Raw genomic sequence first — 57,671 nt, 5'->3', positions numbered from 1 at the left:
TGTTGCCATCGTAAATGGAAAGAGTGCGATCGAACTCGTTTAGGGTTTAAGCTTAATACCCCCGTTAGGGGCTTAAACTAAACCGATTTTTAAACCGGTAACAAATGCCGGAAACCTGGGGACACGTGAGTGAAATCAGCAACGCAGGCGCCCAACAGACTACCTCGATAAATAGCCATTGCTTTTCGCTACACTTAGTTACATTGTGCTAATATAAACCCTTTTATCAGACCATGTTCAAAAAACCATTCTCCTTTGACGGGCGCATTGGGCGCGCTGAATATCTCTATTACTACGCGACTACCTGGGCTGTCCTTTTTGGATTACATATTGCCACTTTCACAATCCGTTGGGGCATTCTCGTGGTCCTTGCAGGCTGTTCCGTCTGTGTTGGTTGATGTTGGCTCAGGGAGTTAAGTGATGCCACGACACGGGCAATTCATGCGAAAAGAGATCAGAAGTTAAAAAGACGCGGCACAACACAGGCAGAGGCGGAATTTTATACCATAATGTATGGTCTCTGCCCTCTCCTGCGGACGATGAATGGCCGGAATTTTAGCTCAATTTCATAAGTCCGTCGGTGAGCGATTGCCATTGCAGCTTGGAAAACGCTGTTTCAGCGAAAAATCCGACAATTGTATTGCGGACTTTGTCGATCATCGAGTCGGTTTCTGTATTAGGCTCAATGTTGCGGTCATACACGGCCGCGGTTACACGAGCGTGTTCGCGCGTAACGGTGAAAGTACTGGTGGAAGTCTGGGCGTAAAAGTGGGTCGGCTCCGCATCGCTCGAATGCGGGGCCGCCACGGGCCTCACGCGGAGGGCTACACTCTGAACATCCCCGCAATCCGCCTCTTTAATTTCTTCTATTTTTACCCAATCGTACCCGCCGGCTTCCTCGCCTCCGGGACCGGGTATATCAATACAAATCAGCAACCCCTCCCGCGCCGCGCCCGATACTGGTTGCCCGTCCGCGTCGGTAAGCGTAAATCTGGCCAGCGCCTTACCAGCCCGCTCCTGCCAGCCGTTTACGTGCAGCAATCGTGATTTAGCCAAATTGAAAAAGCCGATCGCTTCTTTCTGCTCGACGAATGTGCAGGTGCTTTCGGCTGTGATCATATCTCCTTTCTGTTGTCCGGGAATGGCCCCCGTGTAGTTCTTTTCATCCATCTCTCGGGATATTTTAAGGGACTCCGAACCGGGCCCTGAAACGTAGCAGCTGCCAAAAATAAACATGCCAGTCACCGCTTTCTTTCCCACAAATAGCCTGACAGCTCTATCCGAAGTATTTAAAGCAGGTTCGACTTGCCGCTTTTTCTCTACTTTGCAATCACGAAATCACTTGCCAGCAAATCTGTGGAGACTTTTTCACGCAAACCGAGCCGTACTGAGATTCAGCCATGAAATCCTCTATTTTAGCATTACAATCAGGCTATGTGAAAACAACTGCAATAGTACTTAGATATTTCTGCGAAAGTACGCCAATGTTCCTGATCAAAGGGGTTCAGCGTCACTTTAGGTGGATTCGTAAGTTTTCGGGTTGAGCGGGTATGGATCATAGTTCGTAGCCAAGAAGTCACTCAGGAAACTGTGTCTATCGGATTGTTGGAGACCAGTACAGTAGGAACCTGCCCGGTTTGTCAGATGTCAACCAGTCGCACACATAGTTTCTATCACCGCAAGTTGGCCGATTTATCGATGAATGGTAAACAGGTTAAGCTCTTGGTACGCCTTCGTAAATTTTTCTGCTTTTTGGCCAGCTGCCCTCGAAAAGTGTTTACCCAGATCATGTAATCTGGTTTTAAGCCTTATGCCCGACGCCTCGCTGTGTCGCGGCCCTGGGCGTTTTTCAGTTCAATCTTAGTCCTCTTCGTACTCATCGGTGATGAATAACATGACTCTTACTATTAAGAGCAGCAGAATAAGCACGATTGTAAATGATATCCATGCCTCTCTGCCGTCTAAGAACCATGATAGCACAAATCCGAGAAATATCGCACCAATAAACAGCAGCAGCTGTGACCGTATTTTTAGGCTTTTTATAAATTCCGTCACCTTATTCATGAATTGTTGCGGAGGGATAGTAGATATATCTTTTATTTGGTATCTATTTTAAATAGAAAAAGAATACATCATGTTTCAAGAATTTTTAAGCTTTTTATGGGACCACGACAACTTGAAATGAGAGAAAAGATTGATCAGTGTTCTGTTGTTAATATTATACGGATATTAGAAAGCCGCTAATAATATATATATAGTTACCCGATCGGTCCATTTTCGGCGATATTCAAGCTATTTTGCAACGCGAACCAGTGATAGATAACTACCGAGATAACAGTAATAAACCTAGTTTCATTTACCTGGAGATTTTACATATTTGTTGCAAGCTGATCCAACACTATTTTGAAAGGTCAAATGTCTCCTCCTCTTTTCAACAGAAAATAGTGTTGCCAAATATCAAGACACCGAATTGGAGTAATTCGTGGCGTTGTTGATCAAATGAAGCGAAATAATTCAATTCGTTGCATTCAGCTTTAACCGGATTGGCGCCCAGTCTAACGCGATCTATCGCGATTCCCTCGGGCAACTTTGGATCGGGACATCGGGTGGACTTCTATTAGTAGGCAATAAAAAGAGACGCTCTATTCGCTACACCAAGGCTCACGGGCTTTGTGATGACAATATCGTGGGCCTTATACCCGGCCCCGATGGAAAAATCTGGATTTCCACGATGAACGGTATTTCCAGGCTCGACCCTGCGACCAAAAAAATCAAGATACTTTCAGAATACGATGGAACGCCGTTCCCCAAGTTCAGCCGGAATGCGGCCCTCAGGCTCAGGACCAGGGATATGGCCTTTGGAGGAAATGAAGGATTCTATTTGTTCAATCCCTTCCAACTTGCTACCCGTCAACGAAAGCTTTCGCCGCAACTCACCCACATTCTCATCCGCGGGAAACCCATAGAGGCCTTCCCCGATTTGATCACCGGCAGAGATGGGGACGATATCCGGGAAATAAGCATTCCCAATGACCCAGCGGACCTGACTATCGACTTTGTAACACCGGAGTTCATCATGCCCAGGCAGGTAATGTATTCCTATCTTCTTGAAGGGTTTGATAAGAGCTGGAGCGCCCGATCAACTATCAAATCAGCGCGCTACTCCAATTTGCCTGACGGGTCTTATTTCTTCCGGGTCCGGACCGGCTTTGACGCAAATCCATTGGAAAAAGAAAAACAGTTGGTTAAAATCACGGTACTTCCACCCTGGTACAGAACGTGGTGGGCTTACACACTTTATACTCTCCTGTTGACTGCTTTCATTTTTTTTATTGTACGCTTCTTCTGGCTGCGTACCATGCTACGATATGAGCATGCATTGTATCAGGCAAAACTCGACTTTTTCTCAAACATCGCACACGAAGTCAGGACCCACATCATGTTAATATTGGGGCCTGTCGAGATGATCCTTTCTAAAAACTACGATGAGTCAAAAACACGCTCTGGCCTTACCTCCGTAAAATCCAATGGTGAAAGACTTTTGCGGCTTGTAAATGAGCTCCTGGATTTTAGAAAAGCGGAGGTTAGCGCTCTTTTCCCTCAGGTGAAAGAAAACGAGCTGGTATCCTTCCTCCCGGACATTTTTGGCTCTTTCACCCAGCCTTCCCAAGCCAATGAAATAACATTTGAATTTACGGCGAACCAGGAGAAAATCTTGGTACCTTTTGATCCCGACCAATTGGAGAAAGTAATCTTTAACCTGCTTGTCAATGCTTTTAAATTCACCCCGCGTGAAGGCAAAATTGAACTTTCTGCAGCTTCCGGAGAAGGTTTTGTTGACATCCGGGTCAAAGACAACGGGAAAGGGATCGCGCCCGAGAATCTCAAAAGCCTGTTTGTCAATTTCTTCCAGGTAAACGAGCTCGGAAGCAAAAACAGCGGGTTCAGTATAGGCCTGTCCCTTTCAAAAAAGATTGTCGAGCAGCACGGCGGCACCTTAACTGTTCAAAGCACTCCGGCTACTAACACCCGTCCGGGCGGTTCCGTCTTTACAGTCCGTCTTAACAAAGGCGTATCCTGAAACCGTGAGCTACGGCAGTTTTCTTTCAGTCGCACCTGCGAATACCGCATAGGTACCAGAACACACTTCTGATTCTTATTATTGAAGGGGCCACGGTCACAGTGGCAGCAGCCCTTCAATAATAAGAATCAATTAGACAAAATCCATTGCCAGGCAATAGCATTATGGTTGGTGCTCAGCCAGCGTCTGGTATGTTGGGCTCAACCAGCTTCGTAAGTTTTTCCAGGGACTCCTGCCAGCCCAGGTAACACATTTCGGCTGGTATTGCGGCCGGGATTCCTTCCTGCAAGATTTTGAGCTCTGTACCAACCAAAGTTTTCGTTAGCCAAACGGATGTAACCATTTCACCCGGCAGGTTCGGGTCATCGAATTTATCTGTATACCTGAGCAGTTCGTTCGGTTTGACTTCAAGGTATTTGCCACCGAATGAATGGCTGTTGCCGGTAGAAAAATTATGAAAGGACATCCTGAACGAACCACCGGGCTCTGCATTCAATTCATGAACAGTGCAAAGAAAGCCGTATGGCGGAAGCCATGAAGCCAAGGCCAGGTCCTGTGTAAATGCCTTGTAGATTTTTTCAGGGGATGCCTTGATAACCCTGTGCAAAGAAACGCTGTTTGTTGACATGTGATTGTGTTTTAAGGCCCTACTCTTCTGGCTTTTCGGTGGCGCCCGTTTTTTAAAGTGGTACTGCTCCACTGAGCTTTTACGGTAATTACAACAGCACAAAGATGACAATAAAGTATAGGCCTGAGGGAGGGAGTTTGCGACAATTGCGGGGGTTGTTTACGGCACACCACTTGTAAGCAGAGACAGGCAACAGCAGTAGTAGTAACGGTTGCGGCTTTGAGAACCCTGTCAAATTTGGTATTGAAGAATGATGATTACCAACTTGTCGAAATTTTGACGGCTGCTTAGGGAGCTATAAGCCTCTACTCATCAAACGCCGCCCAATGTGAAAAATACGGTGCCACGTACATCTGCCGACAGACGCCGCTGGTTCCGAGGTAGGATTCCCCGGAGTTTCCACACAAAACGCAGGAATTATACCCGTCCACCAGATCTGGCTGAGCATGTCATGGGAAGGTTAAAATTACCTAACTCTCTCTGATGGAAAATTGGGTATGCGTATCCTTTCGATTAGCTTGTCATTGGTGGGGGAATTTATGTCATCAACCGGTTTTATGGCTTCAAGCCTCGTTCAGAAAGAAAAATGCATTGAATGAGGTTAAACTGATTTTCTTTACCAATATGTATCGCGGGAGTAGCACGCGCCACTGTCTGACCAACGGGCTGCTGGAAAAACGCATCAGCAGTTACATGAAAGAAGAGCAACAGCCTAAGCCACCTTCGGCAGAGCGAAGTCGCGAGGAGAGTGGACTGATCATCGATGCGCCTGGTTGGGAATGAGATAGCCAATTGAGGCGTGCTGCGAAGGTTATTGCAGGCATGAATGGCTCGTTCGACGGAAGTGCTTGCCGCTGAATAAGAAAGAAAAACTCCTAGCCTAAAATCCTCTTTTAGAGTTCGCAACATACGTTCGACCATCGCGTTTTCGTCACCGGGCGACCCCGTTGGATCGCCGCTTTCAGCCATTCTGATGGCCACGTTTTCATTTCTCAAGCGGTTGGCGTATTTCCAGGAACAGCGCTGCACGCCGCGATCGGACCGGGTCGCCGGAGTGATGAGAATAGATCAGTGGTTGCGAGGGGTTCGTTCTGGAAAAGGGCCATGTCCAAAGCCTGCACCGATCCCTGCTCCTGCGTGGTTCTGTCTAGGTGCCAGCCGACAATTTTCCGGGAATAGGCATCCCAGGATAACCGATAAGATAAACGAAGTGTGAACCTAATGGGATATACGAGCGCCCGGTGGTCTGACCAAAGCGTATTGGAACGGTTAGGCACAGTATTCTAACGATAGTCATCTGCCACCGAATCCAAAAGCGTGTCCAGTAGAAGAGCCCATCCGCCCTAACTAGCTTTGTTGCTGAAAAATCTCTTTGTAGATCTGCTGGATCAGGGAGAATTCTTCCTCATACAGTTTTGGGAAGTTGCTTTTTCGCCGGTTGGGAAACACTCCCTTGTTCTGATACAAAAAAATAATAAGTTGATCCAGGTCCCTATCAGGCATATCGATCCTGTTTTGGATCGTTGCTTTCAACTCATCATATTTCTGAAGGAAGCTGAGCTCATCAGACATATCCAAAGAAATTGCTTCGCTGATTACCTTTGACAAATAGATACATTGATAAGTGAGATCCGGATACCGGAAGTATGCTTCTACCTCGGATGTATTGGTGATACTGACTTGTCCGTCTGAGGAGGACTGATAGCGCACCCGTCTCATTAAAGGTCTCGAAAAAGTCTCGAGCGCAGCATCGTAGTCTTGTATCCGATGGATCATCCGAGCAGATACGGGTATGATCAATCCTTTCTGAACAACACCGTCCCTTGCAAGTATATCATGAATCAGAAAGCGGTGGAGCCTGCCGTTTCCATCTTCGAATGGATGAATAAATACAAACCCAAAAGCGATCATCGCTGCCCTGAGAATCGCATGGTTCCCTTCCGATTTCCTTTCGGTTTCCTTCAGACCGGACATCATCGACGTTACCAGACCAGGTGGCGGGCAGATATAATGGTAGATCTCGCCGTACTGTAAAGTCGTCTGCCCAATGTAATTCTGAAAATCCCGGTACTTTTGGACTGCAAAGCGCTCATCCACTATCGCATTTTGCAAAACTGTCAAATACGCTTCGCTCAGGGTTTGATCTGCCGGGACTGTCCCTACCTTGCTTAGCAGGGCGATAAAGCGGTCCATTCTATCCGATGGTGGACTTTCCCGCTCTATTTCGTAGGAAGATTTCGTCTCCTTTCGGTACAGGTATTGCGCTGCACGGTGAAATATTTGAGCGGAATACTCTGTTTTCAGCCGTTCGATCTCAGCTGTCAGGTCCAGGTTCAGCGCTTGTTGCAACGCTGCTGTTTTCCTGATTATCGGGCAAAAATTCCGGTCGCCCAACAGGTTGTCATTGATCCGCCATCTTGCATTTTTTATGACCTTCCCTGTTATGTATTTTTCCTCTTCGAGAAGGTCGACATAATTCCCTGAAACCGGCAAAGATCGCTCCACTTCCCGGTTCGTCAGCCATTCGTATAGAAAGCCGATCTTTCGGGTATATTTCCCTGATGGTCGGGAATGGATGAAGGCAACTAACTGACTGGCGTCAATTTTCTCGAATACAGCACGGTAGGCTCAGATCGTCGTACTTAAGGGCAAATTCAAGATGCGCCATTGGCGAATCTGCTTCGGGGGCATATTTGGGGCCGAAGGTTTGGATGACATCGCCATTAGCTGCCAATTCAATACGATCACGGCTTCCGATATATGACTTGTGGGTGATCTGATGCTCCCGGAGATTAAAATAATCCCGAAGCCACAATGCTCCGGCCGCTTTAATAGCCATATACTATGCTGTAAAATCGTTTCTCGTCATGGTAAATTTAATAAATTTCCTTATTCATGCTGTAAAAACAATAAATCCATAGATTCCAGCTTGCGGTAAAATGATTTGACGGGCGGGTAATTGTATTAAGTAAGTAGCTTTCTGCTGTAAAATAGCTAAATCACCGATTAGACAGGACGTCTGAAAAGAGCCCCGCTTTGACCTCCCCTTAATTACAAACTGTCTGCACAAAAGACCTACATTTGTCTCATCAAAGAATAAATATGAAAACTGATTGCCCCTCCCTGGCCGCGCATTCGACATCGGCGTACGAAGGTAAAGTCCCGAAAACCGGTGACTAAGCCATACACGTATGATGATTCAATGCATCTTGAACATGGCGCATTAATTGGGTGAACATTTCATAGCTGGATTGTGCTGCGCTTTGAAGCAAATCTTTCTCGCTTGGATGTCGATAAGGTTTTTTGAATATCCATTGAGGCCCAGCGCTTTAGTGTATGCATCGTTTACATCTTCTTCACTAGTAGCATATTTAAGTCGATCGCATAATTTATTTACAGAGGATTTAGGCGGTAAATGCACTTAAAGACTTAGTCAAGGTAGTTAAACCAGAAAGGGAAGCTTAAACGCAGCTTCACCTTTGACGAGTTTCCGGCCATTTATCTCAATTGCACCGATATCCTAATCGCTACAGCCCAGTCCAACAAGATGGCTATCTGACTGAATTTCCGGAATTTTAGGCAGCTGTGCAAAGATTGCGGCCGCGAGCAGACCGACGTAATCATGAATATCGTAGAGGCAATATTGTCTCCGGGCAGGTAGCGGAAGATACTGCCAAACAGCAGTCGGACGCTGCGGAAAGATGATGCAGGATCGGCAAAGCCCATCTATTATCGGCTAGGAAAGCCGTAAAGTCGAAATCATAATAAAAATTAAAATTGTTCGTGACTATAAACTAAAATTAATTCCCTGGTTTCAACCCGCAAAGTGCCGATAAATTGCGACATTTCGCCCCGAGCTGACGGTAAACTATGACCACCCGCATAGTCAATCCGCAGCATCAGCCCGTATTACCGGATACTGCACCATAACATGAACAGCGAACAGGAACTTTGGAGGGCTTTTCAGGAAGGAGATGAAGACGCGTACACCGGTCTGTACCGTCAGCATCTGCGGGCTATGTACCGCTACGGACTGAGCCTGGTATCTGTTTCGGAGGCCTTCGTTCTCGACTGCATTCACGACGTCTTTACAGAAATCTGGATTCGCCGGGCCCGGCTTTCGGTTCCGGAGAACGTGCGGCATTATCTTTTAAAAGCACTTAAAACCAGAATGCTACACTTGCTCAGCCGGAAAGAAAAAGCCTACATGGGCTTCTCTCAGCAGGAGTTTGACGAGCTCTGGCCGGAGCCGTCCGCCGAAGACCTCCTGATTTTGAATGAAGAATCCAGAAACCGTACCGAACGTATAGGCAAGCTCATAGACCTGCTGCCACACCGCCAGCAAGAGGCCATCCGCCTCCGCTTCGTAGAAAATCTCGACTATGGCGAAATCGGTGAAATGCTCTCCGTCAACCGGCAGTCGGCGCAGAATCTCGTGTTCCGGGCACTGGAAAAATTGCGCGGCTGGCTCCAATAGACCGTATTTAATATTGCCTTTTTTAAAAACAAAAAAATTTTCGTTTTCCTCCGAGTATGATTCGCAAGACATTGTTATCTACTGACAAACAATCGCCAAAAACCTGTGAATCCAGATTACTCCGCCTTCGGGACCGTCGACTTTGCTATTGATGAGCGGTTTTTGTCACATTATTCCAAACCAGATGCTGATTCGGAACAATTCTGGAGCGACTGGCTCACAGCGCATCCGGCCAAGGAACCGGAATGGCAGGAGGCCCGTCGCCTCCTCGAAGCCGTCACGCTCGGCCTGAGCGACTATGCCCGCACCTACGTGTCCGAAGAAGTCGAAGCCGAACTGCTCGCCCGCATTCAGGCTACGAACCGCATCAACAGCCAGGCGGGACGCACGAGAACAATCCCTTTCGCCCGAATAGTGGCCGCTGCATCCATTGTAATCGCATTGGCCGCCGGCAGTTTCTGGTTCCTGGGAAAATCCCGCGGAAGCCGGAGCCCGTATGCAGAGCAGCTCGCCAGGATATCCGGAGCGATGATTGAGCGGGTCAATGATAGCGGGACCCCGCAAACATTCATACTGCCCGATAGCAGTAAGGTAACGCTCTCTCCCGGCAGCCGGATCAGCTTTCCGAAAGACTACGGAACCCACAGCCGCCCTACCTGGCTCTCGGGTCGGGCCGTGTTCGACGTTACGCGAAATCCCGGCAAACCGTTTCTCGTATATTCCGGGGAGGTAGTAACCAAAGTGCTCGGCACGAAGTTCGAAGTAAGCGCATTCGAGCACGATCGCGAGGTGACGGTCAGCGTCGTCAGTGGACAGGTGTCGGTATACGAACGCAAAGAAAAAACCAGCAATACGACCGCCTCCACCCATTCGGGCGTATTGCTTGTTCCCAACCAGCAGGTGGTGTTCATACGGCAGACCGGTCAGTTCAACAAAGCGCTGGTGAGCAACCCATCGATAATAGACTCAGGCGAAGCAAGCTTCATTTACGACGAGCAGCCGGCGGCAAAAGTCCTTGACGATATCGCCAGGGCTTATGGGGTCGATATCGTATACAGCAGGGAAATGCTCGAACATTGCGCTCTTACGGCCGATCTGGCCCGTGAAACCCTTCAGGAGAAACTGGATATCATCTGCCGATCTATTGACGCGGATTACGAGATCGTGGAAGCGCAGATTATTATCAACTCCGGCGGATGCAAAGTCAACTAAACCCATTTACACCCTAACCCTAACCCTGCCTATGCTTCAATAGAATACTTAATCTCATTGCTAAAAAGCCAACGATGCTTGCTCCATCGTTGGCCGGTTGTCCCGATGAACGGTCTGCTGGACCGGCGGGAAGTTTTTGCCCGAATTTTTGACCAACACGAACAAAAACGTCCAAAAGTATGAAACAATCCAGAGTTTTATTATTCCAATGTATGAAAATATCGTTGGTTCAGATATTTCTGTCATGTGCCTTTCTCGGTGTCAGCTGGGCGAATGATCTGTCTGCCCAGGAGCTGCTGAGCCGCCGGCTGACGCTCCATGCGAAAGACAAAAAAATAAAGTCGGTGCTGAAAGAAATCGAGGAGGCGACCGACGTACGCTTCTCTTACAGCCCTCATGTGATACAGGCCAGCCGCCCCGTTTCCATCTCGGTGGAGAACGCGGCGCTGGCGCTGGTGCTCAAACAATTGTTCGAGCCGCTGTCCATCGGTTACGACGTATCAGGCCGTCAGATCATCCTTAACCAGGTTCCCAAACCCACCCATGAGCGAACCGAGAAGTCCGACGTACCGCTAGACCGCCGTATTGAAGGGACCGTCACCGACGAAAAAGGCTCCCGGCTTCCGGGGGTTAGCATCATGATCAAAGGCACTAGCCAGGGCACCATCACCAACGAATCGGGCACGTTCGCCCTGACACTGCAAAACGACTCAAGCACACTGATATTCAGTTTCGTAGGCTATCAAAACCAAGAGATTACGGTGGGTGCGGAAACCAGTCTGGCCATTTCGCTCAAAACAGACTCCAAGGCGCTGGGCGAAGTGGTGGTGATCGGCTATGGTACCCAAAAGAAAACCTCCGTCACCGCTGCTATTTCCACAATGAAAGGCGAAGACATTGCGGCAGCACCTATTACCAACCTCAGCAACGGGCTGGCAGGCCGCGTTTCAGGTGTCATCGTCAAGCAAGGTTCGGGTGAACCGGGACGCGACGGCTCCAACATTTACATCCGGGGCGTATCTTCTACCGGCGGAAACCAGCCGCTGCTGATCGTCGACGGTATCCCACGCAGTTTTCAGCAGCTCGATCCTAACACGATCGAAAGCTTTACCGTACTGAAAGACGCGGCTGCGGTAGCGCCGTATGGAGTGGCTGGTGCGAACGGTGTGGTGCTGGTTACTACCAAGAGCGGAAAAACCGGGGCTCCGTCATTGACGTATAACGGATACGTTGGCTTCCAGAACCCTACCTCAATGCCCAAATATCTTTACGGCTACGATTTTGCCACCCTCAAAAACGCCGCCGCCCGATATGCGGGACTGCCTCTGCCCTATTCCGACGAGGCGCTGCAAAAATTCCGCGACCATTCCGACAACGACGCCTACCCGGCCCAAAACGTCGTCGACGAGTTGGTCAACCGGAATGCCGTTCTGACCACCCATAATATTGAAGTCTCCGGTGGGGCGGAACGGATCCGATACTATACAGCGCTGGGTTACCAAGCGCAGGCGGGCATGTGGCCATCGACCAACAACCGTCGTTTCAATCTGGCCATCAACCTGGAAGCGCAGGCAACGAAGACAACGAAACTCTTTTTCAGTGTCAACGGCCGCATTCAGAAATCAACCTACCCCTCCATCAGCACTTCAAGGATTTTCGAGCTGATCGGGTACGCACACCCGGCTAATGGCCCCCTGCTTTTCAGCAACGGCATGAACGGTACTTACGTAACTGGCAGCATTTACAACAGCGGATATCAGCGCGTGAACACCGGCAGCCTTTTCTCGCAACTTTCAGTGGAACAAGAGTTGCCATTCCTACCCGGACTGAAAGCGAAGGGTACCATTGCCTATGACCCGACCCAGGTGATGGACAAAACCTGGACAACGCCCGTCCACCTGGCCACCATCAATACGGCCACGAAGCCTTATGTCATCACCGACGGCATTTTCGGCCAAACCCAGTCGTCTCTCAACCAGGTCTACAACCTCAGCCAGCAGCTCACCTACCAGGCCAGCCTGAACTATCAGAAAACGTTCGGTAAAAACGGGATCAGTCTGCTGGGGGTTTTCGAGGCTAAATCGAACTCTAATTCCCTGCTCGGTGCCAGCCGGCGTAACTATAACCTGAACATCGACGAGGTCAACATGGGTAGCTCAAGCCAAGCTGATATGACCACGAGCGGCTCTTCAAGTCAGGGCCGGCAGGTGGGGCTTGTTTACCGGGCGACGTACGACTATGCCGACAAATACCTCATCGAGGCCAGCGGGCGCTACGACGGCAGCTACTATTTCGCACCAGAAAACCGTTTCGGCTTTTTTCCTGCATTCTCACTCGGGTGGCGGCTCTCCGAAGAGAATTTTATCAAAAACAATTTCAACTGGATCGACAACCTGAAACTCCGTGGCTCCTACGGTGAGGTGGGAGCCCTGGCTGGTAGCGCTTTTCAGTACATGAGCACTTACAGCGTCGCCGGACCTGCCTACGTACTGGGCGGATCAGCGGTTCAGGCCGTGCGGGAGCGCAACGAACCCAATCCCAACATTACCTGGGAAAGAGCCAAGAAAACGGACGTGGGGATCGAAGCTAGCCTCTGGCGCGGGCTTTTAAATGTAGAGGCTGATTTCTTTTATGAGAAACGCTCCAATATGCTGGTCAATCCCGATGTGATCGTTCCTGCTGAATACGGCGTCGGGCTCAGCCAGGTCAATGCGGGAGTTATGCAGAATAAGGGGATCGATCTTTCGGTTGGCTCCTCCCGGCGTATTTCCAAAGACCTCCGCTTTTCGTTGTCGGGCAGTTTCACCTACGCAGTCAATTCGCTGTTGCAGGTGTTCGAAGCATCGGCTACCTACGACAACCCCAATCGTCGCCTGACCGGCAAGCCGCTAGGTACACAGTTCGGGTTTAAGTCACTTGGTTTCTTTCAATTGGATGATTTTGACGAAAGCGGCAAGCTGAAACCCGGCATCGCCACTCAGCCCTGGGGCAAGGTGCAGCCAGGAGACATCCGTTATCAGGATATGAATCAGGACGGCAAGATCAATGACGACGATCTGACACGCATAGGCGACGCTGTGGCCACCCCCAGGATCATTTACGGCATTTCACCCAGTGCCCAGTACAAATCGTTTACCCTGGACCTGCTCCTGCAGGGCGCAGCCAAAACGAACTTCTATTACCAGAACGATGCCGCGTGGGCATTCTTCAACGGAATGGGCGCGCTGCAAGACAACCTCGATTACTGGACTCCTGAAAATCCCCATGCACGTAACCCGAGGATCACTGCCGCGCCGACAACCAACAACACCCAGCGATCGTCGTTCTGGATGGGCAATGCCTCCTACCTGCGCCTGAAAAGTGCGACGCTCGCATTCCGGATGCCGCAGCCCGTTTGTGAAAAGATCCGTATGAAAGACGCACGCATTTACATATCGGGGCAGAATATCCTGACGTGGACCAAAATGCGCAACTTCGATCCCGAGGTCAGCGAGGTCAACGGCCGCAACTACCCGCAACAAAAAGTAGTTGCCATCGGCGTCAATGTTACATTCTAACACCTTTCCCGCTATGAAACTAAAAATCACTTCTACCGTGACACGGCACTTGCTGACTATGATTTTGACGGGATGCTGCTTTGCCTGCAGCAAGTTTCTCGATGTCACGCCTACCGACCAGATTTCCGACGACGGCGTGTGGACCGACACCAAAACAGCCGACTTGTTCCTGAACAATGTCTACTCCGGCCTTCCCGGCCCTTTCAACACATTCGACCCGACGGAGAATTTCACCGATAATGCGATGAATGGCGTCAACGGCCAGCCCAGCAGGGTTTTATATGCAAATTCGGTGTATACAGCCAGCAACACGCCTCATAACTGGTCGCAATATGCCAATATCCGGCGTGCCAACCTCTTCATTGAAAAGGTGACAGCCTCCAACCTCCCCGACAGCTGGAAAAAGGTACGACTGGCGGAAGCACGTTTTCTGCGTGCTTACTACTACCATCTGCTCTGGACCTACCATGGCGGTGTCCCCATTATCACCAACACGCTCAATCAGAATACCCAGGGCGATGAGATTTTCAGGGCACGAAATACCGACGAAGAGACCTACCAATTCATCGTAGCCGAATGCGCCGCCATCGCCGCCGACCTTCCGCTCAAAGCCGAGGCCGGGAGGATATCAAGAGCGGCGGCACTTACGCTAAAAGGCTGGTGCGAGCTGTTTTATGCCAGCCCGCTGAAAAACCCGTCGAACGAAAAAAGCCGGTGGGAACTGGCCGCTGCAACCAACAAACAAGTAATAGACCTGGGGTCCCACAGCCTTTTCCCTGACTATGAAACGATGTTCTACGAAGGTAATAACAACAATGTGGAGGTGATTTTTGCCAAACAATACCTGGGTGGCACCGCTTTGGGCGCCGGCCGCGAAGGCTTGCAGGGGCCATGGATCGTAGGCGGTGTGCAGCGCGCTTACGGGGGCGTGGATCCAACCCAGGAATTGGTGGACGAATATGCTATGGCTAATGGACTGCCAATCTCTGATCCGCAATCGGGCTATGATCCGCAAAATCCATATGCAAACCGCGAAAAACGGTTCTACCAATCGATTGTGTTCGACGGATCGACCTGGCTCGGCAGTGAAATGGTCATGAAGCAGGGCATGGGTAGCCGCAATGCGACCGATTTGAGTAATACCAATGAAGCGACCAATACCGGGTATTATCTCCGGAAAGGATTGGACCCGAAGTATGCCGTGAACGGCAACCACATGCTCAGCAGCGCCGCCTTCATTATTTTCCGTTATGCTGAAGTACTGCTCAGCTACGCCGAAGCGAAAAACGAGGCATCCGGCCCCGATGGGGCGGTTTACGATGCGATCAACCAGGTGAGGGCCCGGTCGGGGCTGCCCGCGCTGAAAACAGGACTTACGCAGGCACAAATGCGGGTGGTGATCCAGCGCGAAAGAAGGGTGGAACTCGCATTCGAGGAAAAGCGATGGTACGACCTGATCAGGCTCAAAACCGCGGAGAAAAACCTGAACGGTACGCTGCATGGCATGCGCATCGACCAGGTGGGCGGCAAATGGGTATACACAGTCATCGCCGCACCCGACGGATCACGCACTTTCTATCCTGAAAAAAATTACCTTTTCCCGATTCCACAATCGGCCATGAACCAGAATACCAAACTGACCCAGAATCCAAATTACTGACATTCCTGAACCACTCGGACGCCCCGGCCCACCGGCTGGGCGTCTGAGCCGAAAACAACCGAGTATTTACCCATGAAAAGTACCAACACGATACGCATTGCGGCCGGCCTGGCGATTTGCTGCGGGGTGTTCATAGCCGCCAACGACCGCATCGGCAGCTATCCGCGCGAGGTGAAACCGGAGGATGCCCTTGCCACCTTCGAGGTCCCCGAAGGATTTCAGATTGAAATGGTGGCCAGCGAACCGATGATCTCTGACCCCGTTGCTATGGAGATCGACGAAAACGGTTTGATGTATGTCGTTGAAATGCACGGTTATCCGCTCGACAAAAGCGGTACCGGTAAAGTACGCGTCCTGCGCGATAGCGATGGCGATGGCAAAATGGACAAATCCATCATTTTCGCAGAAAATCTTGTACTGCCGACGGGCATTATGCGCTGGAAAAAGGGCGTGCTCGTTACCGACCCGCCTAATGTACTTTACCTGGAAGATAAGGATGGCGACGATCGGGCCGACACCCGCGACACGCTTCTGACCGGTTTCGCGATGTCCAATCCGCAGCACAACTTTAACAACCCTATCCTGGGCATCGACAACTGGATCTATCTCGGCCATGAACCCGCCGTCACCACCAAAACCTTCCAGGAGGAATTTGGCGACCGCGGCGGGGAAATTTTCTACCCCAAAATAGCGGACAGTCCCCGCCTGCCCCAAAACGGCCTCGGGCGCGGCGTACGCTTCCGTCCAGATACGAGGGGGCTGGAAGTATTGAGCAGCTACACGCAGTTCGGTCACACGTTCGATCAATGGGGTCGCTACCTGCTCGTCAGTAATGCCAACCCGGGGTATCATGAGGTGATCGCCAACCGCTACCTGCTCCGTAACCCCGATCTGCTCGTGTCGCAGGTTACCCAAACTATATCCGATCACTCCTCGGAAGTGTTTCCCATCACGAAAAACCCGCTGCACCAACTACTGACCGACGTAGGCGTCTTTACCTCTGCCTGCGGGATCACCAGCTACCAGGGCGGGTCCTTTCCCGCACCGTACGACAGCGTTACGTTCGTAGCCGAGCCAGTAAGCAACCTTGTCCATGCCGACATTATCCGTGATAAGGGTGCCAGCTTCACAGGGAGCCGTGTGCATGACAAGAAAGAATTCCTGGCTTCTACGGACTCCTGGTTCAGGCCGGTGAATATGTACATTGGCCCTGATGGTGCATTATATGTTGTTGATTACTACCGTCAGATCATCGAGCACCCCGAATGGATGGCGGACGATGTCGTGAAATCGGGTGCACTCTACAATGGTCGCGACATGGGCCGTATTTACAGGATATCCCCCAAAGGAACACCCCAGGCCGGCTGGTCCGAAAAGGTCGGACTGAATGCCCTCACCGACGCCGGTCTGGTCGGGAAACTGGCCGACAAAAACATCTGGTGGCGCCGCAATGCGCAACGCCTCCTGCTCGACCGCCGCAATCAAGCCGCCATCCCTCCGCTCCGGGCCATGCTGGCGGGCAGCGATGCCAAGGGACGGCTCCATGCATTATGGACATTGGAAGGCCTTGGCGCCCTGAATGCCGCCGACTTGATAGTCACCCTGAAAGATCCGCAACCCGGCGTTGTGGAGAATGCCCTAAAGATCGCAGAGCTGCACCTCGCGCAATTCCCTGAACTGAAACCCGCATTGACGGCGCTGGCGAGCCATCCGAATGCAAAAGTCCGTTTTCAGGCATTGCTCACGTTGGGTGAAATCCAATCGCAAGAAGCATTGAAAGCGCGGGAGGGTATTCTTTTTAAAGATTTGCACGACCCCTGGGTCCAGGTAGCGGCCCTGACTTCGGGTTATGGAAATGATGTCCTGTTTACAGAAACCTTAAAACGCTATAATGCCCGTGACGACGCGTATGCCTCGCTCGTCCAGCGACTGAGTACCCTTACCGGCGCGCATGGCGACGCAGCAGCTATCCGTTCGGTGATCAGGAAGGCATTAGGCCCCGCCCAAACCCAGGGATGGCAGGCGCCGGTGCTTCGTGGACTAGCCGAAAGTATCGGGAAGAAGACCGACCTCTCTGCGCTCGCAACCGAAAGAACGCTGTTACTCCAGGCATCATTCAGAAATCCGAAAGCGGAGGTAAGGCAGGCCAGTATGCAGCTGCTGCGAAAAACCGGGCTGCCCGCGGGCCCTGAAACCGACTCAGCCATGAAAGCCGCTTTGCGTACCGCTTCCAACAAACAGGCTACGCCGGAGAAACGGGTGGAAGCCATCCAGTTTCTTGCATTCAAGAATCCTTCAGAGCATGCCGCCATGCTGAAAAAACTGGTGGCTCCAAGCGAGCCGCAACCGGTGCAAATGGCCGCATTGAAAACGCTCAGCGCCATACCCGACGAGACGGTTTGCCTGGTTTTGCTGGAAAAATGGCCATCGCTCACGCCCGACGTCCGAGAATCAGCCATCGGCTTCTTTATGGCTGGTGAAAAACGCATTACCTTACTCCTCGATGGCCTCGAACAAGGCAAGATCGACCAGGCAAGCATTGGTTGGCCCCGCAGCGTCGGGTTGATGGCCCAGCATAATGAGGCGCTCCGCCACCGGGCCCGGCAGCTCCTGACGCAAAAAGAAGGCCAGCGCGAGACCATTAAACAGGCGTACAAGGGTGCGCTGGCATTGCCTGGGAATCCGCAAGCCGGCAAAGCCGTATTCGAACGGAACTGTTCGGTATGCCATCAGATCGGCGGTGCAGGCGGCGTGGCATTCGGGCCCGACCTCGGCACCATCCGTAACCGGCGCCCCGAATCCATTATGGGCGACATTCTCGATCCCAATTTTTCCATCGCCGACGGCTACGACCTCTGGCAGATCGAGCTCAGCTCCGGCGAGTCGGCACAGGGGTTGATAGCAAGCGAAACACCCTCGGCACTGACGCTCTCCAACTACGGCGGGCAGAAAAAAGTGATCGCACGCAAGGACATCAAATCCCTGAAAACCCTCGGCATGTCGAGCATGCCGGTGGGCCTGGAAGCGTCGATCGATCAGCAGCAAATGGCCGACTTACTGGCCTTCATTAAAAACGCAAAATAACCAGCGATGAAAAAATACAACCGGATAACCATCGTCCTATTCCTTTTGTTTGCGATCAGGGGAAGCCTCGCGGCGCAGAACTTCAGAGCATCTGTTGTCAAAATCGATATTACCCCCGATACTCCTCAGATGTTGCTGGGATACCAGGCGCGAAAATCGACCGGCGTTCACGATAAGATATACCACCGGATCGTGGCGATGGACGATGGGCAAAGACAGTTTTTCATCATTTCGACGGACATCTGTTTGGTTTCGCCTTCCCAATACGATAAGCTGGCGGCCAGGCTTCAAAAGGAGTTCAAAATCGAACCGATGCAGGTCTGGTGGTCGGCCACGCACACGCATTCGGCCCCGGAAGTAGGGCCCGCCGGCTTGCCCGCGATCTTCCTGGGCGAACGCTACAAACACGATTTCGACGTGCCCTACACCGACATGGTAGAGCAACGGATCGTCGACGGCATTGCCGAAGCACGGCGCAAACTCGCGCCGGCCAGGCTCGCAGCCGGTTGGGGACATTCGAACGCGAATATTAACCGCCGTGCCCGCGAGGTCGATGGCAAAACCAGCCTCGGTATGAACCCCGACGGCCCCGTAGACCGGGCGATCGGCATGCTGCGACTGGAAAAAGCAGACGGAACCTTGCTGGCTCTCATTGCCAATTATGCCATACACGGCACCGTCATGAGCGGGCAAAATCTGGAAATCAGCGGCGACGCACCGGGCGTCGTGTCCGAATATGTCGAACAGAAAACCGGAGCGCCGCTGCTGTTCATCAACGGAGCAGCCGGCAATATCGCCCCTATTTATAGCGTTTATCCCAATCCGCAAGCAGGCCGGCTGAACCAGTTCAAAGCCATGCTCGGGGAAAAAATCATTGAGGCCAACAAAACCATCGCCCCGGGCACTTCGGACGTCACCCTGCAATATGGCGGCATTACAGTCGAAACCCCTCGAAAAAAAGAGCTCGGCTGGCCGGCTGACCTGGGCAAGTACACCCGTACCACCAAAACGGGTGAAAACCTTGTCAAGCTGCCCGTCCGTTTCCTGAAAATCAATGACGAGATCGCCATCTGGAGCGCACCGCTCGAATTGTTCTGCGAGATATCGAACGAGGTCCGCAGCCGGTCGCCTTTCCCCTATACTTTCTATTTCGGGTATACCAACGGATGGCTGGGGTATCTGCTGGCGGAAGAGGAAATCCGGCATGGAGGTTATGAAACCACCGTATCACCCTATGCTCCCGGCGCGGCCAAAAATCTCACTGAAGCCGTCATCAACCATCTGCAAGGCCCGATGCGCGCGAACAAGTAACCGATTTGACCTAACCTTTCACCTTTATGAGACCTGGAAAACTGATCCTTCAATGTGCACTCCCGTGCCTGGCGTTGGGAGCCATTACCGCACAACCCACAGCTTCACAAAGCTTCAAATGGCCCGAAGGCAAGAAAATGGCCATCAGCCTTACTTTCGACGACGCACGCGCCAGCCAGGCAACCGTCGGCGCGCCGCTGCTCGACGAGTATGGGGTCAAAGCCACGTTCTATCTGGTGCCGGACGCCGCCAAAAAGCAGCTGGCTGCATGGAAAAAAGCGGTGGCCGCCGGACATGAAATGGGTAACCATTCGCTGCATCACCCTTGCAGCGGGAACTTCGTCTGGTCGCGGGAAAAGGCGTTGGAAACCTACACGCCTGATAAGATGCGCGCCGAACTTTCCGAAACCAACCGACAGATTCGCGAGTTGCTCGGGGTCACGCCTGTCTCTTATGCCTACCCCTGCGGGCATACCTTCGTAGGCCGCGGGCGCGGGACGCAGAGTTTCGTCCCGCTGATATCGGAAATGTTCGTCACCGGCCGCGGGTGGCTAGACGAGGCTCCCGTGGATCCCTCCTACTGCGACTTTGCCCAACTAACAGGCATGGAAACCGACGGAAAAGACTTTGAGCAGGTGCTACCACTCATCGAAGCCGCCCGTAAATCTGGTCAGTGGCTTGTCCTGGCCGGTCATGAGATGGCAGATTCCGGCCCGCAGACAACACGCCTGGCCATGCTGCGTAGGCTTTGTGCCTATGCCAAAGACCCGGCCAACGGGATATGGATAGCGCCGGTCAGCGAAGTTGCCAATTATGTGAAATCCGTAAGGGACACCATCAACATCCCCGAACTGGTCTCTGCCGGTGCCGAGGGGACTCTGCACCTCACCTCCGAAAACGGCAAAGGGATCGGCCCTAAAATCCAGTATATGCCGCAATGGAAAGCGTTCGGCTGGTTCACCTCGACCGACATGGTCGAATGGGAAGTCGATGTACCAAAGGCCGGGCTATACGAGGCAACCCTGGAATGGTCGGTGGACGACAAGGAGGCTGGCAAAGCATTCGTTCTGGAAACATCGGCAGGCTCATTAACCGGCAGGGTGGAGAAAAGCGGAGGCTGGGAAGAATTCAAAAGCAGGCCCATTGGCAAAATTCGCCTCTCCGCCGGAAGGCAGAAGATCCGGTTCCGGCCGGAGAAAGCGTTCAGGGACGGGGCATTGCTGGATCTGCGGGCAATCACCCTGCTAACAGGCAAATAATTAGTGGAGGCACTGACAAAAGTCTAGCAACAGGAGCCCGTAAATCAATGACTTATGGGCTTCATGAAGCATTCTTTTTTCACTGGAGGGGTAAATTAGAGGAGAATCATGACTCGATTTGTATAATATATAAAGATTATAATTTATAATTGGATATATTTTACAGAATCGGCATTTATCCTACTCATGTCGCCCAAAGCCTATTTAGGCACCTTGATAGGAGATATGTCGGAAGTGATGTTCATTTTTCTCTACGAAATGTCATTTATTAAATATGAATCATATTTCTGTTTTTATATTAATGAACCAACGTTTCCATCCCTCCAAAATCACAAATAATGAACTTCATCGCTTTTCTATCCGGCATTTTGCTGATGTGCGTAGCACTATTCCGTCAAGACTTTTTTGTAAGACATTCAAGTATCTTTCCACTCTACTTTCTACTGTTTCCGGTTGGGCTACTTATCACGATTTGGTCTTTTACTAAGGGAGAATGGAAGCGAACAGCTTTCGTATTTGGCGTATTTGCCTTTATTGAAATAGCATTGGTAGCGAGTGTTTGGTATATGGCCGTCTATCAGAGACATACGCCACTGCCCATAAGTTATCTTAATTGGATGCGTCTGCAATACATGAATGGTTTTAAAAACACAACGAACTTCAATTCCAGACTTTCCCAATATGACTCCTTGTTAACTTACCGCTTCCGCCGCAACGTCACAGGCAGATTTATGAACCCGGAATTTGACGTAGAAATTAAAACTAACTCGCTGGGGGTACGTGATGACGAAGGCAGTCTGCGTAATCCCGCTATTATAGTCCTTGGCGATTCACATGGAATGGGATGGGGCGTAGAACATCACCAACGCTTCTCGGAGGTAATAGAGAAAAAGCTCAACACAACGGTGTTGAATACTTCTATCACCTCGTATGGCACTTATCGGGAAACTAAACTCCTGAACGAATTGGATCTAAGCTCATGTAAACTGCTCATTATCCAATACTGTAATAATGATCTGGAAGAAAACCTGGCAAACCTAGCCAGAGATCAAAAACCAAGTATAGAATCATTCGGCTTCGATGTGGCAGAAAGACAAAACACTATCAACAATACCTATTTTCCTTTCAAAGGCATCTTTATAAGTCTTCGCTGGGCAATTGCCGAGTTATTGAAAAAAACACCAGCGCCCTCAATGGCATCCGTTCATGCGGCTGGTAGCAAAGTTCAAAAATCAGAACATGCAGAGGCGTTTTTTCCATATCTATACCGCATTAGAACCCGTTACAAAGGCCCCATTCTGGTTTTCGACCTAGGGGTTTACAATTTCCCGATCGTAAACGAATTTCAGTTCTATAATACCCTTCATCCGATAGAAAATGTCTACTTTGTCAATGTCCATCCGTTACTGGACAGACGATACTATTTTACCATCGACGACCACATAAATGCACGTGGTCATATAAAAATTGGCACCGCTCTCGCTGCGTTTATTCAGCTGCAGGGATGGTTAATGGGGAATGATAACGGATCGTTGGTTAATGCCGCTGCTGTAAGTAAGGATATTTCTTTGTTGAGTGCGCAATGACTAGCCCTTTTATTAGGAATTATATCGCCTGTGACCACCCGATTTAAATTCGGACTGACCAGATCATTTCGGTACAGATTAGTTCATTCCCACTTTTGGTGGTCACTCCGAATTTAACAGTAACTTCCTTTTCAACAACTCAGAACCGGCACGACTATACATTTTCCTTTTCAAAGTTTTAATTTTATTTACATTTCCTTCGACCGGTCCGTTACTCCGGGATAGATTAAATGCGTTTTGAGCCGCTTGAAAATCCGGTAAAAATGGATAGCACCCACACAGATAACATCCAGGTCAACGACCAGGTTTGTTCGGAAAACGAATTTGCCCGATGGGAGGTATACTGTATTTCCTACGCTTGCGGGTAAATCGCCACTCGTTTCATCTTACCAAGATTTAAAGTATCAAAAGATAAGTTTCAAAAATCATGTTTTTACGCAAGCTATTGATTGTCCTCTTTACGCTTCCGCTTCTCTTAGCGACGATTAAGGAAAAGAGGCATTCCGCTGGGGTAATATCCGAGAAAGAATTGGCCGTCGGTGCTCAACCACAAATCGCGGTCGATTCAAAGGGCGCCATACACATTGTTTATGGCTTAAAAAACGGCAACGACCGGTTGCTCTACTATATATTTTCGAAAGACAGCGGAAAATCCTTTTCCACACCATCTTTACTGGGGAATTTCTCGCAAATGGGCTTGGGAATGGGACGCGGGCCTCAAATTACCACCACCAAAGACTTCATCACGGTCACAGTTGGTGATCATTATGGTAGCTTATATGCCCTCAGGTCCTCCGGCGGACGTGGGAGCTGGTCTACCCCGATAAAGATCAACGACAAAGACTCAACTGCAAAGGAAGCACTATCGGAGATATGTGCGGGTAGCGGCAATCTGGTCTACACCGTATGGTTAGATACCCGCTTAGGCAACAATAACCTGTTTGGGGCTATTTCCAAAGATGGCGGAGCGACCTGGGGGAAAAATCAACTCATTTACAAGGGAGAGCAAAAAGGCATATGCGACTGCTGTAAACCTTCCGTGTTTATCGATAAGGCGGATGTGCTCCATGTAATGTTTCGAAACAAACTGGATGGCGCTCGTAATATGTACATTGTCCAGTCAAAGGATTATGGGCAACATTTCGGTACTGCACAAAAACTCGGATCAACGGATTTCATGATTGATGGCTGTCCGATGGATGGGGGCGATATTTCCGCCGACGGAAGCGGAAACGTCACCACTGTCTGGAGACGTCAAACCGAGGTGTTCGAGGCGGAACCCGGTAAGCAAGAAGTAAGAATTGGCACCGGCAATACCCCTACGGTAGTTGAAACACGGCGCGGTCCGCTGGTTGTATGGCACCAAAAAGGCGAGATAATGTACAAAGGTTCCGATGGAAAGGAGGGGCGGCTTGCAAAAGGGCAGTTTCCGAAGCTCGCAGCTAGTTCAATAGAAGACAAAATATTTTGTGTCTACGAACAAGACGATAAAATTGTGTTTACAACTTTCCGGTAACGTTAATTCTTTTTCAACAGTTGGGATCCGTTGTTGACACACTTAGCGTAGCAGCTCATTTTTTCCGAGCGCTCCTGTGCACCTACCGCGATATTTAGTAGACTGAACAACCGCGAAAGCCTATGATACTGAAGGGTTTCCTACCCAGCCCTCCCCTTCGTGAGTATATTGAGAATATCGGTATTGTCCATCTTGTATTCTCCGCTGATGAACCTATTCCAGCGAAAGCCTATACACCGAAAACCGGCGACTCTATTGAATTTTTTCTCCGTGACCCGGAATATGTCCAATACCCCGGAGATACCATCAAAACCAGACGGCCGGTAGCTTTCCTTCATGGCCAGCATACTTTCGCAATCAATCGATATGTCGGACGGGAGTTTTTATACCTTAATATCAAGTTCCAGCCTGGTGTTCTATTAAGGCTATCGGGCATCCCTTCTAACGAGCTGACCAACAGCTATGTCGACGCGGAAGCTGTTTTCTCGCCAGAAATACAGACCACAATCGAACGGTTAAAAAATGCCGCCTCATACGCAGAAATGTGCAAATGGGCGGAGTACTTCGTTACGAGGCTGGCCGGCCGGTCCCAAAGGGATGCGCACGGAATTGACCGGGCAGCTCAATTTCTTATACACAGCACCGCCCCAGTTTCGATGGATTGGCTGGCCGGCCAGTCCTGCTTATCTCCCCGGCAATTCGAGCGAAAGTTCAAAGAACGGATGGGCATCCCCGCCCCCCTGTTAGCCAGGATAGCCCGCTTTGATAAGGCATTCCTGATGAAAAATGCCTATCCCGAGCAAGATTGGTTAAGCGTTGCAATTGAATGTGGGTACTATGATTATCAGCATTTGGCAAGAGATTACAAAGCCTTTACCGGACTTACTCCCAGTTCATTTTTCCAATTAGATAATCAGGCTCCCGAACGACTTTGGGGCCTTTGTGAGAAGTAAAAAGTCGTTTCTGTACCACTGATAACAACCGGGAACCCTTCAATTTTACCTGACAAATTATCCTGTTGTTATGGAACGTAGAAATTTCGTGGCCGCGCTCCTGCTTGGCCTTTCTCTTATTTCCGGCGTGGTTAGGGCGCAAGACAACCCAGCGGAAAGCCCGCTGGAAAACACCCGGTATATTGACTCACTATCCCTGTCAGCAGGCAACTTTCCTCAAAAGCTAATTAAGGTAAATGACCAGGTCTACATTATTTCACAATCACCAGTCGCGGGCAATATTGGCGTCTTCTTAGGTTCCAGCGGCGTCTATCTTATCGACACCCAGTGGGCGACCCTTTCTGAACACGTTAAAAAGCTTTTAGGGTCAATTACAACAAGTCCTATCAAAGCCATCATTAATACGCATTACCATTATGATCACACGAACGGTAATTTAGCCTTTGGCCCAGAAAATATTCCGATTGTTGCCCACATAAACACCAGGATCAGGATGATGGAGCGCCAAGTAATCCGTAGTCATAAAAACGAGGTCCAGCTACCCTATCCTACTCACGCTTTACCAACGGTCACCTTTACAGACAAACTCTCGTTTCATGAAGGGAACGAAACGATCGAACTACTCTATTTTAAGAATGCGCATACTGACGGGGACGTCGTAGTTCACTTTAAAGAGTCCGACATTTATCATACGGGTGATATTTTCGTTTGGTATGGCCTGCCAGTTATTGATGCAGAGACAGGCAGCAATATCTTCGCCCTGATTGAAGCGCTCGACACCTTGTTAGCCAGGGCAGATGACCGTACACAATTTATTCCCGGTCATGGTCCTCTCTGCTCAAAAAAGGAATTATTAGCCTACAAAAACCTGCTAACATCTATTAAAGAGAAGGTTGAAGTCCTCCATAATCAGAACAGGCCCCTGGCCGAAATTATCAAGAAAACGCAAGTCCTTTTAGATCCGAAACTTCATGGCATCAGTCGGGAGAAGTTCATTACACAAGTATATCGAATGGTAAAAAGCAACCGTATCGATCAGAAAAACCCTTACAGTCCTAGGGGCCAAATCAAGAGCAAAAATTAGCAAAACATTGATATCACACTAGCAAGAAAGCGTCTGAAAATTCAAACCAAACATCATGTTTTCAGACGCTTGTATATGTTACCCATCGTTGTTTTACGAACAAATATATCTTACCATAGGTAGTCGGCCCCCTCAAAACTTCATGTTATAAAATGTATGTACATGGAGATGTAATGGTACCGCGTAAACAGGGGTTAAAAATGTCCAGTTTATTGTGGCCGGTTTCAGAAAACAGTAACTTTATATATCACTGTCAAATACTTCAGTATGATACTGCGTGATATCCGACCTCACCCCGGTCTTCGGGAGTTCATCCGGTGTTATCGGCTCGTCCATTTTGAATTTGCCCAAGATGACTTGATCCCGGTTAAAACGTATCCACCCAAGCCCGAGCAAATCCTGCATTTTTTTCTGCATGATTTTTTTGCGGTCCAGAAACAGAACGGGCCGATTCAGCGGCAACCCGCGATGATGCTTGCCGGGCAAAGAAGTTTCGTAACCAATCAATACAATGGGTGTCATTTCATCGATGTGCAAATAGTGTTCCAGCCAACGGCCGTGTTCCAGCTAACCGGAATTCCGGCAGACCAACTGACAGATCAGCACCTGGATGCTACCCTGATTTTTACATCTGGCATTAAGGAAACATTCCAGCGGTTACAGGAGGCGACAAACTATTCAGAATTGGTGATTATTATCGAAGCATTTGCCATTGAGTTGTTCAAGCGGATTCGCTTTGAACGGCCAGCACTCACTGTGGTCAGCCAGCGGCTCATTGAGACTGCTGGCGGCGGAAACCTGACACAATGGGCCTCAGAGGCCTGTTTGTCCACAAGGCAATTTAAACGAAAATTCCTGGAAAGCACTGGTGTGAACCCCAAAACCTATGCCCGTATCGTCAGATTCAACAGGGCCTTTAACCTTCGGAACAGGTACGCACTTCTGGATTGGCTGAGCATAGCGGTTCTGTGCGGATATTATGATTACCAGCATCTGTCAAAAGACTACCAGGACTTTACCGGCCTTACTCCCATCGAGTTCCATCGGCTGGAAGGCCTTTCGCCTGAGAAACAGCTCGGGCTGACTGACAGCCTCTACCTTACCCGGGCAGAAATGTCGATCTAACAGGAAATGTCTTTTTTTTACCACTAGCCTACTGCTCCCGTTTCTTAATTTCATAGTAAAACTGAAATGTTATGAAACGGATACTTCTATCTATTTTCGCGCAAATCGCTATGACCATTACATTACTTGCCCAAAATAAGGACAAGACGTTAATTCTTGTTCATGGAGCCTGGTCATCGGGCCACTGTTGGTATAAGGTCACGCCTCTTCTGGAATCAAAGGGATACAAGGTCCTGACAATCGATTTACCCGGGTATGGCCAGGATACAACCTCACCCAAAAAAATCCAACTCGATGACTACGTGGCCAAGGTAACTGCGACAGCCGCGGCCGTCCACGGGACGGTAGTTCTGGTAGGGCACTCGTTAGGAGGCGCAATCATATCTCAGGCGAGCGAGGTACTGGGGCCGGAAAAAGTTGAAAAGCTCATTTTTCTGGATGCATTCCTGCTTAAAAACGGCGAATCGATTTTCATGCAGGTGGAAAAGATCAATGCTTCCTACACCGACCCTGAAAAATTAAAACAAAAACATATTGCCAGAGATATCCTGACTTTTTCTCAGGATGGTGAAAGTGCGACCGTCAAGCCGGATCGAATGGTTGAAGTCTTCTGCCACGACTGCCCCGCTGAGGATCGTCCATATCTAACCAATAAAACCCTCTGGCAGCCCGTCGCTCCGCTTGCTACTCCAATCACGGTATCTGACGAGAGGTATGGTGTGATTCCGAAATATTATATTCATTGCACACTATCCAGAGACCTGGACCGCGATAGTATATTGGGTAACGTTCGTTGCAACAAGATTTTTACACTTCCCAGTAGCCACTCCCCGTTCTATTCGATGCCCGAAAAATTAGTGGACATTATAACGGAAATTTACTAGACAGCGCTTTCGAAAAAGCCCCCCGGGATGGACTGAATTGGCTTTTGCACCTACCTACAGAGTCCCCAATCTGATCTCGGCCCGTCGAGAAATTGGCAGCCCACATACTCGTCCCGTGCTGAACCCTGGTTTGGGATCATAATCCATTATCCTACTTTACTTATGGCCACATTACACTAACCATCAACCAGAAGGACTATGATATAGATGTCGATCCGGAAGTGCCACTATTGTGGGTAATCCGGGATTTCCTCGGCCTGACAAGGCAATAACGTGCTTAGGATCCAGAGGTTACCAGGCAACAGTATCAGACAGGATAAAATTTGCGTGAGTGGCAGCGGAGGCGGCAGCCTGTTTACGATTTCAATATTGCACCAACGTCGGACCAGCCGGTGTATGATGTAAATAAACCAAAGACGACGACGCTCACGGCTAACTGCACCGGTGGGGATTCAAAATGTCTGCATCCATTGCTGAATTATTATATTATTCAACCCTAGTTTCCTTCGAAGTAGAATATTATCGATGAACGGGATCAGCATCTACGTTTCAAACATTTGCGAAGCGGCAATAGTGTAAATTGTAAGCAAACGCGAGTCATATCATCTATCTTACAGGTTCCTAAGTTTCAACCTGGCAATTCCTGAGCGATAAGTTTTTCCGATAGGGATGGTAGCCGAGCCACATACGACCTCGGAATGCCTGAGCTCGCGAATTTGCCTGAGCGCGACTGCGTAACTTCTGTGGACACGAACGAACTGATCAGGCGGAAGCTGTTCCATAAAGCAGGATAATGGGGAAAGCGTCATAAAATGTTTGCCAAGGGTCACTATTTTGGTATAATCCTGCATGGCTTCCAGATAAACAATGTCATTTACAGCCAGCCTGACCTGATTGTAGCCTTCTTTGATAGTCAGTGTCTGCTGTTCGAACAGCACTTCATACGCCAGCGATTTTTGTTTCATTTTCCAAAAATCCTGAATGCGGGCGGCGGCCGAAGCAAACCGTTCCTCCATAATGGGCTTAAGAAGGTAATCCAGCGCGGAAAGCTCAAATCCTTCAATAGCAAAATCGGGATGGGCCGTGATGAACACGGCCATCGGAATCATCGTCCGAAATTTTCGGAGCAGTTCGATACCGGAGAATACAGGCATCTCAATGTCCAGGAATATAAGATCAGGCTTGATATACTGCAGGGCCTCATACGCTTCGATAGGATTGGTGAATGTGCCGCAGTTTTGAAGAAGCGGATACGCCCGGGCCATCTCTTCCAGAAATAACAAATCGAGCGGATTATCGTCGATCGCAATAAAGCGGATACGTGATCCAGTAGACGTCATGAAAAAGGGAAGTGAATTTTACACTCAATATATACAAAAATATTGCAGTACATCGTCGGATGTTTGCAGGATCGACTTGACAATCTGCTATTTAATACCGTTGTTCCGGGACATTTGCGTTTAAACCCTGCTATTTGTCAGCGACTATGAAAAAATGTATACTGGCGCTTCTGCTGTGTACCCAATTAGCTAACGGTCAGTCGTTACCTGACCTGTCCCGTTACAAAACCTCAACGGAGAAGCTACAACGGCTGGCAGAGCTCTGCGACTCGCTTTACTTTTCACAAAACATCGATGAAGAGAAACGGCTTGCCACTTATGGACTTAGCATTGCGCCCCCGGCGGACAACTATAATCTGGCACGGTTTAATTTTTTCCTGGGGGTTGTTCATGAAAATGCCTCATCACTGGATAGTTCGGAGTTTTACTATGTCAGGTCAAAAAAGTATGCATACGCGTCGAAAAACCCGAAGAGGATAACCAATGTACTGGCCAGGTTACTGATACTGTATGCGAACCACCTTGGCTCGACTGCCAAGAGCGCGACGGTACTCGGGGAGGCTTTAGATTTCATCGATTCGACTAAAAGCGAGTCGCATAAAGTGGGTTTGTTCGCTTCCGTGGCTGCCTATTACAATATGCTGGGGCAATATGAAACCCAGGTGTCGTATCTGCTTAAAGGAATTGAAGCCAAAAAGGCGATGATCGTGTCGGGTGCTATTACCGATCGTGAGGCGGTGGTGATCGACCTGGTGAATTTGGGAGAACTTTACCTGGAACAGAAGAAGAGCGAGAAGGCCATACAATATTTCAAAGAGGCACGGCCGTACATTGAAACGACGATCGACTACATCAATTATTACTACAAAAGAATGGCCGAAGCATATCTGATGCAAGGCGCGTACGGCCCATCCAAAGTCTATTTCGACAGTTTGCTGACACTTTCGGCGAAATATCCGAAGGAAGCGTCGGTGCAAGCGAATGTTGCAACGACAATGCTCGCTTATGCGGGACATTATCTGGAGAGAAAGCGCCCGGAGCTCGCATACTCCTTCGTCAACAAGGCCGGCAGGATCGATTCGAAGTTTCTGACCGGGCTGGATAAAGCGCATCTGGATTTAATGACGGGCCGGGTGCTGATGGAACGAGGGGAATATGTCCGGGCGCTTAGCCATCTGGAATCGGTCGGTAAGTTCGGCTATGAGATAGGCCCACAGGCCTACGTCTCGGTATTGGAAACACTGGCACGGTGCTATTCAAAGCTTCATCGTTGGCAGGACGCCTACCTGACACTCGAAAAATATGTGCCGCTCCGCGATTCACTTTATACAGAATCATCGAAAAAGAGCATCGCTGATGCCGAGGCACAATATCAGAACAGGGCCAAACAAGCGCAGATCGAAGAGCAACAATCAGAATTGTCGTTTGCAAGGGCACAGCGGATGTGGTTGATCGCCGCTGCTGCCATGGGCCTGTTCATCGCTTTGCTGTTGTTTGTCATTTATCGCAACAAACAAAAGGCGACGGTCAAGCTCGATGCCAAGAACCGGGAACTGGAAGAAGCCAACAGGACCAAAGCCAAAATGTTCAGCATCCTTAGCCATGATTTGCGATCGCCCATCAGCCAGGTTTACCAGTTTCTTAAATTGCAGCAAGTCAATCCGCTGCTGTTCAGTGAATCCCAAAGGCTGGACCTTGGCAATAAAGTACAAACCGCGACGGTATCGTTGCTGGAAACAATGGAAGAGCTGCTAATATGGTCGAAAACACAAATGAATGCATTCCATGTCAGGATTGAACAGGTGGAAGTACGGCCGCTTCTTGCGGGCACGCTTGGGTTACTCGAACTGCATAGCGAAGCTAACCAAACGAAAATTACCAATGATGTGCCCGACAATTTCCGGATTCGGACCGACGGCTATTTTTTACAAACAATTTTGAGAAACCTGCTTCAGAACGCGATCAAATCCGCAGGCGAAAAGGGGGCCGTAGACATTGGTGTAGAGGCCGTGGCGGACGAAAAGAGCGTCTACATTGAAAATACAGGGGCGCCTTTTACCCAGGCCGACTTTGAAGCGCTGCTTTCCGATGATATGGCGCCAGGCTTGCATGGCCTGGGCTTGCGACTGGTCGATGACCTTGCCCGGAAACTCGGCGCGACCATTACTTTTTCCAGCCGGGAACACCGTACCAGGGCTGTCATCCGCTTTCCGGGTTGACGTTGGACGATTTTCACGTGCCATTCATCGATAAATTCCCCATACCCGTTTCATCGGCGTTTAATTTCGGATAGAACCAAAAACGAAATAGCAATGAAACGATCAGTGACCAGAATATTTGGGCTAATTGCCATCGCGGGTACTTGCCTGCTGCTTTGTACCATCGCTTCCTGTGGTAAAAGCGGGGTTGAGGCGGCCGAGAGTGAACAAACGGACGGATCGGGTACTTTCAGGATTGATGGGGTCGAGTACCGGGGAACGAGTTCGGTGCAGACTTTTATCAATGGAAATTACTCGATTGTTTGCGAACAGGATGCCCCATACAAGTTGATTCAAATTACCTTTCACAATCAGGCGGAAGCCGAAAAAGGCGGATCATTCAAGGCCGCAGAATATGAAATGGATATTCCGTCCGGGAAGGCCAACATCGGTATCGACGGTCTGACTTTTGATCCGGAAGGTGACTACACTATTAACGTTTCCGCCAAAAAGATAACGCTGGGCGCTTTGAAACTAAAGCAGACAGGCGCATCCGACCGGACTGTTAGCATTCAGAGTGCAACTGTCAGTTTCTAAGCTCATCGAATATTGTTCCCTTCGTCGATTATTGCTATCCGTTCAGCGATTATGCCTGCCCGCGGTTGGCGATAACGATAGTTTCGGAATATTAATCAAATCTCGGAACGGACATGAAAAAAATGGCTTTTGAGAGGGCAATTCACGTCAAAATACTGGCCATACTCGTCTTGCAAATCCTTTGCCTGCCCTGCCGGGGGCAATTTAAAGTAGAGGCGGGGGCTATTGTCAAGACTGCTTCCGGTGCGCGTATCAATCTGTACAATATGGATATGGTTGTGAATGGAATTGTCGATCAGGTCCCTGGGGCAGGAACGTATATTTTTTCCGGAAACGACAATAACACATTCAAGGGAACCAGCATACCTACGCTGGATAAGGTTATCCTATCCAAACCTGCCGGAAGTAAAGTGGTCATGAATCAAAATCTTCTGATAGGCTCTCTTCTGAATTTTGTGTCAGGCAGTCTGGACCTGAATAACAGCTTGCTGCAGGTGAAGCCCAGCGGATTGATTACTGGCGAGTCCGACGCCGGTGGTATTGTGAGCTCGGGTAACGGCTACGTGTACACAACGACCTCATTGAATGCACCTGCCTCGGCTAATCCTGGCAATCTCGGGGCGGTGATTTCGTCTGCGGCCAATCTGGGCGTAACCACCGTCCGGCGTCGGCATGTGCCGCAGGCTGTCTCCCCGGCAAATACCGGGATAAGCCGATACTATGAAATTTATCCGTCCAACAACACCGGCCTCGATGCCACTCTGCGGTTTTACTACTCCGACAGCGAACTCAACGGGCTAAGCGAAAATGTATTGACGTTATGGAGAAACGGAGGTAGCTGGGAAGACCTGGGATATACATCCAGAGATACGGCAGAAAATTACGTCGAAAAGAGGGGGATATCAGCTTTTTCCACCTGGACCCTGGCAAAGTCGTCCAATCCGCTGCCGGTTTCCCTGGCAAGCTTTCAAATTGTTAAAACAGGCTCCGAAGGGATCTCGCTCCGGTGGGAGACGACATTCGAGTCGCATACGCGGGAGTTTCTGGTTGAACGTAGTATGAGTCCTGCCAACGGCTTTGCGCTGATCGGCCGTGTGGCAAGCGCAAACAACCAATCCGGTGCCGCATATGACTACACCGATCTAACGGCCGGGCCTGGTCAGAAGTATTACTATCGCCTTAAAATGGTTGATACGGATGACACTTTTGCATTCAGTCGAATCATCTCGGCCGAAATTTCCGGCTCGCCGCGCTTCACTATTTATCCTAATCCTGCGACTTCCACTGCCAGGCTTTTCAATCAGGAGGGGATCAGCAGCCTTGGCGTGCTGAATGCGGCTGGAAACAGGGTTGCCCATTTCACCTATACCACCCTGACGACCGCTACAACCCTGCATCTTGAAACCTTGCCGTCCGGAGCTTATTTCTTACAAGTTACCGATCGGCGCGGTTTACAAAAGATCATTAAGCTGGTAGTGGCACATTGAATCAAAATTTTCACTTTAATGAACCGAGCTCATGAAAACCTCCCTGCTTTTTTTATTGATAACAGTCAGCTGCCTTACGGCATCGGACCTGACCGCGCAAAGCGTGGGTATCAGCAACGATGGTTCCAATCCCGATCCCAGTGCAATGCTGGATGTGAAGAGCGACAGCAAGGGCCTGTTGATTCCCCGTATGACGACTGCCAAAAGAATTGCTATAAGTGCTCCCGCGGATGGTCTTATGGTGTATGATACGGACACGAAAAGTATGTGGTATTTCAAACTCAATACATGGACCGAAGTCGGTGGACTGGCATTGCCTTATAACAAAAATGTGAGTGTCAATGGAAATGCGCTCGCACTGACCAATGGATATGCTGGCGGCAATGCCATTGTGGGGCACGCTTTTGACGGAGCCGGGATTTCAGGGTATTCCCAAAGCGGCGCCGGGGGGGTATTCAGCAGCCAGAGCGGACCAGGCATCCGTACCCTGGGCAGCGGGGCGGAAATCAATGGGAAAATAAAAATTGCGGATGGTACTCAGGCCTCTGATAGGGTTTTGACCAGCGACGCCAGCGGGGTTGCAAGCTGGAAGCCGCTCCCTACCGCCAAAACAGCAATGACGTCCCTGTTCGACACCGCCCCGGAAACATATGTCGTACTCACTGAGAACAACCACAATTTGCTTCCGTTCGTGGCGCATCCGACAAGGCCCGAATATGGAAATTACGGATACGACGGCGGAACGAATTTCAACGATGCCACGCACGAATATGTCGTCCCGGCCGACGGGCTTTACCGGACTAGTTTCAAACTGTATTTCAGGCCCACATCGCAGTCCACGACATTCACTTATCCGTCTTCTTACTACGTATCCGTATCAAAGGTCACCCCCTATGAAACTCCTAATCAGGACGATTATCTGCTCCGGTCGTGGGGCTACGAGTATAATACGGGAGATACCTATCCAGCTATGCTCTCTGGGGAGGCCAGCACTTTTTTTGCGGCGGGAACAAAGCTTAAGTTGCTACTCTTCTATTCGATCAACGGAACCTCTGAGAATTCTCAATTGAAACTCTATGGCGGGCGTTATTCGTTTTTTTCGATTGAACGGGTTGAATAAACCTCGACACAGTTTAATAATCAACATCATCCCAAACGTCTGAAAAGTAACGAAGCCTGAGTCTGCTAACTCTGTTCTCCAATCTCCAATAAATGGTGTCGCCCGATCAGGCTTCGGATCTTTCGAGCATGCAGTTAACAAATAATACACATGCAAAAAGGAAAACAATTAATTGTTTTATGGAATGGTGTATTTTGTGGTAGTGTCCGAAGGGTTTGACTACCTATCTGAAACTTAAAAATCCAACTCCGATTTGTCAAAGATCCAGAAATCAACGATCCCGTAATATTGTGGTGTGGTAAAATTGAAATCCCATTTCTTCTTACCCGTCTTAGCATCCAAACAGAAAAGTCTTTTCCCGGAAATACTTGTGAAGATTCGGCCGTTTTTGATAGTCAGACGAGACGGATACTCCCATATCCCGTCTCCAACCCACGCCCGCCATTTAAGTTGACCAGTCTCGGCATCCAGGGCATATATTCTTCCTTCACGCGCCGGGAAAATGACCATGCCTCCCCAAAATCGCCCTTCGCCTATAAAGTCCTGTCGATCGGTCCTGAATTCCCATTTTTGGGCGCCTGTCTTTTTGTCTACACCATAGATCATTCCCCTATCGGTTCCGTAATACACACCATTATCCCCCGCCACGAAAGAACCGTAGGAGGCTGGTCCACCATTCTCGCCGCGGAACTCCCATTTGACTTCCTTAGATATTTCATCTATTGCGATCAAAGTTTCGGAATTTTTTATGCTAAAAAAATACCCGCCGGAAATCATATGCGGTGAATCCGAGCTGTACTTCTGTATTTCCTTACCTGTTTGTACATCTAAAAAATAGCATTCATGGCTAAATGGAGCATCCACCTGTATTTTGCCATTGATCAGGGACGGATAAACCATATCTTCAATCAGGATCACCCATTTGATCTTTTCCGCCGTCAAATCATAGGCATAAATGGCTTTCGAATGGTTATACTCAACCGCATCGGTGCGTTTTGAATGGAATAATGCAATATCTCCTGCAATGCCAATAAGTTCGCTTTGCTCTGAGGGTGTACAGCAAACGTGGACGAAATTGGGCCTTAACAGTGTATTTTTAGCCCAAATCGCTTTCCCGTTGAACCCATCCAGAATAAACAGGTTTTTCATTGTATCTGGCATTGCGTAGAGCGCCGTAGTATCATTTGGGTTGTTGAGCCTGTAACGATCGCCGGCTTCCATGTAAAGCTTTCTGTTCCCCACTCCGAACTTCCCGACCTTGTTGATTTCCCATTTAATAGTTCCCGTTCGCCCATCCAGGGCCAAAGTCTTGTTGTTTAATGTCGCTATGACCATACTCTCCATTGGGTCTTCATTAGGAGACACGTCACTCTTTTTCTTATCGCAGCCGTATAGAATGACTACCGACATCGTGATTAAAAACGTCGAAATTTTATAGATACTGGGCATATTAGCTTACTTGTTGGTTTTTAGATGACTTAGTTTGTTTATTAATGAAACACCGAATTGATAAGGCCGATATTGCCAGTCTAACCCACTAATGCGCTGTCTATTGAGACCGTATTCGATAAACGGCCCGATTGAAATAACCATCCGGTCGCCGATTTTAATTGGTCTACTCAGTGCTGCATTTACGGATAGAAAATGTTGTGATTCCTTATGAAGCGTTGTCTGGTACTGAATGCCGGTAGTTGCTTCATAATCTCTGAAAAAACCTGTTTTAAAGTGGGTAACCTTATTTATCCCTATCCCCACAGTATGAATTGCTTCATCATACGTTTGTGCCATACCTTTGCGTTGAACCTGGTAGCCATTCTTGCCATCAGGCCGGATATCAAATTCCTCCGTACCTAATTCATAATAAATCCAGTTCCGGCGGTAAGTGTATCCTGCAAGTATCTGAATATCATTTTTCTCAATTCCGGCAGCGATTCTCACCGCCTTGGATTTGCCCGACCAAATAGGAGCAAAGCGAAAATTTTGATATAAACCCTGGCTTGGGCGAGCGTCAAGCGTCAGAAAAGTTTGAGACGAATTCGCCAAAAAGATCCATTTGATATCGCCTTGCGTATGAGTGTTCCGTTGAAATCCCGAATCTGCAACCACAGATACAGAAGGGAGTTTTAGCAAAACTGGATAAGGTTTGATAGCAACTGAATGTAACGATGCGATTTCCGGTATTGCAGGCTCTCTTATAATTTCATCGGATTGAGCAGGGCTTTCCGGCTTATCTGGTACCAGGAGCTGTTCAATCGCCTCTGCTTTGATAAGATCAGGCCCAAGTTCCCGTGAATTACCTTGGTGGACATCAGGCTGAGGATGTTTCGGATATACAAAATGCTGTTGATTTGCTCCGGACCGCAGCGTTGTATGTGAACTACTATCGGGTAATGCGTTGCGTTCCGCGCTTTCAATTATCCCCGTTTGCTTCATCGGAGAAACACTCGCTTGCTTATCGAGCTGCTGCGCGGAAGGTCTGAGCACTGCCCGATACTTTCTGGTAATTGATCCTCCAACAACCCAGGCTATCAGCAAAACCACTCCCAGCAAATACCAAACAGCCGTATTTTTATTAGGATGCAGACGATCATAAATACTATCGTAGAGCCCAGGTTTGACTTCCGCTTCTTCTTTGTCAAACCGCGACTGAAGTCCCCTTCGAAGGATGTCATCAAGATTTTCTTCCGAGTCTGTCATGTTCGATAATTCCTTGTTCTTCCAATTTTCTTAATAAGAGGTTGCGTCCACGAACCGTTTGGGATTTGGAGGTGCCTGGACTAATCGAAAGCATTTCGCCGATTTCCTCGTGTGTATAACCATCGATATGATGCAGGTTAATCACGGTGCGATAGCCGTTGGGCAGACCTCTGATTATCTCCAATAGTTTTTGCATATCAATATCCGATAGGATTCTTTTGTAGTCCTCCGATTCCAATGAAACCTCAATACTTTCCACCGGTGCCAGCAAGAGTTGTTGCTTGGTAGTACGTTTATAATAGTCAATGGCCGTCCGGACGACGATCATTTTTATCCAACCGTCGACCGCTGATATATTTCTTAATTCTCCTATATTCTTGAAAACTTTTACAAACGCGTCCTGAAAAATCTCATCACCCTCCATTGACGTCCTGGCGTACCGTTGACAAATGCTCATCATTCGCTTTTTGTACATTTCATAAAGCATACTTTGTGCACTGGCTTCCGACTTCTGACAGCCTATGACCAACTCCTCGATTGATTGATATCTTTTCTTTTTTCTAAAAAGCATTCAGTTTGCTTCGTTTCGCCGTAATGTGAAGGGGTAAGTCCATTACGACAGATTGATAGAAGAATTTGGTGATGTTCAAGCCGGTATCTACTGCCTAAAAAGCGCCGTAAAATAGGTTTCGACCAGATTGCCGTCCTTGTCAAAATACAGATTTACTTCTTGCCTGCTTAACATGACCTGGGCCGGTGTAAGGTCCACCCGATACCCCCCGAATGGCCCGTCTTCAAAGCGCAAACCGTAGCGATAAACCATCGGCGCGTAGGCGGTATTATTTTTGATATAGTCTCGAATCTTTTTAGGGAATTCGTCAAGTTCGTTATAGTACTCAATGTTGCCCATCATGGAAAAAAATACTTTACCTGTATCGTCGATGAGCATGTCATTATAGGAAAGAGAAGTCGATTGCCCGCCCACTGCGAATACGGATGGAATACCGTTTCGCACATAGACCTTCGCACCACCAGGCTGAAAATACCGCGGTTTGAGCAGACTTTGTATTTTATCGGGGAGTTCTTCGTAGGAAGAATAGTAGGTCAGTTCTGTTTCCGGGAACATGTAAATAGCCTTATCAAAGCTCGACCAATCATCCACTGAATTGACCCAACGAATGGTGAAGTTCTGATTGTTCCAACGGTATTCTGCACAAAACTGCTGAGGATATCCAGGCGAGGAATCATCTTCCCTAAAATTTGTATACGTGCCGCCTTGAATCAATTGGCTGTCCGTAATCCGACGAAGTGTTTCCGGAACCTGCTCATCTAATAGTTTGGCATGCGCCAGGCGCTGAGTCCTGTTTAATACGGAAATGAACTGGGACTCATCTTGCTTGAAATTCACCTTCCAGACTTTATCACGGATAAACGTCCTGGCCACCAGTTCGGTCGCACGAGGGAAGAGGTTGTAAACATTTGAGGCCACCTCTTGTGGGATTTCCTCTGATGGAGGATCAGGTTGGGGCTCTTTTACCGAATTACATCCGCTAAAAAGCACTGCTATTAAGAAATAGCAGGTAGAGACATGTCTGTTAATCATTTCATATAAAGCCTAAATTCAAAAAAGATAGGTGACGATTTATTAACAAGACTGCTTGCAGAGGTTATGCGGTAGCATGTATATGTAATTTCTTTTGGAATTGGTTAATCCGCGCCTCAAAGTTCCATTATAATAACCAAGGCACAGCCGATTAATACAACAAACTGAAAATAACACTTTGGTTGCACTAAAATTGTATAATTTGGGTATTTGCTTTTGGCGGATTCAGAACTCAATTTAAATGGATTTGTTTCATTTTTTGCGTTGTAACTTGTTGTAAATCTGGCAAATAAAGCCAATCTCTTTTTAGCCGAGGGGTTCGAACTTCAAATCCGTCAAACACCAGATTTTCAGGAAAGATCGAACCCATGTAAGTGTCCTGAAAAGGCAGACAGTTTGAAATTAGAGATCAAACCTGAATTTTGAATTGATGAAAAAGACGTGATTCACAGAGACGCAGCGGGGTGGCCCGTGCCATCGTTTCGATCCTCAAGCAACAGGAAGCAGGTATCCCAACCAAGGAAATTTAAGTAACGAGCGGTCAATAGTCAACCCTCGAAAATAGTACTCAAAATTTTGTCACTCTTCTTCTGAATTGAGTCGGCGACATCCCGGTAAATTGTTTGAACTGCCGTGTAAAGTAGGAAGTAGATTGGAAATTGAGCTCGAAAGCAATGCTCGAAATATCCTTGCTGATGTCCTGAAGAAGGATTTGGCTATCCAATATGCTCAGCTCGCCGATCCACTGCTTGGGCGGTTTGCCGGTTGTTTCCTTAATGCATTTACAAAGATAATTCTCGGAAATAGAGAGCTTGTTGGCATAAAACAATACCTTCTTCTCCGTCTGATGGTATCGCTGGACAAGGTCTTTGAATTGGAGCGTGATATAGAAAGTCCTTTTGATGGACGCCTCTTCCAGCGATTGATCGGGGCGCATTTTCATTAATGCAGCTTTCAATAACAACCCGCTTATTTCTATGCTGTCGTTAGAGCCTAGTTCCAGTTCGAGCAGCCGGAGCAAATGCGACATCCAGTTCTCGGTCGGCTTGGACAGCATGGCGTAGGGCGATGTTTTAAAGAAATGGTAGTCGGTGCTTTTGTCGAGGAATATGTTTTCCAGCAGCTCGTTTTCAAATACGATAAAAAACCCTTCAGTATCTTCCGAAATTTCGAGCGTGCGGGTAATGCTTCCTTGTTTGACCAGAAGCACGGAGCCCGGACAATCTCATATTCAGATATTTCCAGCTGCTGCTTGATCCTTCCGTTGGTCACGAAAATGATAAAATTGAAAGTGGTAGGGTATGGAAGGACCGGGATCAATATATTCCGGAGGTAGTTTTCGATCCGGTACAGTTGCAGTTTGGAATTGTTGAAATAGATCTTTTCCGACAACCCTGGTAGGAACAAACTTTTGTACTCAAAGTTTGACAACATCTTGATCGTATCGCTCATAGCTCCGCAGAAAATATTCCGGCCCCATATGTCACCTTTTTTACACACAATAAAGCACAGAATATCAAGACAATACCCTAACAAAACCACCTTTTTTAGTTCAAAAGAGCCAAGGCACGTCATGTTCCTATGTACTGCCTGATCCGTAACATTGACCCGACGAATATTTCACCATGCAAATAACTGCCACATTCTCCTGTTTTTTGCCACTGCTTGTTGGCCGATCGCTCACAAAGGAGTATAGTACAATTAACGTTTTTTATTTTTTCTTATCTACCAGCAAGTGCTTCCGTGCCGGATCCTGTTTGATATTAGCAATTTCATTTTCTATGATTTCGCGCACATCATCCTTAATCTGCTCGAAAACCTTTTTGATAATCGCTGCATTCACCTGTCTGACGACTGGGATTGGCTTATAGGCCGCTGCCTCTGCCGCTAAGGCCTGATAATTGTTCATGATACGATTATAAAATGCTTTAAGGTCAATGCACTGATCGGGATTGTCGGCGACTAAACCGACAAATTCCCCTGAGCTCATTGATGAAATCTTAGATGCGGGAATAGCAAGATCCAACTGTATCGATTTGCTGATCGAAGTATCGGAGCGGTTCAGTGAAAGTGCCGTGCGATCCTGCTGAATTTTCCCGAAACGCTCGGAAAGATGCTTTGCAGTGTCACCCAAGACCTGGCCACTGATCACATTGCCCGTAATATTCACAATAAGGTCAAATATACCGGCTTTGGTGAAGAAGCTCAGGCTCAACTGCGCGAACAGCTCATGAAAGCCCAAAATGAGTTCAGCATTAAACGGGTCACTTCATACGGCAAGGACGAGCTGGCTGTGTCGCTGAATTTCAAAAAATCAACCAATTCAGATATGTATTTTTTTAACAGCTACCGAGCCGAACTTCAAAAGCCCGGCTCGGAGACTAGAGTCGGCCAGACGTTTTACATTAACAATGAAGGAAGGAACATCACCCAAAAGGAGGCGTATAACCTGCTGGATAGCAGATCGGTCAATAAAGACTTGGCAAATAAAGACGGGCAGCTGCACAACGCATGGCTAAAACTCGACTTTAAGGAAACAACCTCCAACGGCAATTTCAAAGTTCGCCAATTCAGCCCCCAGTATGGCTTTGAACTTGAAAAAGCACTAGAAAAGCCCCCGATTAAGGAGCTTACAGATCCACAGGAAAGGGTCAGGCTGTCGGAATCCTTGGAACGCGGGAATCGCCAGGTTGTAACTTTCGCCGGCGACGGTGACCAAAAACGGTTCATCGAAGCAAATCCCCAGTTCAAATCTATTACCGTCTACGACGAGAATCAAAAAAGAATCCGTCAGTCAGGCGCTGACGAGACGCAAAAAAGTATAGAGCAGACAGAGAAAAAGAACCATCAGCAGGGAAACAAGGAATTGTCGGGTGAGGAAGAGAAAAGTGAAGGTAACAGCAGGAAACGCAGCGTTAAGGTATGATCAATTCTGATTCGCAAAATTCCGCACTCGAATTCCTAACTTCTTTCTTTAGGCGGATACAAAAAGACCCTAAAATCGGCCCGTCGCACATTGCGCTTTACCTGACGATATGGAAGGAAGCGATTTCATCGAAAAACCCCGGTCACCTTGCGATTTATAGCCGGCCACTGATGAAAGGAGCAAAAATTAACAGCAGCTCGACATATTCCAGGATTCTCAAGGACCTGTGTAACGGCGGCTACATTCGTTTTGAACCTTCGTACTTTCACAACCAACCTAGTAAGTACCGATTAGTCCCGCCATAACAGGGTCGAATTTGATCTGACAAACATGGCGTGCAAATGTTCGTTACATTTGGGAGAGCTCTCGACTTTTTCATCTGGTCAGCTCGAGAAGACTTTTCCATTTATTTCATCAAGGCTCAATGTTCAAAAACTTGAAGCCTGTTACCATTAAGTGCTGATGACTTGTTAATATCACATCATCTACAATATGCATCAGTTTTTGCTTAGAAGGGAAGGATTTGTCCGAGGCAACCGAGATCTCCAAATTTTGGGGAGTTATCCTAAGGAGAATACTTTTTATGATATATCGGCAACCTCTTGCTGCAAGAGGTTGCATTTCTGTTACTTGAAATCGCCCTATCAATCTAATTACGATTCACCACGATTTTCTGTGAAAATGATGAGCCGTCCCTCCGAATTACTCGCACAACATAATTGCCTGGCTGCAAGTGCGAAACGTCGATTTGCGAGGTGGGTGCCGAACCTGAATCATATATGCTTGCAGCTTTTTCGTTGATAATCTGGATGCTTTTCACATGCCGAAAATCGGCGAGCTTCAAATTTAGAATTTGGGCGGTGGGATTCGGATACATTACTACTTCTGGCATTGTTTCGAATTTCACCGTGGCGATAGCGCTGTATCCATAGGTTTCATCATAGTCGATCATTTTCAGACGATACAGATTTACTCGCTGCAATGAAGGGGAGTTATGTTTGAAATCGTAATGCATAATCACCGAACTTGTCGCAGCAGCCTTTACACTGCCGATGGTATTCCAGGACTTACCGTCTAAACTATGCTCGATTTCAAACCGGTCACTGCCAGTTTCAGATGTTGTCTCCCAATAAAGTAGTGCGGTTGTTCCCTCATTTTCTCCACTGAATTTACTTAGTGTAACGGGAAGGCGATCTTCGTCCGTAGTCTTTACAATCCAGAAATCCTCGCTGCCAAAAGCTTGCTCCGTTTTGTCGGCACCAATTCCGGAGACGGAAACTCCCCCCAGGACGAAACCATTATCCGACGTTCGCCGAAAGCACCTGATAGACTCATATTCAGTCCCTCCGAAAGTCGTATCCCAAATTTTGTTCCCATTGGCATCTAGTTTAACAAGCCAAAAATCACCTCCACCTTTTGAGACCGCGGTTTTGTCACCATCGACGGGTGGGCCGACATCCGCTGCGCTGATGTAGCTTCCATCCGTCATCTGCAATATATACACGAATCCTCCACTCGCGGAAGAGCTCAGATCTTTATTCCACTGAATATTTCCGTCCGACGCCAGTTTGACAATCCAATAGCCCGTCATTCCTTTTTTGTCAACCGTCTTGTCTCCACCTGGTCCCGACCATGTAGTGCCTGATAGAATAGCGCCGCCGTCAGAAGTGACTTCCATAGAATAAAGATAGTCGCTGGATAACCCACCTATCGTTTTATCCCATTCGATATCACCATTTGCATTCAGCTTAATAATCCAATAATCCTCCTCGCCCTTCAAGGCGCTTGTTTTGTTTCCACTAATCCCCGACCACGTCCAGCCGGCAACCATATACCCGCCATCCGGGGTTGGACTTACTTTTTTAAATACGTCCATATTGTTGCCCCCAATCGTTTTTTCCCATTGGACTGAACCATTCGCATCAACCTTTACAATCCACATGTCGTCGTAGCCGTACGCGGGACTTTCTTTGTCACCACCACTGCCCGAGAATGTCACACCCCCAACTATCGCACCGCCATCGGCGGTAGGTTCGCAATTGGTTACTCCTTCTATTCCCGGTCCGCCTATTGTTTTGTCCCATAGTTTGGTGCCATCCGCACCGAGTTTAACTAACCAGAAATCATATTCACCTTTTGAATTTTCGGTTTTGTCCCCTCCGGTGTTAGCGGCGGAACTGCCGGCTAACAAATAGCCACCGTCAGACATTTGAAGGATAGAGCCAACGGATTCTGCACCCGACCCCAGTCTCCTTTCCCATTGCTTGGTGCCGTTTGCGGACAGTTTAACAACATAAATATCCTGAAACGTTACTGGTGGCGTATAAGAAATGACCGACCAGGAGTGCCCGGTCATTATGTAGCCACCATCAGCTGTTTGCCGGATATCTTTCATGTTGTCGGAAGCAGTGCCGCCCAACGATCTATCCCATATTTTGAGGGGTTGAGCTTGTAAGGCGACGCATAGAAATGCACCTGCAAACAAGAACGCCGACTTCAAAAAACGATCTATAAAATGCATAACATGTGCGCCCTTCGAGAGCTTTTGTGGGAAAGTAGAATGTACCTTTTTTATTCTTAAATTGGCTTTACCGAATCTGGCAATGGCCTATCTGCGGCAATAGGCGCCGGCTTCACAGTCAAGGACGGACCCAATTCGATCAGTGCCTCCTGCACATCCTTGAAAGCGTAGTAACTGCAAGTCTCTGCAAGGGTGGCGATGAAGGCAAGTACCGTCAGAATGATCGAGAACCATGCTACCAATTTCAGGACAGCAAATTTCTCGATATTCTTAGAAACCAATCCTGTATTTCTAGATAAAGCACATATTACCAGCCAGTTACTTGATCCAAACAGGAAATTTATTAAATGTATCGGATCTAATTATGGGCAATCTACTTGAAATTAAAAGTATTGGGGAAATGCACGAGATATTGGAAAGAACCTAAGATTATATTAAGATCCTGCGTTCGCACCTTTCAATGGAAGAGAGTAGGCTACAAATCGAAGAAGAAGTAAGCCACGTACTCGTCCGGCGCTATCATGATGTTACCATTGGCACAAGGTATTACGGTGTAAGGCTGGTTGTACTTTGAATTATGTGCCAGTGAATATCCTTGTTTGTGAAGCACTATCATGCAAATAGTATCAACAAAGCGATTCACCAAAATAAAAATCTTCGAATTTCTATAAGTTATCTTATGTTAAATAAAATCTCATTGCCAACAATATCGTTAAGGGTACGAAGAACTCATAGAAAGAAAAAACTGCATTAAGAAAGATGAAAATATTGGACTATGCGAGATGCAACATCTCTCCGGTTTAAACCTATGTCCTTTAAAAGATGAAAAACTATTAAAACATGTAATTTTCTAGTTAATTGATACAGTTCTAGTCCTGTAAAAGCCAGATGCCTTTTACTCCTATTATAATGCGTATAATAATTTCGGTTATTTTTAGCACTTGAAATAAAAGATTCGGTATCTCCAAAAGCATCATATAATTGGGTGCCCCTAGTTTGATGTACTAAGTCATGAAGGCGGTCGTGAAGTGTAAGCGCATTATAACGGTTAAATTGCTCTTTTAGCCAATTTAAATACTGTGGCAATTGTTGCTTAGATAATGCTAAAACTTTACGTCTCATTCTTAGAAACTCCTTACTATATTTTATTTTATTTTGTTGTTGCATTACAGCATGATAAGCTTCTAAAATTTGCGCATAATTTAAAAAAATAGTTGGATTACTCTCGTGCTTCCACTGATATTGCTTAAAAAACAAGTTCATTGATGATTCGTTTTTCTCGAAAAGAATGAACCACTTGGAAATCAATTTCTCAAATTTTCGATTGACCGTGTCTAGTTTAAAAAACATCCTATGAGGGTTTACAACTTTCCGAATGTCGGTTCCTACTGGCCTCGGAATAAGTAAGCGGAACGGAACTCGTCGCATTCTTTCTCCTTGTGCGAAAGTTTCTATATGAATATTACTGTAAAGTGTGATTCGAGTAGTATCATCTAATCCTAACATGAGGAAATTGCTAAAAACCGTCAAGGTGTCTAAAATCTTGTCCAGAGATAACAGAATCTTAGTTTCAAGTGCTACCTGAGTAGATTGGCTGAGATTTACATTTAATTGACTATTACCGAACTTGATACCACTAACACCGAAAAGAATAACTCCGCTTAATGATCCATTAATTTTAAAGGGTATGTTCTTCGGGAGTGCGTAGTTTACCTTAAAGTTGGTGGAGTAATTCGTGGATTTTACCTTGAAACCCGTCTTTCCAACCCACTCTTTTAGACCATACAGCTCCGCATTTATTCTTGAAAATTGAAAATCTTTCTCGTTATGTAAATGGCCTCCCTCAATGATATATTGAACATGATAGTAATACACCGCTCCACGTCCAAAGTCATGCCGAGAGCATACACACTTATAAAGGGTCACAGGTCCCTCAGACGTATTTCCAAGGAAAATATCGATTTCTTGCTTCAGAATCGGGTTGTTAATTTGATCGATAGGTAACACTAGGATGCTTCCATTATCAGGGTCAAAAGTTAGCGATCCTTGGAATCTTGGTACTTTCTCTAAAACTTGTGAATCATGTGGGACAAACCAAGTTCCTTCAAAATTCTTAGTGTCATTCATAGTAGAATAGGACGGAGAGTTCAAATGTTGGAAATGTTAGGCACTCGGATCTTTTTTCGTTCGCTCCCATCCCTCGATCTCTATTCCTTCTAGTCTAAGGTAATTATATAATGTGGCTTTGCTACCGATTTTCAATTGATCACAAATCTGCTTCGTTGTGTATCTTCTGCTTTGATACAAGGTTGCTGCTAAACTCGCGAGTTCTTTGGATTTTTTGGTGAGCCCCTTCAGCCTTCCCCCTACCCTGCCCCTTGCACGCGCTGCCTCCATTCCTGCCAAAGTTCGCTCCATTAAAATCTCTCTCTCATTTTCTGCAAAAACCGAACTGAGCATATACCATAGCCTGCCCATTTTAGTCGAAGTATCGATCCCTTCTGAAATACTCCGGAAATCAACACCCATCTCCTTCCATTCGACCATTAATTTGATCAGCTCGTAAGTGGCCCGGCCGAGACGATCAATTCTCCATACAACGATCACGTCTCCCTTCCGTAGCTCGGAAACCATCTTTGCGTACTCGGGTCGCTCCTTAGAAGCACCCGAAATCTTCTCATGAAAAATTTTCTCGCACCCTGCCTTCTGGAGAGCATCGAATTGCAGATCCTGGTTCTGCTCATTCTTCGAAACCCGTACGTAACCAAATATCATGTCAAATTACATTTTAACCCCTATGACGGTAATATAATGTAATTAGATTTCATGTACCACTAAAATGAACTCTATTTCGGCGGCTTTCGGAGTAAAATGCATCGTTAATATAAACGTCGGCAGAGTACAGAAAAACGACCGGATAAATTAGCGCAGTAGTATCATAGACATAATCTATCATCGGGAATCAGTCCTTAATATGATCGCTAATACAGCACGTATAGTTTTTGTGATGATTCAAATTAACGCCCGAATGAACTGCTCATACGGTTGTGGCATGTCAAGCCACTTAAAGTTATCCGTAAAGGCTAGTATGATTATAAATGAAGTCACTATCCCGACGACAGCAATACCAACTGCCGCTGGTTTCGATTTAGTCTTCAAATAATGAATGGCCGAAACGTGCAAACTGATTGAGGCCACAGCCAGGAAATAGTAGGGTATAAAAATAAAAGTTGCAGGATAATAGTTAAGCCCAGCCGCAGCAAAATAGAAATTGGTGTCCAGGTGCTCGATGTACCGCCCGGAAAGAACTGCGCCAACGTGGGCAATGAGGAAAAACGAAAGGTAAAGGCCGGAATATACCTGGATCTTCTCGGCAATGGTCTGGGCATCCCGTTTGTAAATCAGCCTGATGCCCGTAACGATCTGGAACAAAACGACCAGCAGTAGAAGTGTTTCCACGACCGGATGTCTGTAAACGAGCCGGAACTGGTCCATGATCTGGATATGTTTTTCCGGCCCATCGAGGGCGAAAAGGTGGTTTATTAAGTGAAATGCTATGAAAACCGACAATGTAACACCGGATATGTAATGTAGGGATTTTACCAATGCCCTTCTATCGTTTTGAATATTCATGGGATACGCAATCGAGGTTGTTTAAAAGCACGGTCAGTAATTGCTACCAACCGTGCATGATCAGGACAATCTAAAAACTGCAAGGTTGTCAGGCTTGGGGCGAAAGAGACTGAAGATATTCCTGGAACCGCGTTTCACCCAGATACGCATTTCCTTCCGGAACCAACGTCGATGTCGGCACTGCCAGGCCGAAATATTCATTGCTGTCGTTGGCGATCACCGTTTTACCCGCGTCATTTGTCTTCACATAAGCTTCTACGAATTTGCTCATGGGCCCACGGACAGGGCCCGCAATCTCGACAGTTCCGTTCGCAGGCTCAGATATCGCAAACCGGGCAATGAACAGCGCCACCTCTTCGGCAGCAATGGGCTGGAAATCGAGCTTCGAGACATGAACTTCACTCCCCTGTTTGCCTCCCGCAGCAATGGTGGGCACAAATTCCTGGAATTGCGTACTGCGGACGATGGTGTAAGGAACTCCGGAGCTTTTTACCAGGTCTTCCTGGATTTTCTTCGCCCGCATATAACCCATTCCTTCCATCAGGTGCGTGCCGACAATGGATAGGACGACATGGTGTTTGATGCCTGCATTCAACTCAGCCGACAAAATGTTACGCCCCACTGTCTCAAAAAACTGGATGGCCGGAGCGTCCTCAAACGAAGGAGAGTTGGAAAGATCGACGACCACGTCCGTGTTCTCCAATGCATCTGAAAGCCCCTCGCCTGTAAGTGCATTAATACCGGTGGAAGGAGAACCAGCAATGACGGTGTGGCCAAGCTGGCGAAGTTTTTTAGTGACGTTTGAGCCAATCAGGCCCGTGCCGCCTATGATTACAATTTTCATGATTTCTGGTTTTGTGGATCAATTAAAAGGATAGGCTGGTTATTCGTTAATCCAGTCGCTGAACCGGATTGCGCCAGGGTAAAAATCGCCCTGGGGGACCAAAAGGGACTTGGGGATTTCAAAGAACATGTACTTATTCTCGTCGTTGGCTTTCAAAGGCTTTTCCCCGCCTTTAACAGAAAGGTACTGGCTTACGAACTCGTTCATGGGCGCCAGGTCTGGCCCTGCGATTTCCACGGTCGTGTTTTTAGGCGCTTCCAATGCGAGCCGGGTAACCAATGCGGCCACGTCTTCTGCTGCAATGGGCTGGTAGTCCACGGTAGAAATGTGGATGGCCTCCTCGTCGGATTGCACCGCAATTAAAGTCGTGATATGTTCGTGGAACTGCGTAGCGCGGATGATCGTGTACGGGATACCGGATTCTTTGATAATATCCTCCTGCTCTTTTTTGGCGCGCAGATAACCGATGTACAAAGCCCGGTCGGTTCCTACGATCGATAGCACCAGGTGATGTTTAACACCGGCCGCAATTTCTGCCGCTGCCAGGTTCCTGCCTGCTGCGCGGAAGAAATTGATGGCTGTATCTTCCTCGGGAGAAGCCGAGTTAGACAGATCGACGACCACCTCGGCACCTTTCATGGCCTCAGCTAGGCCTTCGCCAGTCAATGCATTGATGCCCGTCGAAGGAGCGGCTACGACTACCTGATGGCCCAACACCCGCAGTTTTTCGCTAACCCTTGTTCCGATTAACCCCGTACCGCCTACAATAACAATCTTCATAATTTTGAAATGTTTAAGTTTAAAATCTTACAGATGATCCTAAACTTGCCATTTCGATGCCAAATATTTAATAAACTGATTATCAATAATATATTTAATACAGACACCTCTCATTTTCACCGTATTTGGTGAAAACATCAAAAGTATCATCTTATTTGATGAGCATAGACGAAATGCCCCAACTGGTGAAAGGACTTAATGAGCGTAGTAATCGGCCTTTGAGATGCCCAACTTGCGCATTTTGGAATGAAGGGTATTACCGGGGATACCCAAAATTTCTGCGGCACCACCGATGCCGGAAATTTTGCCGCCGCACCGGCGCAATATCTGTATGATGTGCATACGCTCCACTTCTTCCAATGGTAAATCGGATGGCCTCATTGGATCTTCGGTCGTTACCCCTGTCGCTTGCGGCAAGAAAAACTCGGTGATCATCGGACCTGTCGCCAGTATCACCGAGCGCTCAATCAGATGTTCGAGTTCGCGCACATTGCCCGGCCACAAATAGGCCTGCAACTGCCGTAACGCGTTGGCTGATAGTTTGACGGTTTTCTTGCCTATACTTTTGCTGAATTTGGATAAGAAAAATCCGGCAAGGCTTTCGATATCTTCCCTGCGGTCGCGCAGCGGCGGCAGCTTGATAGGGAATACATTCAAACGGTAATACAGATCCGAGCGGAACCGGCCCGCTTTTACTTCCGCTTCCAGGTCGCGGTTGGTGGCGGCAATGATCCGAACGTTTAGTTTGATGGTAGTTTTACCGCCTACACGCTCCATTTCCTTTTCCTGCAAAACTCGCAGCAGCTTCACCTGTGTTTCCAACGGCATCTCCCCCACCTCGTCCAAAAATAGTGTGCTGTTGTTGGCCAGCTCAAATTTTCCGATGCGCCGCTCGACGGCCCCGGTGAATGCGCCACGCTCATGGCCAAACAACTCGCTCTCGATCAGGCTGGCAGGCATAGCTGCGCAGTTGACCTTGATCATGAGCTTTTCTTTGCGGGAAGACGCGTTATGAACGGCTTTTGCGATCAATTCCTTTCCAGTACCCGTCTCGCCTAGCAGCAGCACCGTCGAGTTGCTTTCAGCCACCAGGGAAATCAGCCGGTATACCTGCTGCATCGCTTCACCGCCGCCGACAATCTCTTCAAAATCCTGATTGAGCTGCTGTTTGAGATAGTCGTTTTCGTTTTCCAGCTCTTTTTTCAAACGCAGTATCTGCTCGTGCGCAAGCACATTGGAAACCGCGGTCGAAATCTGGGCGCAAATACCTTGCAAAAGCGGCCCGCTGATCCGTTCACCCAGCATCCAAACCATGCCCAGGTTCTGCTCGCCCAATCTCAGCGCCGATGCATAGACAGTATTAATCCCGCGCTGCTCACGCTGGATGGACAGTTTCAGGCACTTCGCTTCCAGGTTTTCATCAATGTCCAGCAAAATCGGCTGGTTGCTTTCGAAGACGAGTTTTATATGTTGCTCATTAATATTTAAAGAGTAAAATTCTTCGTGCTCAGCTACCTCGGTTTCCTGGAAAAACTGCCGGTCGAAAAGGTAAGGCCGCAGGGTAACCTGGTCTTCCGCCAAGAGGTACATAACAGCGATCCGGGTTTGAAACAAGCCCTGCAAAACATTCGAAACCACATGATCCAGGTCGGATTTGGATTTAACACCGGTAATATCATTTGAAAACGTCAGCATCAGCTGCTGCTCAGCCTGCCGGCGGAGAATGTCCTCGTTGGCCATAATGTTGCCCATCGCAATGGCAATCTGCGAGCAGATGCCCTGCAAGATTGGAATGTTGATCTCGTCGATGCTCAGCCAAAGCAGACCAATGTTGGCGTTGCCGTTTCGCAATGCAATGCCAACCATTGTTTTGAAACCCATGTTTTCCCAAAGATTCAGGTAGGACAGATTGTAGCCTCTCTGCAACTCGCGGCCCACATTGAAAAGCAACGGGATGTAACTATCCAGGATGCGGTTTTGGAGCCCGTCATTGATCGGGTACTTCTCGGAAAGCACCCGCTCCAACAATGCCGGATCGAATGCAGAAGCGCCTGTATCGTACAGGTATGCCGACATCGTCAGCCCATCTTCATTGATCTTGCGGATCACATATCCTCCCTCGGGGTTGAGCTTTCGTAGTGCTGTTTTAACTACGACAGCCAGATCATCCCGGCTACGGACAGCGGTCATATCATTGCTGAAATCAAGCAGAAATGACTTTTCATTTTCCTTTTGCAGGATTTCTTCGTTTTTGATAATGTTGGAAACCGCGCTTGACAATTGCGGGGTGATCCGTTGAACGATGTCCTTGAATTCTTGCGAAAAACCATCATGCTGATCGGTGTAAATATGGATAAAGCCGATCGGCTGGTCGCCGGTCCGCAGCGTTGTCATCAGCACATGCCGGATACCTTTCTCGAAATTTACGCGCAGGAACGCTGGGCTTTGCGGGGCATCGACAATATCGGCGAGAAAGAAATCGACAGGACCGCCGGCCGCCAAAACGGATTGGATAAAGGGCTCGTCAAGCGGAAAACACGCCTTGACCATATCATCATATTCGGGGTGGTCCTTAATGGCTGATGCACGGTGATCAAGTAAAAATGGCTTGTAGGTTTCATCCTTGCGGTCGATCAAGGTCACAATCGTGTGCGTAAAGTGCATTAATGACTTGATCCGATCCGAAAACAGCACGATCAGGTCATTCTTGTTGCGCACTTTGGTGATATCATTGCCCAGATGGAGCAGCAATTGTCGTTCCCATTCAAGATTTGTATGATTATTACTGTTTTGATACAGGTTGGAAAACTGCTTCATCTGTGCGAGGTATATCTGAATTTAAGTTGATTTGTCCACCTTTTGCGCCGAATAGTAGGACAATTCAAATCCGCAACCATCCGTGCTTTGCATCAACAAAACAAATCAACCAAAGTTATGAAACAGCAAAGTATGGATTCAATCGAAAACACAGTTAATGCAATCGCAGAAAAATATCCGCTCGCAACAACACCCGAAGAAATCGTCCCGTCGCTTTTGGCGCATTTTAACTCGATGGATGTGGATATAATGCTGGATTTCTACGAACAGGATGCAGTGCTCGTCGACGCCCAGGGTGTCCCTCAGCGAGGGCGCGAGCAGATCCGCAAGGAGCTTTTGAAATATTACAGCGTCCAGCTGCCCATGCACATCATTGCCCGCCATATTTTTGTTGCTGGTGACACGGCATCGCTCGTATTGGACTGGAACATTGCCGGTAAAGCCCCTGATGGCACGGCGGTACACATGGTGGCAACCTCCAACGATATCGCCAGAAAAGGCCCTGACGGCTTCTGGCGGTACATCATCGACAACCCGTTCGGGACACAGGTTAGGAGTTTATATTAAACAAGCCGGGGCCGGGAGTCCGGCCCCAAATTAACATCTATGGCAAACACCGGCGTTATCCTGCAAAAATTGATCAATACGCACACAGGTGTAGAAGTCGAGCGGTGGGTAGGCAATCATGTACAAAACGCGGAAACATTCAAACCCCATCGCCATGACCATTATACCTGCCTGCTTCTGGAAAAGGGTAAAATTGATATTATGCTCGATTTTCAGCCCGTTACGGTTAAACCCGGGATGCTTTTTATCTCCTACCCAGGGCAGGTACATCAGGTGATATCATCTCTTGGCGGAGCAGGCTGGTATGTCTCGTTCGACAGCCGATTGATCGACGAGCCAATCAGGTCTACGCTGGATGAATCAGTGACCGAGGTACTGGCGGTGCTGCTCTCACAAACCGAAGATGCCTGGTTTAAAAAATCCATCGGCCTGATGTTGCAATTGGAAGAATTGAACAAAGGTGCTGATCACAACCGGATCGTTACACACGCGTTACTGAGAGCATTTGTCTACGAGGCCATGATCATTTACCGTAAAACGCAAAATCATCTGGCTGAACGTCGCGGGCAACGTCAGTTCGTTGTCGCCAAAGACTTTAAAAAGCTTCTGCGGAACCATTATAAGACCTTGAAAAAGCCTGCCGATTATGCCGGTCAGTTAAATATATCGGTTAACTATCTCAATGCGTGCGTGAAGGCCGTCACCGCTAACTCCGTCTCAGCATTAATCCATCGCGAGGTGATCGCCGAATCGCAGCGGCTGTTGTTTTACACAGATTTGGATATCAAGGAAATTGCATTGGATCTGGGATTCGAGGACCAGAAGTATTTTAGCCGGCTGTTTAAGAAGGTCGTTGGTGTCGGCCCAACTGCATTTAGAGACAAACAATTATCAATCGACTAGTCAACACCGGCAGAGTACAGAAAAACCACCGGATTTTTTGAGGGGATAAGATTGTATAGTTGGAGACATCTACTCGAACTTCCTGTGAGCGAAACGGCTTGGTGCGACTCGCCAACGTTCGATTTGGTACAAACCGAATAACGAGTGAAGGCCTGCGACCGTGACGTTTGACTTTCGTTTGAATTGATCGTAGCTTAATTTCAACTTTCGATAATACCTCACTTCCAAAGATCTCTATAAAACATCATGTACTTTCCTTTGTGGCTCATTTGTTCAGCAACACCTTACGTATACGAAGTGCGAGTGCTTGTTATTCTTACGCGAAAATTCGTATCGGCGACTGCCCACAATGGCGATACCCTATCATTATTAGAGCCAACGAAAGGAACTCAATCCTATGAATGATATCAGACATATTGCTACCTCTGGCAACGGAAAAGTTATCGCCGTTGCTGAATTCGAACGACGAGTCCAAATCGTTGATATAGACAGCTTAACGGTAATATCTGAATTCGATACAATACTTGATTTTGGAGGACAAAGGCTTGCAATTTCCGAGGACGGACTGATCTGCCTATGCGGAAGTTGGGATCGATATGGGATATGCGCTTACGAAACACGCACAGGGAAACTCATTTGGCGGCGTAAGGACCTTAAAAAGGTTCAGCACATCCAAAATCTGTCCGCTCATACAGATCAAGTATTTGCCCAATTCGAAGTGGGGCCAAGTCGTTCACTTGACATATACACTGGTGCCGAAGTACAAAAATTACCTGGCATCGAACACCTAGTCAATGCTAAAAATTTGCCAATTGATGTAATCGGAAAAAGGGGCAGTATACTGGTTCTAGATCGATTGACTCGTAAAACAATAGCAAGCGCTCCGACCAGGTCGTTTGCAATACTAGACATCGTCATTTCTGACGATTCGTTCGTGGTCTCAGAAAGTGGTGGCCCCCTGAGCTGCTATGACATCTCGACAGGAACACATAAATGGGATATACCGGCTGACGAAGACGGGCATTTTCTTCGCGCATGCTTTCACCTAAATCTTGAAGAGTTTGTTGGTGTTAGCTGGCCTTTTTTGAATGGTGGCAACAAAAAACTGAAATGCATTAACAAGAATACAGGTGAAATTACAAAAGAATTAGTAATTGGTTGCCCCGTAGAAACGGAGTTTGCGCTCAGCGGACAGGTTCTTGTCACATCAGAAAGGAAGGTTATTGACATTCAGAGCGGAACTTTCAAAAGTTGGCTATAACCCATTGTGGACGGACGAAGGCAACAAGAATCTTCTCGAGATACGGATTGAAACAGTACAGAAAAACGACCGTATTTGCGTACACTACTTGGTTTTTGACACTCAAACTTGTCTCTCATTTTCAACCATTTAGATATCGATTCAAGATCAAAAACAACTTGATGCGACATTTATTCCGTTGCAGGTAGGATACTCAACTTCCTGAACTCCACAGGCAAAGGCAAATGACGAAAGCTATTCTTTGGAACGTTCATCTCCGCATTGACCCATTCGAAAATCGAAAGGGTGCTTGTTCCCCGTTTTCACAGACCTATATTAAGGCTTGGAGAAAAGAGCGAGGAAATGGAGAAACGAGGTAAACCTAACAATGAGCAAGTCGTGAGTGTTGTCAAACACCTGAAAGATATTGGCGAAGACATAACTATCGAGCAAGCAGAAAAGATGCTGGAATCGATGCAACACCTGGTTACATTGGCTATTAATCAGTATTTTCGTAAGGCTTCTGGTTCGAAGCGCAATTCATCAACAAAATAATCAATACCATGTCCAGAGCTATTCTATATGTCAGGGTAAGCACTGATGAACAGGCAGAAAAAGGCTACTCTCAGCGAGATCAAGAGGATAGGTTACGAAATTGGTGTAAATACAATTCCGTGGAAGTTGTCGAAGTGATCCTCGAGGACCATTCGGCAAAAACATTCTTGCGACCAAAGTGGCAAATGCTACTTGCCCGATTAAGGGAGAATAAACGACTTCGGATTGACCAAATCCTATTTACAAAATGGGACCGGTTAAGTCGCAACGCTGGTGACGCGTACCAAATGATCAATGTCCTTCGCAAAGCGGGTATTGAACCACAGGCTATCGAACAACCACTTGATATCCGAATTCCAGAAAACAAGATCATGCTTGCTTTCTATTTAGCTGCGCCCGAAGTTGAGAATGACCGTCGCGCGTTAAATGTCTTCCACGGCATGCGTCGCGCCAAGAAAGAAGGACGCTGGGTTGCCACCGCCCCAATGGGGTATCGTAATGCCCGGTCATTTGACGGAAAAAAATAATTGAACCTGACACAAATAAAGCGCCGATAATGAGATGGGCGTTTGAAGAACTTGCATTGGGTAGGTTTAACACGGAACAAGTATGGAAGCAAGCGGCCAGAAAAGGACTAAAATGCAGCAAAAACAACTTTTGGCTCGCAATTCGGAATCCGGTCTATTGCGGACAGATATTTATTCCCGAATTCGAAGGGGAAAAGGCACAGCGTGTGAAGGGATTGCACGAGCCAATCGTATCGCCGTCAACGTTCAACTTAGTGCAGGATATGATTTCCGGGCGAAAACGGAATCCCTATCAAAAGCCCAAAATCGTCTCAGATGACAACCTTCCACTCCGTGGATTCTTACGTTGTACTAAATGCGATAGAATGCTATCAGGAAGCGCATCGAAAGGAAGAAGCACTTACTACTACTATTATCATTGTTCTTCCTCATGTGGTGTTCGATTATTTAAAGCATATCCTCACGGGACTCGAACACCTCTCAAAGCTCTATAAATCAGGCACTATAGAAGAAAAAAAAGGCAGATAATTGGTTCGATCTTCCCAGAAAATTTGACGTTTGACGGAATCGAACATCGAACCGCTCGGCTGAACGAAGGGATCGATCTTATTTATCAGATAACGAGCAAGTTACGAACGCAAAAAAAAGGGACAAGTGCGTTTAAAAACGACTTGTCCCTTAGGGTGCACCCGAAGGGTGCAACACTATATTTATAACATTCAATATATCAACACACTACCTGCTTATTGATTTAGCTGCTCTCGATTTGCTCACCAAAATTTTCGGAAGCATAAACCTGCTCAAAAGTACTAAGATTTACAAAATTTTTCAAGGTGATCACACGCCGAAACATGAGAACGACCCCGCGCTAAACTCGTGTGAGAAAGCAGCGGATTAGT

At 47.9% G+C, this 57,671-nt stretch carries 47 protein-coding genes and 1 pseudogene; 28 read left to right on the top strand and 20 right to left on the bottom strand.

Features of this window, described 5'->3' with window-relative positions; genetic code table 11:
• Positions 1 to 233: 233 nt before the first annotated feature.
• A complete protein-coding gene (locus ACQ4MZ_RS30550) occupies positions 234 to 398 on the top strand; it encodes a hypothetical protein (RefSeq protein ID WP_430851712.1) in 165 nt (54 codons plus the stop codon).
• A gap of 157 nt (positions 399 to 555) precedes the next feature.
• Here ACQ4MZ_RS30550 and ACQ4MZ_RS30545 read toward each other — a convergent pair whose 3' ends face one another.
• On the bottom strand, positions 556 to 1,170 hold the full coding sequence (locus ACQ4MZ_RS30545; protein ID WP_430851710.1) for a hypothetical protein: 615 nt from the start codon (positions 1,168 to 1,170) through the stop codon (positions 556 to 558).
• 420 nt (positions 1,171 to 1,590) lie between these two features.
• Between ACQ4MZ_RS30545 and ACQ4MZ_RS30540 the strand changes: the two genes are divergently transcribed.
• The 3 genes and pseudogenes from ACQ4MZ_RS30540 (at position 1,591) to ACQ4MZ_RS30530 (ending at position 4,081) form a co-directional block, all read left to right on the top strand.
• Positions 1,591 to 1,794: a transposase family protein gene (locus ACQ4MZ_RS30540; protein ID WP_430851708.1), complete on the top strand. Its 204-nt coding sequence runs from the start codon at positions 1,591 to 1,593 to the stop codon at positions 1,792 to 1,794.
• A 715-nt stretch (positions 1,795 to 2,509) separates the two neighbouring features.
• Positions 2,510 to 2,608 (top strand): annotated as a pseudogene (locus ACQ4MZ_RS30535) (two-component regulator propeller domain-containing protein); the annotation flags it as partial.
• A gap of 123 nt (positions 2,609 to 2,731) precedes the next feature.
• Positions 2,732 to 4,081 carry an ATP-binding protein gene (locus tag ACQ4MZ_RS30530; protein WP_430851706.1) on the top strand — a complete coding sequence of 450 codons (1,350 nt, stop codon included), beginning with the start codon at positions 2,732 to 2,734 and terminating at the stop codon, positions 4,079 to 4,081.
• A gap of 175 nt (positions 4,082 to 4,256) precedes the next feature.
• Here the strand turns inward: ACQ4MZ_RS30530 and ACQ4MZ_RS30525 are convergent, their stop codons facing one another.
• The 4 genes from ACQ4MZ_RS30525 to ACQ4MZ_RS30510 form a co-directional block, all read right to left on the bottom strand.
• Positions 4,257 to 4,709 (bottom strand): SRPBCC family protein, encoded by a 453-nt coding sequence (locus tag ACQ4MZ_RS30525; RefSeq protein ID WP_430851704.1) that lies wholly within the window; start codon positions 4,707 to 4,709, stop codon positions 4,257 to 4,259.
• Positions 4,710 to 5,264: 555 nt separating this feature from the next.
• A complete protein-coding gene (locus ACQ4MZ_RS30520; protein WP_430851702.1) occupies positions 5,265 to 5,705 on the bottom strand; it encodes a hypothetical protein in 441 nt (146 codons plus the stop codon).
• 351 nt (positions 5,706 to 6,056) lie between these two features.
• Positions 6,057 to 7,058 (bottom strand): Fic family protein, encoded by a 1,002-nt coding sequence (locus ACQ4MZ_RS30515; RefSeq protein WP_430851700.1) that lies wholly within the window; start codon positions 7,056 to 7,058, stop codon positions 6,057 to 6,059.
• 250 nt (positions 7,059 to 7,308) lie between these two features.
• Positions 7,309 to 7,548 carry a hypothetical protein gene (locus tag ACQ4MZ_RS30510; RefSeq protein ID WP_430851698.1) on the bottom strand — a complete coding sequence of 80 codons (240 nt, stop codon included), beginning with the start codon at positions 7,546 to 7,548 and terminating at the stop codon, positions 7,309 to 7,311.
• A gap of 1,092 nt (positions 7,549 to 8,640) precedes the next feature.
• On the opposite strand from ACQ4MZ_RS30510, the gene ACQ4MZ_RS30505 reads away from it, so the two are divergent.
• From ACQ4MZ_RS30505 to ACQ4MZ_RS30445, 13 genes are all read left to right on the top strand, one after another.
• Positions 8,641 to 9,186, top strand: coding sequence for an RNA polymerase sigma factor (locus ACQ4MZ_RS30505; RefSeq protein ID WP_430851696.1), 546 nt, complete (start codon positions 8,641 to 8,643; stop codon positions 9,184 to 9,186).
• A 105-nt stretch (positions 9,187 to 9,291) separates the two neighbouring features.
• A complete protein-coding gene (locus ACQ4MZ_RS30500; protein ID WP_430851694.1) occupies positions 9,292 to 10,398 on the top strand; it encodes a FecR family protein in 1,107 nt (368 codons plus the stop codon).
• Between the two features lie 212 nt (positions 10,399 to 10,610).
• A complete protein-coding gene (locus tag ACQ4MZ_RS30495) occupies positions 10,611 to 13,955 on the top strand; it encodes a TonB-dependent receptor (RefSeq protein ID WP_430851692.1) in 3,345 nt (1,114 codons plus the stop codon).
• A gap of 13 nt (positions 13,956 to 13,968) precedes the next feature.
• Entirely contained in the window at positions 13,969 to 15,615 is a 1,647-nt protein-coding gene (locus ACQ4MZ_RS30490) for a RagB/SusD family nutrient uptake outer membrane protein (protein ID WP_430851690.1), read from the top strand.
• 72 nt (positions 15,616 to 15,687) lie between these two features.
• Positions 15,688 to 18,699 (top strand): PVC-type heme-binding CxxCH protein, encoded by a 3,012-nt coding sequence (locus ACQ4MZ_RS30485; protein ID WP_430851688.1) that lies wholly within the window; start codon positions 15,688 to 15,690, stop codon positions 18,697 to 18,699.
• A 6-nt stretch (positions 18,700 to 18,705) separates the two neighbouring features.
• Positions 18,706 to 20,010 (top strand): neutral/alkaline non-lysosomal ceramidase N-terminal domain-containing protein, encoded by a 1,305-nt coding sequence (locus ACQ4MZ_RS30480; protein ID WP_430851686.1) that lies wholly within the window; start codon positions 18,706 to 18,708, stop codon positions 20,008 to 20,010.
• A gap of 26 nt (positions 20,011 to 20,036) precedes the next feature.
• On the top strand, positions 20,037 to 21,269 hold the full coding sequence (locus ACQ4MZ_RS30475; RefSeq protein WP_430851684.1) for a polysaccharide deacetylase family protein: 1,233 nt from the start codon (positions 20,037 to 20,039) through the stop codon (positions 21,267 to 21,269).
• A gap of 338 nt (positions 21,270 to 21,607) precedes the next feature.
• Positions 21,608 to 22,855 carry a hypothetical protein gene (locus ACQ4MZ_RS30470; RefSeq protein WP_430851682.1) on the top strand — a complete coding sequence of 416 codons (1,248 nt, stop codon included), beginning with the start codon at positions 21,608 to 21,610 and terminating at the stop codon, positions 22,853 to 22,855.
• A gap of 427 nt (positions 22,856 to 23,282) precedes the next feature.
• Entirely contained in the window at positions 23,283 to 24,371 is a 1,089-nt protein-coding gene (locus ACQ4MZ_RS30465; RefSeq protein ID WP_430851680.1) for an exo-alpha-sialidase, read from the top strand.
• A 122-nt stretch (positions 24,372 to 24,493) separates the two neighbouring features.
• Positions 24,494 to 25,324, top strand: a complete 831-nt coding sequence (locus ACQ4MZ_RS30460) for an AraC family transcriptional regulator (protein WP_430851678.1) — start codon at positions 24,494 to 24,496, stop codon at positions 25,322 to 25,324.
• A gap of 70 nt (positions 25,325 to 25,394) precedes the next feature.
• A complete protein-coding gene (locus ACQ4MZ_RS30455; protein ID WP_430851676.1) occupies positions 25,395 to 26,408 on the top strand; it encodes an MBL fold metallo-hydrolase in 1,014 nt (337 codons plus the stop codon).
• Between the two features lie 267 nt (positions 26,409 to 26,675).
• Positions 26,676 to 27,533, top strand: a complete 858-nt coding sequence (locus tag ACQ4MZ_RS30450; RefSeq protein ID WP_430851674.1) for a helix-turn-helix domain-containing protein — start codon at positions 26,676 to 26,678, stop codon at positions 27,531 to 27,533.
• A 71-nt stretch (positions 27,534 to 27,604) separates the two neighbouring features.
• Positions 27,605 to 28,417, top strand: a complete 813-nt coding sequence (locus tag ACQ4MZ_RS30445; protein ID WP_430851672.1) for an alpha/beta fold hydrolase — start codon at positions 27,605 to 27,607, stop codon at positions 28,415 to 28,417.
• A gap of 611 nt (positions 28,418 to 29,028) precedes the next feature.
• Here ACQ4MZ_RS30445 and ACQ4MZ_RS30440 read toward each other — a convergent pair.
• Positions 29,029 to 29,757 carry a LytR/AlgR family response regulator transcription factor gene (locus ACQ4MZ_RS30440; protein ID WP_430851670.1) on the bottom strand — a complete coding sequence of 243 codons (729 nt, stop codon included), beginning with the start codon at positions 29,755 to 29,757 and terminating at the stop codon, positions 29,029 to 29,031.
• A gap of 146 nt (positions 29,758 to 29,903) precedes the next feature.
• On the opposite strand from ACQ4MZ_RS30440, the gene ACQ4MZ_RS30435 reads away from it, so the two are divergent.
• The 4 genes from ACQ4MZ_RS30435 to ACQ4MZ_RS30420 all read left to right on the top strand — a co-directional run bounded on the left by ACQ4MZ_RS30435 (position 29,904) and on the right by ACQ4MZ_RS30420 (position 35,159).
• Positions 29,904 to 31,976 carry a tetratricopeptide repeat-containing sensor histidine kinase gene (locus ACQ4MZ_RS30435; protein WP_430851668.1) on the top strand — a complete coding sequence of 691 codons (2,073 nt, stop codon included), beginning with the start codon at positions 29,904 to 29,906 and terminating at the stop codon, positions 31,974 to 31,976.
• A 93-nt stretch (positions 31,977 to 32,069) separates the two neighbouring features.
• Entirely contained in the window at positions 32,070 to 32,552 is a 483-nt protein-coding gene (locus tag ACQ4MZ_RS30430) for a hypothetical protein (RefSeq protein ID WP_430851666.1), read from the top strand.
• Between the two features lie 113 nt (positions 32,553 to 32,665).
• On the top strand, positions 32,666 to 34,039 hold the full coding sequence (locus ACQ4MZ_RS30425) for a T9SS type A sorting domain-containing protein (RefSeq protein WP_430851664.1): 1,374 nt from the start codon (positions 32,666 to 32,668) through the stop codon (positions 34,037 to 34,039).
• Between the two features lie 31 nt (positions 34,040 to 34,070).
• Complete coding sequence (locus ACQ4MZ_RS30420; protein WP_430851662.1) at positions 34,071 to 35,159, top strand: hypothetical protein; 1,089 nt, start codon at positions 34,071 to 34,073, stop codon at positions 35,157 to 35,159.
• Between the two features lie 234 nt (positions 35,160 to 35,393).
• On the opposite strand, the gene ACQ4MZ_RS30415 is transcribed toward ACQ4MZ_RS30420, so the two are convergent.
• The 6 genes from ACQ4MZ_RS30415 to ACQ4MZ_RS30390 all read right to left on the bottom strand — a co-directional run bounded on the left by ACQ4MZ_RS30415 (position 35,394) and on the right by ACQ4MZ_RS30390 (position 41,629).
• Entirely contained in the window at positions 35,394 to 36,608 is a 1,215-nt protein-coding gene (locus tag ACQ4MZ_RS30415; RefSeq protein WP_430851660.1) for a PQQ-binding-like beta-propeller repeat protein, read from the bottom strand.
• 6 nt (positions 36,609 to 36,614) lie between these two features.
• On the bottom strand, positions 36,615 to 37,856 hold the full coding sequence (locus ACQ4MZ_RS30410) for a hypothetical protein (RefSeq protein ID WP_430851658.1): 1,242 nt from the start codon (positions 37,854 to 37,856) through the stop codon (positions 36,615 to 36,617).
• Complete coding sequence (locus tag ACQ4MZ_RS30405; protein ID WP_430851656.1) at positions 37,831 to 38,427, bottom strand: RNA polymerase sigma factor; 597 nt, start codon at positions 38,425 to 38,427, stop codon at positions 37,831 to 37,833. The genes ACQ4MZ_RS30410 and ACQ4MZ_RS30405 overlap by 26 nt, the downstream gene beginning before the upstream one ends.
• An 87-nt stretch (positions 38,428 to 38,514) precedes the next feature.
• Complete coding sequence (locus ACQ4MZ_RS30400; RefSeq protein WP_430851654.1) at positions 38,515 to 39,459, bottom strand: hypothetical protein; 945 nt, start codon at positions 39,457 to 39,459, stop codon at positions 38,515 to 38,517.
• Between the two features lie 568 nt (positions 39,460 to 40,027).
• Positions 40,028 to 40,669: a helix-turn-helix domain-containing protein gene (locus tag ACQ4MZ_RS30395; protein ID WP_430851652.1), complete on the bottom strand. Its 642-nt coding sequence runs from the start codon at positions 40,667 to 40,669 to the stop codon at positions 40,028 to 40,030.
• 501 nt (positions 40,670 to 41,170) lie between these two features.
• A complete protein-coding gene (locus ACQ4MZ_RS30390) occupies positions 41,171 to 41,629 on the bottom strand; it encodes a hypothetical protein (RefSeq protein WP_430851650.1) in 459 nt (152 codons plus the stop codon).
• Positions 41,630 to 41,689: 60 nt separating this feature from the next.
• Between ACQ4MZ_RS30390 and ACQ4MZ_RS30385 the strand changes: the two genes are divergently transcribed.
• Positions 41,690 to 42,385: a hypothetical protein gene (locus ACQ4MZ_RS30385; RefSeq protein WP_430851648.1), complete on the top strand. Its 696-nt coding sequence runs from the start codon at positions 41,690 to 41,692 to the stop codon at positions 42,383 to 42,385.
• A gap of 649 nt (positions 42,386 to 43,034) precedes the next feature.
• On the opposite strand, the gene ACQ4MZ_RS30380 is transcribed toward ACQ4MZ_RS30385, so the two are convergent.
• The 8 genes from ACQ4MZ_RS30380 to ACQ4MZ_RS30345 all read right to left on the bottom strand — a co-directional run bounded on the left by ACQ4MZ_RS30380 (position 43,035) and on the right by ACQ4MZ_RS30345 (position 52,980).
• Positions 43,035 to 44,906, bottom strand: a complete 1,872-nt coding sequence (locus ACQ4MZ_RS30380) for a T9SS type A sorting domain-containing protein (protein WP_430851646.1) — start codon at positions 44,904 to 44,906, stop codon at positions 43,035 to 43,037.
• A 56-nt stretch (positions 44,907 to 44,962) separates the two neighbouring features.
• Positions 44,963 to 45,187 carry a hypothetical protein gene (locus ACQ4MZ_RS30375; protein ID WP_430851644.1) on the bottom strand — a complete coding sequence of 75 codons (225 nt, stop codon included), beginning with the start codon at positions 45,185 to 45,187 and terminating at the stop codon, positions 44,963 to 44,965.
• 469 nt (positions 45,188 to 45,656) lie between these two features.
• On the bottom strand, positions 45,657 to 47,033 hold the full coding sequence (locus ACQ4MZ_RS30370; RefSeq protein ID WP_430851642.1) for a HEPN domain-containing protein: 1,377 nt from the start codon (positions 47,031 to 47,033) through the stop codon (positions 45,657 to 45,659).
• Between the two features lie 36 nt (positions 47,034 to 47,069).
• Positions 47,070 to 47,681, bottom strand: coding sequence for a recombinase family protein (locus ACQ4MZ_RS30365; RefSeq protein ID WP_430851640.1), 612 nt, complete (start codon positions 47,679 to 47,681; stop codon positions 47,070 to 47,072).
• Positions 47,682 to 47,918: 237 nt separating this feature from the next.
• Positions 47,919 to 48,401, bottom strand: coding sequence for a hypothetical protein (locus ACQ4MZ_RS30360; protein WP_223405366.1), 483 nt, complete (start codon positions 48,399 to 48,401; stop codon positions 47,919 to 47,921).
• A gap of 226 nt (positions 48,402 to 48,627) precedes the next feature.
• Positions 48,628 to 49,383 (bottom strand): SDR family oxidoreductase, encoded by a 756-nt coding sequence (locus tag ACQ4MZ_RS30355; protein ID WP_430851638.1) that lies wholly within the window; start codon positions 49,381 to 49,383, stop codon positions 48,628 to 48,630.
• 39 nt (positions 49,384 to 49,422) lie between these two features.
• Positions 49,423 to 50,163: an SDR family oxidoreductase gene (locus ACQ4MZ_RS30350; protein ID WP_430851635.1), complete on the bottom strand. Its 741-nt coding sequence runs from the start codon at positions 50,161 to 50,163 to the stop codon at positions 49,423 to 49,425.
• A gap of 195 nt (positions 50,164 to 50,358) precedes the next feature.
• Positions 50,359 to 52,980: a sigma-54-dependent Fis family transcriptional regulator gene (locus ACQ4MZ_RS30345; RefSeq protein ID WP_430851633.1), complete on the bottom strand. Its 2,622-nt coding sequence runs from the start codon at positions 52,978 to 52,980 to the stop codon at positions 50,359 to 50,361.
• Positions 52,981 to 53,097: 117 nt separating this feature from the next.
• On the opposite strand from ACQ4MZ_RS30345, the gene ACQ4MZ_RS30340 reads away from it, so the two are divergent.
• The 6 genes from ACQ4MZ_RS30340 (at position 53,098) to ACQ4MZ_RS30315 (ending at position 57,266) form a co-directional block, all read left to right on the top strand.
• Positions 53,098 to 53,547 (top strand): YybH family protein, encoded by a 450-nt coding sequence (locus tag ACQ4MZ_RS30340; RefSeq protein ID WP_430851631.1) that lies wholly within the window; start codon positions 53,098 to 53,100, stop codon positions 53,545 to 53,547.
• Positions 53,548 to 53,586: 39 nt separating this feature from the next.
• The gene (locus tag ACQ4MZ_RS30335; RefSeq protein ID WP_430851629.1) at positions 53,587 to 54,450 is read left to right on the top strand and encodes an AraC family transcriptional regulator; all 864 of its coding nucleotides are present in this window, start codon (positions 53,587 to 53,589) and stop codon (positions 54,448 to 54,450) included.
• Between the two features lie 397 nt (positions 54,451 to 54,847).
• Positions 54,848 to 55,711: a hypothetical protein gene (locus ACQ4MZ_RS30330; RefSeq protein WP_430851627.1), complete on the top strand. Its 864-nt coding sequence runs from the start codon at positions 54,848 to 54,850 to the stop codon at positions 55,709 to 55,711.
• Positions 55,712 to 56,053: 342 nt separating this feature from the next.
• A complete protein-coding gene (locus tag ACQ4MZ_RS30325; protein ID WP_430851625.1) occupies positions 56,054 to 56,245 on the top strand; it encodes a hypothetical protein in 192 nt (63 codons plus the stop codon).
• Positions 56,246 to 56,253: 8 nt separating this feature from the next.
• A complete protein-coding gene (locus ACQ4MZ_RS30320) occupies positions 56,254 to 56,772 on the top strand; it encodes a recombinase family protein (protein WP_430851623.1) in 519 nt (172 codons plus the stop codon).
• A gap of 29 nt (positions 56,773 to 56,801) precedes the next feature.
• Positions 56,802 to 57,266: a recombinase family protein gene (locus ACQ4MZ_RS30315; RefSeq protein WP_430851621.1), complete on the top strand. Its 465-nt coding sequence runs from the start codon at positions 56,802 to 56,804 to the stop codon at positions 57,264 to 57,266.
• The last annotated feature ends 405 nt before the right edge of the window (positions 57,267 to 57,671 follow it).

The organism is Dyadobacter sp. BHUBP1 (assembly GCF_050587785.1).
Lineage (GTDB): Bacteria > Bacteroidota > Bacteroidia > Cytophagales > Spirosomataceae > Dyadobacter.
This window is presented reverse-complemented; position numbering and strand designations above follow the sequence as displayed.

Bases quoted from the DNA above. Each gene is read 5' to 3' on its own strand.
- ACQ4MZ_RS30470 (WP_430851682.1), top strand. From the start codon at position 21,608: ATGAACTTCATCGCTTTTCTATCCGGCATTTTGCTGATGTGCGTAGCA.
- ACQ4MZ_RS30445 (WP_430851672.1), top strand. From the start codon at position 27,605: ATGAAACGGATACTTCTATCTATTTTCGCGCAAATCGCTATGACCATT.
- ACQ4MZ_RS30545 (WP_430851710.1), bottom strand. From the start codon at position 1,170: ATGGATGAAAAGAACTACACGGGGGCCATTCCCGGACAACAGAAAGGA.
- ACQ4MZ_RS30495 (WP_430851692.1), top strand. From the start codon at position 10,611: ATGAAAATATCGTTGGTTCAGATATTTCTGTCATGTGCCTTTCTCGGT.
- ACQ4MZ_RS30425 (WP_430851664.1), top strand. From the start codon at position 32,666: ATGAAAAAAATGGCTTTTGAGAGGGCAATTCACGTCAAAATACTGGCC.
- ACQ4MZ_RS30335 (WP_430851629.1), top strand. From the start codon at position 53,587: ATGGCAAACACCGGCGTTATCCTGCAAAAATTGATCAATACGCACACA.
- ACQ4MZ_RS30320 (WP_430851623.1), top strand. From the start codon at position 56,254: ATGTCCAGAGCTATTCTATATGTCAGGGTAAGCACTGATGAACAGGCA.
- ACQ4MZ_RS30355 (WP_430851638.1), bottom strand. From the start codon at position 49,383: ATGAAAATTGTAATCATAGGCGGCACGGGCCTGATTGGCTCAAACGTC.
- ACQ4MZ_RS30505 (WP_430851696.1), top strand. From the start codon at position 8,641: ATGAACAGCGAACAGGAACTTTGGAGGGCTTTTCAGGAAGGAGATGAA.
- ACQ4MZ_RS30315 (WP_430851621.1), top strand. From the start codon at position 56,802: ATGAGATGGGCGTTTGAAGAACTTGCATTGGGTAGGTTTAACACGGAA.
- ACQ4MZ_RS30360 (WP_223405366.1), bottom strand. From the start codon at position 48,401: ATGGACCAGTTCCGGCTCGTTTACAGACATCCGGTCGTGGAAACACTT.
- ACQ4MZ_RS30480 (WP_430851686.1), top strand. From the start codon at position 18,706: ATGAAAAAATACAACCGGATAACCATCGTCCTATTCCTTTTGTTTGCG.
- ACQ4MZ_RS30490 (WP_430851690.1), top strand. From the start codon at position 13,969: ATGAAACTAAAAATCACTTCTACCGTGACACGGCACTTGCTGACTATG.
- ACQ4MZ_RS30405 (WP_430851656.1), bottom strand. From the start codon at position 38,427: ATGCTTTTTAGAAAAAAGAAAAGATATCAATCAATCGAGGAGTTGGTC.
- ACQ4MZ_RS30420 (WP_430851662.1), top strand. From the start codon at position 34,071: ATGAAAACCTCCCTGCTTTTTTTATTGATAACAGTCAGCTGCCTTACG.
- ACQ4MZ_RS30330 (WP_430851627.1), top strand. From the start codon at position 54,848: ATGAATGATATCAGACATATTGCTACCTCTGGCAACGGAAAAGTTATC.
- ACQ4MZ_RS30345 (WP_430851633.1), bottom strand. From the start codon at position 52,980: ATGAAGCAGTTTTCCAACCTGTATCAAAACAGTAATAATCATACAAAT.
- ACQ4MZ_RS30530 (WP_430851706.1), top strand. From the start codon at position 2,732: ATGAACGGTATTTCCAGGCTCGACCCTGCGACCAAAAAAATCAAGATA.
- ACQ4MZ_RS30430 (WP_430851666.1), top strand. From the start codon at position 32,070: ATGAAACGATCAGTGACCAGAATATTTGGGCTAATTGCCATCGCGGGT.
- ACQ4MZ_RS30415 (WP_430851660.1), bottom strand. From the start codon at position 36,608: ATGCCCAGTATCTATAAAATTTCGACGTTTTTAATCACGATGTCGGTA.
- ACQ4MZ_RS30370 (WP_430851642.1), bottom strand. From the start codon at position 47,033: ATGAATGACACTAAGAATTTTGAAGGAACTTGGTTTGTCCCACATGAT.
- ACQ4MZ_RS30435 (WP_430851668.1), top strand. From the start codon at position 29,904: ATGAAAAAATGTATACTGGCGCTTCTGCTGTGTACCCAATTAGCTAAC.
- ACQ4MZ_RS30365 (WP_430851640.1), bottom strand. From the start codon at position 47,681: ATGATATTTGGTTACGTACGGGTTTCGAAGAATGAGCAGAACCAGGAT.
- ACQ4MZ_RS30385 (WP_430851648.1), top strand. From the start codon at position 41,690: ATGAAAGCCCAAAATGAGTTCAGCATTAAACGGGTCACTTCATACGGC.
- ACQ4MZ_RS30510 (WP_430851698.1), bottom strand. From the start codon at position 7,548: ATGGCTATTAAAGCGGCCGGAGCATTGTGGCTTCGGGATTATTTTAAT.
- ACQ4MZ_RS30460 (WP_430851678.1), top strand. From the start codon at position 24,494: ATGATACTGAAGGGTTTCCTACCCAGCCCTCCCCTTCGTGAGTATATT.
- ACQ4MZ_RS30475 (WP_430851684.1), top strand. From the start codon at position 20,037: ATGAGACCTGGAAAACTGATCCTTCAATGTGCACTCCCGTGCCTGGCG.
- ACQ4MZ_RS30350 (WP_430851635.1), bottom strand. From the start codon at position 50,163: ATGAAGATTGTTATTGTAGGCGGTACGGGGTTAATCGGAACAAGGGTT.
- ACQ4MZ_RS30485 (WP_430851688.1), top strand. From the start codon at position 15,688: ATGAAAAGTACCAACACGATACGCATTGCGGCCGGCCTGGCGATTTGC.
- ACQ4MZ_RS30525 (WP_430851704.1), bottom strand. From the start codon at position 4,709: ATGTCAACAAACAGCGTTTCTTTGCACAGGGTTATCAAGGCATCCCCT.
- ACQ4MZ_RS30550 (WP_430851712.1), top strand. From the start codon at position 234: ATGTTCAAAAAACCATTCTCCTTTGACGGGCGCATTGGGCGCGCTGAA.
- ACQ4MZ_RS30400 (WP_430851654.1), bottom strand. From the start codon at position 39,459: ATGATTAACAGACATGTCTCTACCTGCTATTTCTTAATAGCAGTGCTT.
- ACQ4MZ_RS30465 (WP_430851680.1), top strand. From the start codon at position 23,283: ATGTTTTTACGCAAGCTATTGATTGTCCTCTTTACGCTTCCGCTTCTC.
- ACQ4MZ_RS30450 (WP_430851674.1), top strand. From the start codon at position 26,676: ATGATACTGCGTGATATCCGACCTCACCCCGGTCTTCGGGAGTTCATC.
- ACQ4MZ_RS30340 (WP_430851631.1), top strand. From the start codon at position 53,098: ATGAAACAGCAAAGTATGGATTCAATCGAAAACACAGTTAATGCAATC.
- ACQ4MZ_RS30410 (WP_430851658.1), bottom strand. From the start codon at position 37,856: ATGACAGACTCGGAAGAAAATCTTGATGACATCCTTCGAAGGGGACTT.
- ACQ4MZ_RS30440 (WP_430851670.1), bottom strand. From the start codon at position 29,757: ATGACGTCTACTGGATCACGTATCCGCTTTATTGCGATCGACGATAAT.
- ACQ4MZ_RS30380 (WP_430851646.1), bottom strand. From the start codon at position 44,906: ATGCATTTTATAGATCGTTTTTTGAAGTCGGCGTTCTTGTTTGCAGGT.
- ACQ4MZ_RS30325 (WP_430851625.1), top strand. From the start codon at position 56,054: ATGGAGAAACGAGGTAAACCTAACAATGAGCAAGTCGTGAGTGTTGTC.
- ACQ4MZ_RS30455 (WP_430851676.1), top strand. From the start codon at position 25,395: ATGGAACGTAGAAATTTCGTGGCCGCGCTCCTGCTTGGCCTTTCTCTT.